The 57,671-nt window shown below is 41.3% G+C and carries 48 protein-coding genes, 6 tRNA genes and 1 pseudogene (1 of these 55 running past the window's edge); 17 read left to right on the forward strand and 38 right to left on the reverse strand.

The features are described 5' to 3' along the window. Positions 1–16 precede the first annotated feature (16 nt). Both AAEU31_RS18625 and AAEU31_RS18630 read right to left on the reverse strand, forming a co-directional pair. Positions 17–415, reverse strand: coding sequence for an RloB domain-containing protein (locus tag AAEU31_RS18625; protein ID WP_421967999.1), 399 nt, complete (start codon positions 413–415; stop codon positions 17–19). 8 nt (positions 416–423) lie between these two features. After that, on the reverse strand, positions 424–1,701 hold the full coding sequence (locus AAEU31_RS18630; RefSeq protein ID WP_421968000.1) for an AAA family ATPase: 1,278 nt from the start codon (positions 1,699–1,701) through the stop codon (positions 424–426). A 356-nt stretch (positions 1,702–2,057) separates the two neighbouring features. Between AAEU31_RS18630 and AAEU31_RS18635 the strand changes: the two genes are divergently transcribed. Next, entirely contained in the window at positions 2,058–3,194 is a 1,137-nt protein-coding gene (locus AAEU31_RS18635; protein ID WP_421968001.1) for a PQQ-dependent sugar dehydrogenase, read from the forward strand. Between the two features lie 247 nt (positions 3,195–3,441). Here AAEU31_RS18635 and AAEU31_RS18640 read toward each other — a convergent pair whose 3' ends face one another. Further along, entirely contained in the window at positions 3,442–4,818 is a 1,377-nt protein-coding gene (locus tag AAEU31_RS18640; protein WP_421968002.1) for a Na+/H+ antiporter NhaC family protein, read from the reverse strand. A gap of 94 nt (positions 4,819–4,912) precedes the next feature. Beyond that, a complete protein-coding gene (pbp4b, locus tag AAEU31_RS18645; RefSeq protein ID WP_421968003.1) occupies positions 4,913–7,360 on the reverse strand; it encodes a penicillin binding protein PBP4B in 2,448 nt (815 codons plus the stop codon). 335 nt (positions 7,361–7,695) lie between these two features. Between pbp4b and AAEU31_RS18650 the strand changes: the two genes are divergently transcribed. Beyond that, positions 7,696–8,541, forward strand: coding sequence for a MurR/RpiR family transcriptional regulator (locus AAEU31_RS18650; RefSeq protein WP_135925859.1), 846 nt, complete (start codon positions 7,696–7,698; stop codon positions 8,539–8,541). A gap of 376 nt (positions 8,542–8,917) precedes the next feature. Next, positions 8,918–11,938 carry a carboxypeptidase regulatory-like domain-containing protein gene (locus tag AAEU31_RS18655; protein ID WP_421968004.1) on the forward strand — a complete coding sequence of 1,007 codons (3,021 nt, stop codon included), beginning with the start codon at positions 8,918–8,920 and terminating at the stop codon, positions 11,936–11,938. Positions 11,939–11,997: 59 nt separating this feature from the next. On the opposite strand, the gene AAEU31_RS18660 is transcribed toward AAEU31_RS18655, so the two are convergent. The 20 genes from AAEU31_RS18660 to xerD form a co-directional block, all read right to left on the reverse strand. Beyond that, positions 11,998–12,435: an energy transducer TonB gene (locus tag AAEU31_RS18660; protein WP_421968005.1), complete on the reverse strand. Its 438-nt coding sequence runs from the start codon at positions 12,433–12,435 to the stop codon at positions 11,998–12,000. A gap of 102 nt (positions 12,436–12,537) precedes the next feature. Next, positions 12,538–13,716 (reverse strand): exo-beta-N-acetylmuramidase NamZ family protein, encoded by a 1,179-nt coding sequence (locus AAEU31_RS18665; protein ID WP_421968006.1) that lies wholly within the window; start codon positions 13,714–13,716, stop codon positions 12,538–12,540. Further along, positions 13,716–14,651, reverse strand: coding sequence for an N-acetylmuramic acid 6-phosphate etherase (murQ, locus tag AAEU31_RS18670; RefSeq protein ID WP_135925862.1), 936 nt, complete (start codon positions 14,649–14,651; stop codon positions 13,716–13,718). The genes AAEU31_RS18665 and murQ overlap by 1 nt, the downstream gene beginning before the upstream one ends. After that, positions 14,641–15,552 carry a glucosamine kinase nucleotide-binding domain-containing protein gene (locus tag AAEU31_RS18675; protein WP_421968007.1) on the reverse strand — a complete coding sequence of 304 codons (912 nt, stop codon included), beginning with the start codon at positions 15,550–15,552 and terminating at the stop codon, positions 14,641–14,643. The genes murQ and AAEU31_RS18675 overlap by 11 nt, the downstream gene beginning before the upstream one ends. Continuing rightward, positions 15,553–17,121 carry a sodium:solute symporter gene (locus AAEU31_RS18680; protein WP_138558664.1) on the reverse strand — a complete coding sequence of 523 codons (1,569 nt, stop codon included), beginning with the start codon at positions 17,119–17,121 and terminating at the stop codon, positions 15,553–15,555. An 80-nt stretch (positions 17,122–17,201) separates the two neighbouring features. Further along, on the reverse strand, positions 17,202–17,951 hold the full coding sequence (locus AAEU31_RS18685) for a L,D-transpeptidase family protein (protein ID WP_135925865.1): 750 nt from the start codon (positions 17,949–17,951) through the stop codon (positions 17,202–17,204). Continuing rightward, the gene (locus tag AAEU31_RS18690) at positions 17,948–19,060 is read right to left on the reverse strand and encodes a dipeptide epimerase (RefSeq protein WP_135925866.1); all 1,113 of its coding nucleotides are present in this window, start codon (positions 19,058–19,060) and stop codon (positions 17,948–17,950) included. The genes AAEU31_RS18685 and AAEU31_RS18690 overlap by 4 nt, the downstream gene beginning before the upstream one ends. A gap of 8 nt (positions 19,061–19,068) precedes the next feature. After that, positions 19,069–20,445: an SH3 domain-containing protein gene (locus AAEU31_RS18695; RefSeq protein WP_199526261.1), complete on the reverse strand. Its 1,377-nt coding sequence runs from the start codon at positions 20,443–20,445 to the stop codon at positions 19,069–19,071. 16 nt (positions 20,446–20,461) lie between these two features. Then, positions 20,462–21,772 carry a hypothetical protein gene (locus tag AAEU31_RS18700; RefSeq protein WP_421968008.1) on the reverse strand — a complete coding sequence of 437 codons (1,311 nt, stop codon included), beginning with the start codon at positions 21,770–21,772 and terminating at the stop codon, positions 20,462–20,464. A 636-nt stretch (positions 21,773–22,408) separates the two neighbouring features. Beyond that, positions 22,409–22,485 (reverse strand) — tRNA-Arg (locus AAEU31_RS18705). 96 nt (positions 22,486–22,581) lie between these two features. Further along, positions 22,582–22,658: transfer RNA gene (locus tag AAEU31_RS18710), tRNA-Arg, on the reverse strand. Between the two features lie 120 nt (positions 22,659–22,778). Next, a tRNA-Arg gene (locus AAEU31_RS18715) sits at positions 22,779–22,855 on the reverse strand. 152 nt (positions 22,856–23,007) lie between these two features. Beyond that, a tRNA-Arg gene (locus AAEU31_RS18720) sits at positions 23,008–23,084 on the reverse strand. Positions 23,085–23,122: 38 nt separating this feature from the next. After that, positions 23,123–23,215, reverse strand: a tRNA-Ser gene (locus AAEU31_RS18725). Between the two features lie 112 nt (positions 23,216–23,327). Next, positions 23,328–23,525 carry a hypothetical protein gene (locus AAEU31_RS18730; protein WP_421968009.1) on the reverse strand — a complete coding sequence of 66 codons (198 nt, stop codon included), beginning with the start codon at positions 23,523–23,525 and terminating at the stop codon, positions 23,328–23,330. Positions 23,526–23,778: 253 nt separating this feature from the next. Next, positions 23,779–25,314, reverse strand: coding sequence for a lysine--tRNA ligase (gene lysS, locus AAEU31_RS18735; RefSeq protein WP_135925870.1), 1,536 nt, complete (start codon positions 25,312–25,314; stop codon positions 23,779–23,781). A gap of 26 nt (positions 25,315–25,340) precedes the next feature. Beyond that, positions 25,341–26,439, reverse strand: a protein-coding gene (gene prfB / locus AAEU31_RS18740; protein ID WP_135925871.1) for a peptide chain release factor 2 whose coding sequence is annotated in 2 segments (ribosomal slippage) — positions 25,341–26,363 and positions 26,365–26,439 — 1,098 coding nt in all. Because the reading frame shifts where the segments join, the coding sequence is not laid out codon by codon here. A gap of 143 nt (positions 26,440–26,582) precedes the next feature. Beyond that, the gene (recJ, locus tag AAEU31_RS18745) at positions 26,583–28,304 is read right to left on the reverse strand and encodes a single-stranded-DNA-specific exonuclease RecJ (RefSeq protein ID WP_421968010.1); all 1,722 of its coding nucleotides are present in this window, start codon (positions 28,302–28,304) and stop codon (positions 26,583–26,585) included. A 75-nt stretch (positions 28,305–28,379) separates the two neighbouring features. Then, entirely contained in the window at positions 28,380–29,114 is a 735-nt protein-coding gene (dsbC, locus tag AAEU31_RS18750) for a bifunctional protein-disulfide isomerase/oxidoreductase DsbC (protein ID WP_138558617.1), read from the reverse strand. Positions 29,115–29,173: 59 nt separating this feature from the next. After that, entirely contained in the window at positions 29,174–30,061 is an 888-nt protein-coding gene (gene xerD, locus AAEU31_RS18755; RefSeq protein ID WP_421968032.1) for a site-specific tyrosine recombinase XerD, read from the reverse strand. 168 nt (positions 30,062–30,229) lie between these two features. On the opposite strand from xerD, the gene fldB reads away from it, so the two are divergent. After that, positions 30,230–30,751, forward strand: a complete 522-nt coding sequence (fldB, locus tag AAEU31_RS18760) for a flavodoxin FldB (protein ID WP_138558615.1) — start codon at positions 30,230–30,232, stop codon at positions 30,749–30,751. A 41-nt stretch (positions 30,752–30,792) separates the two neighbouring features. Here fldB and AAEU31_RS18765 read toward each other — a convergent pair whose 3' ends face one another. Next, positions 30,793–31,221 (reverse strand): DUF2147 domain-containing protein, encoded by a 429-nt coding sequence (locus AAEU31_RS18765; protein ID WP_135925876.1) that lies wholly within the window; start codon positions 31,219–31,221, stop codon positions 30,793–30,795. Between the two features lie 103 nt (positions 31,222–31,324). Between AAEU31_RS18765 and AAEU31_RS18770 the strand changes: the two genes are divergently transcribed. Then, positions 31,325–31,756 (forward strand): hypothetical protein, encoded by a 432-nt coding sequence (locus tag AAEU31_RS18770; protein ID WP_135925877.1) that lies wholly within the window; start codon positions 31,325–31,327, stop codon positions 31,754–31,756. A gap of 29 nt (positions 31,757–31,785) precedes the next feature. Here AAEU31_RS18770 and AAEU31_RS18775 read toward each other — a convergent pair whose 3' ends face one another. Continuing rightward, positions 31,786–32,484 carry a tRNA1(Val) (adenine(37)-N6)-methyltransferase gene (locus AAEU31_RS18775; protein WP_421968011.1) on the reverse strand — a complete coding sequence of 233 codons (699 nt, stop codon included), beginning with the start codon at positions 32,482–32,484 and terminating at the stop codon, positions 31,786–31,788. Between the two features lie 76 nt (positions 32,485–32,560). On the opposite strand from AAEU31_RS18775, the gene srmB reads away from it, so the two are divergent. Next, on the forward strand, positions 32,561–33,793 hold the full coding sequence (gene srmB / locus AAEU31_RS18780; protein WP_135925879.1) for an ATP-dependent RNA helicase SrmB: 1,233 nt from the start codon (positions 32,561–32,563) through the stop codon (positions 33,791–33,793). Between the two features lie 196 nt (positions 33,794–33,989). Continuing rightward, positions 33,990–34,328, forward strand: a complete 339-nt coding sequence (locus tag AAEU31_RS18785; protein WP_199526269.1) for a BON domain-containing protein — start codon at positions 33,990–33,992, stop codon at positions 34,326–34,328. A gap of 19 nt (positions 34,329–34,347) precedes the next feature. On the opposite strand, the gene AAEU31_RS18790 is transcribed toward AAEU31_RS18785, so the two are convergent. Together AAEU31_RS18790 and radA are read right to left on the reverse strand one after the other, a co-directional pair. Then, positions 34,348–35,280 carry an aq_1923 C-terminal domain gene (locus AAEU31_RS18790; protein WP_253038818.1) on the reverse strand — a complete coding sequence of 311 codons (933 nt, stop codon included), beginning with the start codon at positions 35,278–35,280 and terminating at the stop codon, positions 34,348–34,350. Positions 35,281–35,330: 50 nt separating this feature from the next. Next, the gene (gene radA / locus AAEU31_RS18795; RefSeq protein WP_199526271.1) at positions 35,331–36,716 is read right to left on the reverse strand and encodes a DNA repair protein RadA; all 1,386 of its coding nucleotides are present in this window, start codon (positions 36,714–36,716) and stop codon (positions 35,331–35,333) included. A gap of 354 nt (positions 36,717–37,070) precedes the next feature. On the opposite strand from radA, the gene AAEU31_RS18800 reads away from it, so the two are divergent. Next, positions 37,071–39,551, forward strand: a complete 2,481-nt coding sequence (locus AAEU31_RS18800; protein WP_235383289.1) for a PilZ domain-containing protein — start codon at positions 37,071–37,073, stop codon at positions 39,549–39,551. Here AAEU31_RS18800 and serB read toward each other — a convergent pair. Beyond that, on the reverse strand, positions 39,534–40,553 hold the full coding sequence (gene serB, locus AAEU31_RS18805) for a phosphoserine phosphatase SerB (protein WP_135925884.1): 1,020 nt from the start codon (positions 40,551–40,553) through the stop codon (positions 39,534–39,536). The genes AAEU31_RS18800 and serB overlap by 18 nt on opposite strands. 134 nt (positions 40,554–40,687) lie before the next feature. Between serB and AAEU31_RS18810 the strand changes: the two genes are divergently transcribed. Further along, the gene (locus tag AAEU31_RS18810) at positions 40,688–41,308 is read left to right on the forward strand and encodes an AhpA/YtjB family protein (protein WP_135925885.1); all 621 of its coding nucleotides are present in this window, start codon (positions 40,688–40,690) and stop codon (positions 41,306–41,308) included. Here AAEU31_RS18810 and AAEU31_RS18815 read toward each other — a convergent pair. The 4 genes from AAEU31_RS18815 to prfC all read right to left on the reverse strand — a co-directional run bounded on the left by AAEU31_RS18815 (position 41,275) and on the right by prfC (position 46,410). Beyond that, the gene (locus AAEU31_RS18815) at positions 41,275–42,048 is read right to left on the reverse strand and encodes a TatD family hydrolase (RefSeq protein ID WP_421968012.1); all 774 of its coding nucleotides are present in this window, start codon (positions 42,046–42,048) and stop codon (positions 41,275–41,277) included. The two genes, AAEU31_RS18810 and AAEU31_RS18815, sit on opposite strands and share 34 nt — an antisense overlap. Next, positions 42,049–42,687: a pyridoxamine 5'-phosphate oxidase gene (gene pdxH, locus AAEU31_RS18820; RefSeq protein WP_135925887.1), complete on the reverse strand. Its 639-nt coding sequence runs from the start codon at positions 42,685–42,687 to the stop codon at positions 42,049–42,051. It lies immediately after the preceding gene. A gap of 335 nt (positions 42,688–43,022) precedes the next feature. Further along, positions 43,023–44,765, reverse strand: a complete 1,743-nt coding sequence (argS, locus tag AAEU31_RS18825) for an arginine--tRNA ligase (protein ID WP_421968013.1) — start codon at positions 44,763–44,765, stop codon at positions 43,023–43,025. Between the two features lie 61 nt (positions 44,766–44,826). After that, positions 44,827–46,410 carry a peptide chain release factor 3 gene (gene prfC / locus AAEU31_RS18830; RefSeq protein WP_199526275.1) on the reverse strand — a complete coding sequence of 528 codons (1,584 nt, stop codon included), beginning with the start codon at positions 46,408–46,410 and terminating at the stop codon, positions 44,827–44,829. A gap of 250 nt (positions 46,411–46,660) precedes the next feature. On the opposite strand from prfC, the gene AAEU31_RS18835 reads away from it, so the two are divergent. Next, on the forward strand, positions 46,661–49,315 hold the full coding sequence (locus tag AAEU31_RS18835; RefSeq protein ID WP_421968014.1) for an ATP-binding protein: 2,655 nt from the start codon (positions 46,661–46,663) through the stop codon (positions 49,313–49,315). Here the strand turns inward: AAEU31_RS18835 and rimI are convergent, their stop codons facing one another. The 3 genes from rimI to AAEU31_RS18850 form a co-directional block, all read right to left on the reverse strand. After that, the gene (rimI, locus tag AAEU31_RS18840) at positions 49,316–49,762 is read right to left on the reverse strand and encodes a ribosomal protein S18-alanine N-acetyltransferase (RefSeq protein WP_171040450.1); all 447 of its coding nucleotides are present in this window, start codon (positions 49,760–49,762) and stop codon (positions 49,316–49,318) included. It lies immediately after the preceding gene. Further along, positions 49,749–50,051 carry a hypothetical protein gene (locus AAEU31_RS18845; protein WP_421968015.1) on the reverse strand — a complete coding sequence of 101 codons (303 nt, stop codon included), beginning with the start codon at positions 50,049–50,051 and terminating at the stop codon, positions 49,749–49,751. The genes rimI and AAEU31_RS18845 overlap by 14 nt, the downstream gene beginning before the upstream one ends. Before the next feature lie 68 nt (positions 50,052–50,119). Further along, a tRNA-Trp gene (locus AAEU31_RS18850) sits at positions 50,120–50,196 on the reverse strand. A 464-nt stretch (positions 50,197–50,660) separates the two neighbouring features. Between AAEU31_RS18850 and AAEU31_RS18855 the strand changes: the two genes are divergently transcribed. Then, entirely contained in the window at positions 50,661–51,752 is a 1,092-nt protein-coding gene (locus AAEU31_RS18855; protein ID WP_421968016.1) for an NADH:flavin oxidoreductase/NADH oxidase, read from the forward strand. Between the two features lie 531 nt (positions 51,753–52,283). Here the strand turns inward: AAEU31_RS18855 and AAEU31_RS18860 are convergent. Then, positions 52,284–52,469 carry a hypothetical protein gene (locus AAEU31_RS18860; protein ID WP_421968017.1) on the reverse strand — a complete coding sequence of 62 codons (186 nt, stop codon included), beginning with the start codon at positions 52,467–52,469 and terminating at the stop codon, positions 52,284–52,286. A gap of 174 nt (positions 52,470–52,643) precedes the next feature. Here AAEU31_RS18860 and AAEU31_RS18865 point away from each other — a divergent pair, with 174 nt between their 5' ends. The 6 genes and pseudogenes from AAEU31_RS18865 (at position 52,644) to AAEU31_RS18890 (ending at position 56,616) form a co-directional block, all read left to right on the forward strand. Next, positions 52,644–52,772, forward strand: coding sequence for a hypothetical protein (locus tag AAEU31_RS18865; RefSeq protein WP_421968018.1), 129 nt, complete (start codon positions 52,644–52,646; stop codon positions 52,770–52,772). Positions 52,773–53,092: 320 nt separating this feature from the next. After that, positions 53,093–53,161, forward strand: a complete 69-nt coding sequence (locus tag AAEU31_RS18870) for a hypothetical protein (protein ID WP_421968033.1) — start codon at positions 53,093–53,095, stop codon at positions 53,159–53,161. Between the two features lie 60 nt (positions 53,162–53,221). Continuing rightward, entirely contained in the window at positions 53,222–53,440 is a 219-nt protein-coding gene (locus tag AAEU31_RS18875; RefSeq protein ID WP_421968019.1) for a hypothetical protein, read from the forward strand. Positions 53,441–53,760: 320 nt separating this feature from the next. After that, positions 53,761–54,420, forward strand: coding sequence for an SDR family oxidoreductase (locus AAEU31_RS18880; RefSeq protein ID WP_421968020.1), 660 nt, complete (start codon positions 53,761–53,763; stop codon positions 54,418–54,420). Then, positions 54,389–55,099 carry a Rossmann-fold NAD(P)-binding domain-containing protein gene (locus AAEU31_RS18885; RefSeq protein WP_421968021.1) on the forward strand — a complete coding sequence of 237 codons (711 nt, stop codon included), beginning with the start codon at positions 54,389–54,391 and terminating at the stop codon, positions 55,097–55,099. Before AAEU31_RS18880 ends, AAEU31_RS18885 begins: the two co-directional genes overlap by 32 nt. Before the next feature lie 277 nt (positions 55,100–55,376). After that, a pseudogene (locus AAEU31_RS18890) lies at positions 55,377–56,616 on the forward strand (IS3 family transposase). Positions 56,617–56,678: 62 nt separating this feature from the next. Here AAEU31_RS18890 and guaA read toward each other — a convergent pair. Further along, positions 56,679–57,671 carry the 3' portion of a glutamine-hydrolyzing GMP synthase gene (gene guaA, locus AAEU31_RS18895; RefSeq protein WP_421968022.1) on the reverse strand. 585 nt of this gene lie beyond the right edge of the window, so the window shows 993 of its 1,578 coding nt (coding positions 586–1,578); the start codon falls outside the window, past its right edge — the gene reads right to left on this strand; the stop codon is at positions 56,679–56,681.

The raw sequence follows: 57,671 nt of genomic DNA on the forward strand, positions 1-57,671 counted from the left end.
TTTTGCTGAACTAAGTTTAAACTCTTGAGAAAAAGAGCGACGTTGTTTTGTCATAGAACACCTCTGTTTGAGTGGTAATAATACCACCTAAATTAGTGTCCGGTTTCATTGAAGCACAACACTCAAAGCACGGATCATTTAAAATCACCTTAATACCTTTCTTTTTACACTCATCCGATAACTTTTTTGGAATAGGAAGATCATTATCCATAAATACACAAATTTTCTTAAAAGCTCCTTGCTTATATTCTGCTAGAGCAGAGTTAAGCACATTATCTGGTCCTTTACCTCCAGCGCTTTTAATTTGAATTTTTGAATTGCCTCTAAAAATTGACTTTAGATGATTTAAAAATGCTTTTTCAGTTTGCCCTTCACCCACGACCAAATAAACTGTTTTTAATTTTTTCTTAGCCATAAAAAAACCTAATATATATCGGGCACACCACCCAGAGCACCGGATAGATATTTAGCATTTATATTATCCCTTTCTTTTAGACCCTGAATGTGGTCAGCTCGATATGCTTCTGAAACTGAATCGTCCTTTTCAACGAAGTAAACATGCTGTTTCCTTAAAGTTTTTAACAGCTCTGTATTATGAGTCGTAAAGATTAACTGAGCATTTTTTTTATTATTTTCACTAGCAAATAACTCTATAATCTCATTTGTAAGCATTGGGTGTAGATCATTGTCAAATTCATCAAGTATTGCTAGCGTACCACAATTAATAGATTGAATAATATGGCAAAGCAATGTATAGGCAGATTTAGTGCCTCGTGATTCCTGATAAATTGGTAGAAAATAAGATTCACCTTCATACTCATGTTTAAAGTATGGGATATTCCTTTCTTCTTCTTCATTATTACTATTAATTATTGTTTTATTTCTAATTTCAATATCTTTGATTCCAATGTCAAATTTACAAATTAAGTTTTTAACCTCATTAAAAACTTCTGGTTGCTTTATAAATATTTTTGTTGTCTCGTCATGAAGAATATTAAAATCAGCTTTATCTGTCTCAGTTATATTTGAAATGCAAAGAAAAAAGTGGGGATAAATAAAATCTACAAGACTCAAATTTTCAAGAACCTCATTATCTGAGCCATTATCATTTTCATTTTCGAATAACTCAAAGTTTAAACGAGCAAGATATGACATATAAGAACAGTTAGGTGGAGTATCCTTAAGTCGACTAACATTATTACTCATAAACGAAGAAGAAAAAACATCGTATTTGTTCTTAACTTTATCAAACTCACGTTTAAATACTCTCGAGTATAAGCGAGAAGTTTTTAGCTTCAGCTCTTCAAGTAGTACTCTATCCCTTGTAAGAGTTAAGTTATATTTAAAATCTAAATATCGGTCTGATTCACTCTCGGAAATCGGTGAATCAATTTGAAAATCGATCTCAATATTTGTAGGTTTATTTTTAGCAGCGAAATGAGGTTGAAATGGAATTTTTTCTGACTTTGACAAGTCATGAAAAGATTGAGCAATGAACCATGAAATAAATGATAATGGTTTTAAAAGTGATGACTTGCCAGAGCCATTTGCACCAAATACTGCAGCTACTCTAGCATACTTGTGATTATTACTATCCTTGCAGTCAAAATAACTATCACTAAACTTTTCAGGTACTTTAAAATCAAGTACTGTCTCATTTAAATAAGATTGATAGTTACTAAATTTCAATTTTTTTATCACACTAACCCCTTTTGGGACAAAAATCCGTCCAACGTTTGACTAGTATCATACAAAAATCACCAAAAGTCTATGTACATTGTATTTCGACAAATACTCATAAATTAATGAATGCATATTGCTATGCTTTTGAAGCGCTGTTCTCAAATCGTACTGAGGGTATCAGAGCCCCATGCAGTGCGAACAAGTTAATTAAACCCCGAGTTTACTTTATCGGGGTCAAATCAGACGGCTGACGACTCCCCCGCTCCTTACCTCGATTTTCCTACCAATAATCGCACATTGCTCTAATGTTAATAACAATTTAATGCTGAACCAGCTAGGCTAGTAACATCGTGTTTAAATATTATGGAGTTACCATGAAAAGGTCTTTGTTTAACAATTTAATCATTGCCTCAATTAGCTTATCTAGCTTGCAAGCTTGTGCTCAGCCAGAGCAAAAAATTCCACTGGATGCCAGTGCGAATAACTACAAACTAGAATTAGTAAGCGAAGGGATTCAAATTCCTTGGGGTATGGCTTGGCTTAACGAGCGTGACTTACTCGTTACCGACAGACGTGGTGAGCTTAGGTTAATTCGTGATGGCAAACTCGTTGAGCAAGCAGTTAAAGGCACACCTAAAGTACATGATGAAGGTCAAGGGGGCTTATTAGATATAGAACTTGATCCGAACTTTGCCGACAATGGCTGGATTTACTTTTCGTACTCGGGCTATGAAGGTGATGGTGAGGGTTACAATACCTCAATTATGCGCGCTCGCTTTAAAGATATGACTCTTATCGATCAGCAATTATTGTTTGATGGCGAGCCAAATATTAAAACAACGAAACACTATGGTTCGCGTATTGAGTTCGACAAAGAAGGTTACTTGTATTTCTCTATTGGTGACCGTGGCAAAAGAGACGTTCACCCACAAAGCCTAGACTACGATGCAGGCAAAATTCACCGTATCAATAGCGATGGTTCTATCCCTAAGTCAAACCCGTTTTATAACCATAAAACAACTCACAAAAGCATCTATTCGTATGGACACCGTAACCCACAAGGTATGGCGATGCATCCTGAAACGGGAGTTATATGGAGCCATGAACACGGCCCTCGTGGCGGTGATGAAATCAACATAGTTAAAGCAGGCGCGAATTATGGTTGGCCTGAGATCACCTATGGGATCAACTACATTGGTACAAAAATTACCGACGAAACCAGCCGCGAAGGAATGGAACAACCTGATTGGTATTGGGTGCCATCAATCGCCCCTTCTGGGATGGAGTTTATCACCAGCGATAAATACCCACAGTGGCAAGGTCAAATTGCCGTAGGCTCGATGAAGTTTGGCCACCTTGTGTTAGTGAAGCTAGATGGTGACAAAGTAACAGGCCACAGCAAAGTATTTGAAGGTGTAGGTCGTGTTCGTAGCCTTGCCACCCACCCTAATGGTGATCTATACCTTGGTGTTGATGGTGTCGGTGTTTATAAAGTTGTACCTAAATCGTAGGTTGGGTAGAGCGAAGCGAAACCCAACAACTTAGCGAGTTACAAGGAGAAAGAGTAAAGGAGTACCGTAGGCGTGAAATTTATTTCGCGCGATGGTTTCTGTCCACACTCTTGTAGGTCGGACTTTGGTCCGTAACTGTTTAAGAATTAAATGTGTCGCCATAAATAACGACCTATGTTTCAAGCAATAAAAAACCACAGACTTCTCTGTGGTTTTTTGCTTATAACTTAAGGCTTTAAGCTATTACTTATAAAACAATAATACTCGTCACTAGGTAAGCGATGAAGGTTAACGCGCCGCCAAATAAGGCGTATGGCATTTGGGTTTTTACGTGAGTTAATAGATCACACCCTGATGCAATCGCCGATACCGCACTGGTATCTGAGATTGGCGAGCAGTGATCGCCAAACACGCCACCGCCTAAAATAGCAGCAATTACTAATGAAGGTGGTAAACCTAAAGCTTGAATGAGCGGTACACCAATTGGAATAAGAATCGCGAATGTGCCCCATGAGGTACCAGTGGTAAATGAAATTACCGCACCGGTTAAAAATAGCACTGGCACAACCAAGTAAATAGGTAAGAAATCACCCACAAGACCAGCTACAAACACACCCGTACCTAAGTCTTTTAAGCTTGCCCCTAAGGTAAGTGACAGCAATACAATTGCTACCAGTGGTAGCAACTCACCCATACCTTTAAAGCCAATATCAACAAGCTTATGATGAGTAAAGTCGCGAGAGCTAATCATTAAAAAGTAAGCCACAACGCAGGCTAAAATAGTTGCATACAGCACTGATTTAGAACCACTGCCACTGGCAATATCGCCACCGCCAGTCCAGAACATAAAGCCAACCATACTAGCTATTAAGGTAATAAGTGGCACAAGCATATAACGCGCTTTTGAGCCTTTTACTTCTTCAGCCAGCTCGGTTTCTTGTTGTTCAAAATTATCTTCAGCTTGCTTTAATGGCCCATGTACCTTATCAAAAGTAATGGTATAGAACACGATAAGTAAAGTGATAATGGCGTAAAAGTTATAACCTATACTGCCCCAAAGTACTGATACCGCAGACTCTTCCATTTCGTAGTTGCCAAGTAGACCAAGCACATATGCGCCCCAGCCATTTAACAAGATTAAGATACACACCGGTGCGCTGGTACTATCGATAATGTAAGCAAGGCGTGCTCGGCTCATTTTAAATTTATCGAATAAACCACGCGATAAAATACCCGAGGTTAATACACTTAAGTTAGATTCAATAAATACTGCAATACCTGAGAACATGGTTAAATAACCAACTTGGCGCTTACTTTTGGCAACCCCTTTGTTCATTAGTAAATTAACGGTAGCAGCGACACCGCCAGATTCACGAATGTAGGCAAGTAATGCACCTATTAAGATACTAAAAATAAGGATACGGCTATTACCAGGGGAACTGGCGACTTCAACAACACGCTCAATGGTATTAATGAAGGTGTAAAATAAGCTATTACCTTCACCATTGATAGCAAGCAAAAACTCAGACGACGCAACCGCGACCAATAACGCCATGATCACTTCTTTGCGCCAAAACACAATTAAGATAGCAATCAAGGGTGGTAAAATTGAATACCAAGACATAAAAACCCTTTTAAATTAAGAACAGCATTTTATTTTTATTATGCGAAAACTCGCTAAGCTTAATGGCTTTACCATTAAACTCAACTTAATTCGACTAGTGATTTAATATACTCTCATAAATCAGTGAGATAATAGAGCCATACTTACCCGTTTCGAAACGTTTACCGACAAACTCGTAATTTTCTTGCGAACCTTCAATAGGTGTATGACGCGCATTAGTTAATAGCACAATAGCAAGGTCGTACTCGGGGTCAATGACGGTCACTGTGCCAGTCCAACCAGTATGACCAAACGCACGCGGGCTGGCGTAAGGGCCAAAATGCCAAGTTCGCGCTTGATGCCCCGCTCGTCGCCACCCTAACCCATAGGTTTCATCACTTGCTTGAGAGTTTGTGAATTGCTCAAGTACTTGTGGCGTAAAAATTTGCTTATTATCATAACCACCGCCATTGAGTAATACCTGCATAAGCACTGATAAATCACCAGCAGTACTAAAAAGCCCTGCATGCCCCGCTACGCCACCTAAGGCATAAAAGGCTTTTTCATCATGTACTTCACCTTGCAGAACATCGGTTCGAACATTTTCAAATTCAATGCGTCCACCTCGGGTATTGCCATTAATCTCTGTGGCCGCAATTTGTGAGGTTAAAAAGCCTTTTTGCAATGGATTATAAACCGTATGTGTTAAACCAAGCGGTTGATAAATTTGGCTCTCAACATAAGTATCAAGCGCCATACCACTGATGCGTTCAACCAGTACACCTAACAACATATAATCGATATCAGAATATAAGTGTTTTACGTTGCGCCCAGCCACGAAGGGAACGCCAGTTAATAACAGGTTTTTAGTACGCAGACTGTTTTGTGAAAAAAAGCGCTCACCAAATTTATTGTCTTTACGATGAAAATCAACCACGGCAGGGTAACCAGCACTATGGGTAAGTAAGTCTTTTACTAAACGCTGCTCACGGCCGCTGCCCCTAAATTCTGGCAGGTAATAAAACAGCGGTTTTTCTACGTCGAGCTTTCCTTCGCTGGCAAGCTTCATTAGCGCAAAGTTAGTGGCAAACATTTTTGAGTTTGAGGCTATATCAAACAAGGTATCGTTTTGCATAGCTTGTGGGCTTTTGAGCTCACTGCCATCAGCGTGGTACTTTTTAGCTGCGCCATAATGGCTTAATTTAATCAGTTTGCCATCTTTAACAACGGCAAGTACCGCGCCCGGAAAGCCCTCTTTAATTTCTTGAGTAATTAATTCATCAACGGCACTAAAGCGCTTTTGACTGCTGTTTTTATCAAGCGTTGGATAAGGAAAGCGTAAGGTTAAGCTTGCCCCTTCAGGCAATACATTCTCAACTTTATAGGTGTTGATGCCATTGTGAGTACGTTTAGCCAAACTGTATTGATATATTTTTTCGGCAGTTAAAGGCGAAGCTATATTGATTTTTTCACCATTAATATAAATGTCGGCGCTGGTTGCGTCTTGGTTTTCAATGATGATCTCACCGCGACCTTTATAGGCGACAAAGGTGCCTCTGTCGTTAACAAGCGCGCGACTGCTTGGTTCAAGAGCAGGAATACGCGCTATCACTTGTGCATTAGCCAGTGTTTTTGGCTCTGGCTCGACCGCTTGCTGTTGCTGCTGATATTCTTTAAATAACCGCTCAAGCTTTTTAGGGAAGTATTTATCTAATAAAGCAAACAACACAGCGGCACTTCTGGCATCACTATTCCCACTTACATGCCAAGGCAAAAAGTGCATTTGAAAAGCACTTAAGGCATCTAAAGTTTGCGAATCAAGCTGTCCCGTAGCAATCACCTCATAGCCGTAGCTACGCAGTGCTTTTTGCATTAACTCAACAGAGGGTTTTGATGCACTAAATAATTGCCAATATTTATCAACAGTGTCGCTGTCGTACCACGCACCGATACCCGCTTTATAAAGTTGGTACCAAGGAAAACGCGGACCCGGGTCGTTCTTACGGCTTGGCGCAATATCTGAATGGCCGATAACTTGAGTTGGGCCAATATCTGGGTTTCGCGCCAAGATATCTTTGCTAAGCTCAATCAACAACTCAATTTGTTTAGCATCATAGTCTGGAAAAATACACAATTTGCTGGCATCGTTTTCCATTGCAGGCTGACTTTGCTCAGGAATATGACAGGTTGGTACATTAACAATTTCAATACCAATTGAATGATCATTTAAATCTTCTCGGCCTTGCCAAAAGCTGCGGCCGGCATGCCATGCTCTGTCTTTTTCATCAACCAGCTGAATAATTTCTAAATCGTCTTTTGGATAACTTGGATCGCCTGATTCTGGTAATAAATAATGTGAACTTAAGCCCCCTTCATCCACTAAGGCACGCATCGACTTTTCGTAATCAATGGCGGTGTAATGCATTACTAAAAACTTTACACGGTGACTGTAATTAGCTGATTGTGTGAAGGTATATTGATGACTGGCACAGCTTACTAAAAAAGCAGCACTACTGAGATAACACAGCTGTTTAAGAAATTTTTTTAAAGGGGTAAAACTCATAACAGATTCATACCTGATGATTTAAGCGTTGACGATTCTCAGCAATACAGTAGCAACACCCACTTAACATGTAAAATATTTTATTTACCAAATAAAGAATAAACAGCATACATTATCGCTAAGTCTCTAAAAATGCAGCTATCTCAACAAATAATCTTGTATCTATTATGGAATAAAACTATATTATTCCATCTAATTAAAGAAAAATATTCCAAACTTAGGTCAAGTAAAACAAAAAATAAGTCGTGGTATCAAAGCAATTACGTATCGCAACTTAAGGTGTGTAGTACATTACTATGCAATGTGACTTAAGTTAATTAAACAAAGTGAGCCCTATGTCTACTTTTGTAAAAATTAAAGCTTTACGCCAGTCTTTATCGAGCAGCGAAGCAAAGCTTGCTGATTTCACACTAAATTCGGCGAATGCTATTCGTAACTTATCATCCGTTGAGCTTGCGAAAGTGGTTGGAGTGAGCCAGTCAAGTGTGGTGAAGTTTTCACAAAAATTAGGTTACAAAGGCTTTCCTGCTTTTAAACTTGCGGTGATTGATGCGCTCAATGACGAAACAAGTGAACCAAAACTACATGGTAAAATCACCCTTAATGACTCACTTGAACAAATCGCAGAAAAATTATTAAGTAGTAAACTGGCTGTACTCACTGAAACAAAGAATCTCAACGAGGCCGTGGCAGTCGAAAAAGCAGTAGAGCTTTTAAAATCAGCAAAGCGCATACTGATCTGTGGTTTAGGTGGCTCAGCATTAGTTGCAAAAGACTTCTCTTATAAATTACAAAAACTCGGCATGCCTGCAATAGCGGAGCCAGATGGCCACGCGCAGCTTGCATACGTTGCTACCTTTTCAAAAGGTGACTTGGTGATTGCGATAAGTGAGTCAGGTATGACCCGCGAAATTGCTGAAGTAGTTAAACAAGCGAAAAAGAATGACAGCTCAGTGATCTCAGTCACAAAGTTTGGCAGTAGCCCTGTTGCTGACTCTGCCGATGTAAAACTTTACTCAGTGGCTGAAGGTGAGTCTGTGCGTTTATCGTCAATTCTTGCGCGAACAGCACAAGACTTTGTTATTGATATTCTGTTTATCGCTCTCACCCAGTCAAGTCGCCAAGGCCGTAAACTACTGGAACATTCTAATGAAGTTGTCGGTGAATTTAAGAATAACTAATTTCTTAATAAATAACATTTAAGAACAAAAAAGCAGCCTAGGCTGCTTTTTTTATGATTGAAGCAGACTTTTTCCTCTTACCATAAATCACATCTTTTACTCTTTATCTTTGGGATTAACCCACTGAGTATACAGTCATAATTTCTTACAAAAATAACTTTATGATAATTGAGCCACCGCTAAAGCGAGCGATTACTGAACTTTACCTAAAACAGGTTATATATTTTATTCCTAAAAAAAGGTACGTTAATAAAAAAATATTCTTGACCATAGTAAATAACACCTGTTTAATATGTGGGCAACATAATATTAAAGTTCATAAGTCTCAACTGGGTAAGCAGTCCAACAAAGCATATAAATATAAGGACGGGAAACAATGAAACAACATGCATCCACACTCGCAATTAGCTATATAGCCAAAGCGACAAGCAATGCACTTCGTGCAAAGAAAACAGCCTTTACCGGCGTTGTTATGGCCGCGGCTCTAGCCAGCGCACCAGCCTTTGCAAATCTAACCGGTGGTATTAAAGGTAAAGTATCATCACCAGCGACACAGCAGTCACTGGCTGGGATTACAGTAACTGCAAAGAGTAACGTGATGCCAAAACCTCGTACCGTTGTTACGCGTGAAGATGGTAGTTATGACTTACCGCAGTTAAAGCCCGGTACTTATGAACTGACTTTCACCGATAAAAACGGTGTAACGCAAACCATGACTGTCGACGTTTTACTTGAGCAAACATCAAGCTTAAACGTCACTATGGGTGGTGCTAACGAAAACGTTGAGGTTATCACAGTTACCGGCAGTAAGTTATTCCGCGAAGGTAAATCTGCACTCACTAACTCATTAGGTGAAGAAGCAATCAATAGCGTGCCAGTTGGTCAAGATTACCGTGACCTATTAAAACTTGTTCCGGGTGTTGAGCTATCTGAAAACGCAACCCTTGGTCCATCAGCAGGTGGTTCGGGTGTTGATAACTCTTACGGCTTTGACGGTGTTGATGTTTCACTCCCTATGTTTGGTAACTTAGCATCAGAGCCATCAACCCATGATGTTGCCTACGTTACTATGGATCGCGGTGGTGCAAAAGCCGTTGGCTTTAACCGTTCAGGTGGCTTCTCAATCAATACCGTATCAAAATCAGGTACTGACGAATTCCACGGTAATGTTGAATACAAAGTTCAACCTAAGAGCTTAGTGGCGACTCCAACAGGTCAAGAAAGCTATGAGCTTGATAAAAGCTGGTTAACAGCAAGTTTAGGCGGCCCGCTTATTGAAGATACCTTGTATTTTTATACTTCTTATTACCGCCCTGAAGAAACACGTACTAATAAAGATACAGCCTATGGTGAAGTAAAAGACTATAAAAATGTCCGAGATGAATACTTTGGTAAGTTAACTTGGGCACCAACAGACGATATTTTAATTAATATTTCACAGCGTACCTCAGAAAAAACCATCGAAGGTCGCTCTGTTGGCGCTTACGAAACTGACAGTGTTTCTGCGGGTGATGAAGCCGATCAAGATATCTTTACCTTAGATGGTTCGTGGCTTTTAGGTGATGCAACAACTCTTTCATTCCAATACAGTAAATTAGAGATAGAGTCTGGTACCACTCCGGATACAAAACTATCTGTAGTACCATCGTTAACGGGTCAACTTGACTTAAGTAATCTAACTGAAATGGGTTACTTCAGTGTACCAAGCTTATTAGATGCTGATGATAACTACACAGCAGAGCAAATTGCTGCATATAATGCAGGCGCTGCACCACTCATTGCACAATACGGTTATACCGAAGATGGGCAAATGCGAGGTGGCGGCGGTGTTGGTGCGTATTACCAATACGATAATATCGACTTTTACCGTGATAGCTTTGAGTTAAATCTAGAACATGAATTTAGCTGGGGCGATACTTACCATACATTACATTTAGGTGGTGAATGGAAAGAAAGTAAAGAAGTACTGTCTCGCCTTTCAAATGGTTGGGGTAGAATTTCTTATGTTGGCGGCCTCGATGAAAGCTTAGAAGAAGGCAGCTCTGCGCCGGTTATTTACCGTGCTCGCGTACAACAAATGAGCTTAGTAGCGGGTGGAGATGCGGTTTCTGCTATTAACTCAGAAATGGAAACGCTGAACTTCGAAATCAACGACACTATTGAAGTAGGTGATTGGACTTACAATGTGGGTGTGCTTGTGAGCCGCGATACTTGGTATGGTCAAGGTCTTAAATCAGCATCTGGTACCCTATCTGGTTATGAGTTAGCACCAGGCGAAAAATACGAAATGTATCAAACAGATTGGACAGATATGATCCAGCCTCGTTTAGGTGTGAATTGGAATTATGCAGATCAAGACTCTGTATTTGCTAACTTCTCAATGTATAACCCAGAAGCAAGCTCATTAGCGCGTGCAGCCTCTTGGGATCGTAATACCCGTGCCGAAATCGAAGTTGAATTTGATGAAGCGGGTAAAGTAATTTACGCAGAGCCGCGTCAAGGTTCATCTGGTAAAGTATTTGCTGATGATTTAACGCCTCGTCAAATCAAAGAGTTTACACTTGGTACCACTAAATATGTGGGTTCTGATTTAGTATTACGTGCTCATGTTCGTCACCGTAAGGCATCGCATTTCTGGGAAGATATGCCAAATAACGCGCGCTTAACTGACTACTCTGGCGTTGATGCTGAAGGCGTGCCACAACATATCGCTGATAAAGGCTTATACGTAGATAACCTTGATGCGATCCGTGATGAGATCGGCGGTTCATCATATGTTATTGCCGAAGTAGATGGTGGCGAAACGAAATATTGGGAAGCGAGCATCGAAGCTGAATACTTAGGTGAAAACAGCTACATCAATGCTTCTTATGTTTGGAGTCATTACTACGGTAACTTCGACCAAGATAACACTACCGCAACAACAGATGCTAATACCTTCATTGGTTCATCGAACTATGGTGATGGCCGCGGTCGTTACCCTTGGGATTACAAATACGGCACACTATCAGGTGATAAACCGCATAAAGTAAAAGTGTATGGTTACTACACTGTGCCATGGGATGCGAACATCGGTGCATACTTTGTATTCCAGTCGGGTAAACCTTGGGAAGCATGGGATGGTTCAATCTATGGCTACTCAAGTGGTACAGCACGTTATGGAGAACCTGCAGGTAGCCGTCGTAGCCCTAGCCATTGGCAGCTTGATTTAAACTACACCCAAGACTTTAAGTTCTCAGGTGACATGGAACTACAATTCCGTGCTGATATCTTCAACGTATTTGACCGTCAAACAGGTTATAACAATAACCCATATGTATCGTCAGAAACCTTTGGTGAGTATCGTAATTACTACAGCCCACGTCGTGTGCAGCTGTCGTTTAACTTCAAGTTCTAAGTTAATCAATCCTGTTGGGGGCCGCTATTGCGGCCCTTTTTTATGCCTCAAGAACAGACTTAAATTGTACAAAATGCTTTTGCTGCATCTATATTAACCGCTTCTTTCATAAAGTAGTCGAGCTGCACAGTGCGAATAATCGCTTGCGACTCGCTATTACTTGTAATTGCCTGCCACTGCCAACTTTTAAGCGACTCTCGCGACACATCGACAAACAGCCCTTCTGGGAAGCTCTCGACAAAACGGATATCAATCGTATTGCCCTGATTATCAATAGTTATAACAAAGCGCGCACAGCCCGTCTGTTTGGCAATTAAAGCAGCTTTGGGATAGATAGGCTTTGTTGCATGTTTTAGTGTCCACAGCTGCTCTGCTGCGTTTTTATTATCACGTAGATCAAGCGCATCGGTTGAGTTACTTGTTGAGGTGTTGGGGAGTTGTGAGCAGCCAGCTAGTAAAGCGAAAGCAGCAATGCTTAAACTGAAATAAGTCTTCATGGTATATCCTTATAAATCAAGCCCCGGAATATAACACAGCTTTTTATGGATATAAAAAAACGAGGCAAGCGCCTCGTTCTTATTTATCTAGTTACCTAGCTATTATTGATAAAGCAAATACGGAGCTCGCTTTCGTTTAAAAGTACTTAAGTCAGCTTGCCAGCTTTGCTTAATTTGCTGCTCAGTTTGACCTGCTTCAATGGCTAAACGCAATTTATCAGTACCCGCAAGCTTATCCATGAAGCCAGCGCGTTCAAAAAATTCTTGATTATTCGCAGTTAGCTTTTGATAGGCTGAAATAAATAAACTTAAATCTAGACCATGAATATCAGCATCTCGTAAATCTTGACCAAACACTTCAATCTCTTTGAATTTAGGGTTCATTGATGCGCCTTCAATTGCACGAGGGGTAAAACTAAACTCCCCTAGTTTTATTGGCGAATAGCCCACAACTTGAAACGGAAAATCCGTACCACGGCCAATGGTAATAGGCGTTGCCTCAAAGAAACAAAGTGATGGGTACAACTGAATCGATTGAGCATTAGGTAAGTTAGGGCTTGGTTTTACCGGTAACTCATAGCTCATTGTGCGCTCATAATTAGCAACGGGAACCACTGTTAAATTAAGTTTATCTGCATTGTTTATCCATCCCTCACCTTTAATCATTTGAGCCAGTTCAGCCACTGTCATACCATGTAAAACAGGAATTTCATGCATGCCAACAAACGAACGAAATTGTGGATCAAGGATAGGCCCATCAACATAAGCAATATTCGGGTTAGGTCTGTCTAATACGATAAATGACTTATCATTCTCAGCTGCCGCTTCCATCATGTAGTGCATTGAGCTGATGTACGTGTAAAAGCGCACACCAACATCTTGAATATCAAATATAATGACATCGAGATCGGCAAGTACTTCAGGAGTTGGCTTTTTATTGCTGCCATAAATAGAAACAACATCAATGCCTGTTTTTGCATCAACAGTACTTTTTACATGTGCGCCTGCATCATGATCGCCGCGAAAGCCATGCTCAGGTGCAAATATTTTACTTACCTTAACTCCTCTATCGAGCAATAAATCAACTAAATGCTGACCATTAATCTCTGAGGTTTGATTAACCACTAAACCAACGCGTTTACCTTTAAGGGCTGGTATATAAGCGTCGTAATTTGCAGCACCAACTTGCAATGGCAAGGTGTTTTCAGAGACTTGTTGTGGAGTCTCTTTACAGCCTAACAGTGATAAAAAACTGATAATCATAACAACTAAAAAGCGCATTATTCCTCCACCGCTTTACGTAAAAAACCATCAGCTTTGGATAGAAGCTCTTTAGCATCAACTGCCGATTTTCCTGTTAGTACAATTAAAATGGCTAGTTTGGCACTTTGCTCTGCTTGCTTTAACGCATCAACTGCTTGCTGCTGCGTACAATCAGTCGCTTGCATCACGATACGTATAGCGCGGGCATGCAACTTTTCATTGCTGGCATTCACATCGACCATTAAATTTTTATACACTTTGCCTGTACGTATCATGCTGGCAGTACTTAACATGTTTAATACAAGCTTTTGTGCTGTGCCCGATTTCATTCGGGTTGAACCTGTTACAGCTTCAGCTCCGACCACCGGACAAATGCCAATTTGTGGTAAACACATGACCGCTGAATTAGGATTACAAGTCACACCTACAGTTACACAACCTATTGATTTTGCATATTCAATTGCAGAGCACACATAAGGTGTGCGCCCACTGGCAGCTATGCCGACAACAACGTCGCGGCTCGTTAAGTTGGCATTTTTTAAATCTTCAATAGCTAAGGTCGTGCTATCTTCAGCGCCTTCAACAGCCTTTTTAAAGGCCGTATCACCTCCTGCGATAATTCCTTGCACTTGCTGATCATTCACACTGTAAGTAGGAGCACATTCAACCGCATCCAAAATACCTAAGCGACCGCTGGTGCCAGCACCAATGTAAATCAACCTACCGCCTTGCTGAAACGCTTCTACAATGTGATCTACCGCAGCACTTATTTGCGGAATAACAAGTTTTACTGCCGCAGCCACTTTATGATCTTCATTATTGATTTTAGTGAGGATCTCAGTAGTGCTGAGCAAGTCAATATCCAAAGTGTCAGGGTTTTGTCCTTCTGAGACAATGCCATTTAACTCTTCGAGTAATTCACGTTGTTGCTTAAATACGTGCTCAGGGCTCATTGGGTTGTCCTTCTTCAATAATGTCATAATAATGCTTTGCCGCTAAAATTGAGGCGCCAGTTAAAGAATCTCCCTTACAAGGAGATAGTTCATTTTGTAAGGCCTGTGGTAATAATGGTTGGCTCACCTTCGCAAGACCACCTATTAAAATTACCGGTAAAGGTGAGTTGCCTCTGCTTTTGCTAATTAACTCAACCACTGACTGTGTGTGTTCTGCCAAAACACTTTTTGCCACCTTACATTCATCTTGTAAGCTAAACACCAACGGACTAAATGCTGCGTAATCTGCGGGTTTAGCAAGTTTAAGCCAATCACTAATTGCTTGACGAGTACATCCAAGCTGCTCACTCAAGCGAATCGTTAAAGGGCTTTTTGGTAAATCAAAACTATCTATATCGTTTAATAAATGCTGTACAGCCATAAGGCCAATGCGGGCACCACCACCAAAGTCATCAACAGTGAACCCCCAACCCCCAACCAATTTAATTTGATTTTGAGCCGTTAATCGTGCCCCGACAGCTCCCGTGCCAAGAGCTACGACAACGCAAGGAGCACCTAAATTTGCCCCATACAGTGAAGTAGTCGCATCACTTGTAATCTCTAAGTAAGCAAATTCGATTTCATAAATAAGCTTGAGCATTACTTTAACTTGCTCAGCAAGGCTTACTGACGAACCACCAGCAAGCCCCATAACGGTAACTATATCGCTAGGCTTAACATTGCTTTGTTCGCACACCTCGCGCGTCACTTTAACAATGTTTTCAACTGCTAAATCAAGATCATTCGACAGTGATGCAGAGCCAGCCTGAGCGCGAAATTGCTTACCCGTTGCCAGCTCTTTAAGCTCAGCTACCACCTTAGTGCCACCGCCATCGATGGCTAAAATATATGATGGCGCCATTTATGCCGTTGCCTCATTGCTTGCTTTTCCTATACAGCACACTAATGTGGCAAGCAAGGTGCCAATACATAATTGCCACGTAAACCCTAAGTAAAAGCGCATAGATTCAGGCAGTAACCAATCAATCATGTAAGGTTGCATGAATAGGGTCACCATAAATCCTGTAATCAAGGCAGCTAATACTGACCCTTCACTGCCACGCTTGGTAAATAAAGTTGTAAAGTACACCCCTAATAAACCACTGTAGGAAAAGACCATTACGCTTAGAGCAAATTTTAATAATGGCATATCGCTATACTGCTGCCAGAAATAACAAAGGATAGCCATTAGCGCTAAAGCAAGACTTACCAGCGCCATACCCACACGACCTGCTTTAACAAAGTGCTGATCGCTCACTTGCTTATTGGCTTTCTCTAAATATGGGCGATATAAATCTTGCACGATGACTGAAGACATCGAGCTAAGCCCAGAGTTCAAAGTAGAAATAGCGGCTGCAATAATACCGACACTCACTAAGCCTTTCACTCCGGCTGGTACTTCGTTTAATACGTAGTACATAAAGATAGTGATTTTTTCACCGTTAAACTCTTGAACAACCGTTTGCCCAGCTTCGCTATTCATTAATGCTGGTTGCTGATAAACAATGTAAAGCAGTAAACCAATAAAGATAAAAATAGCCATAACCGGGATCACCATTACCACTGAAAGTAGTAAAGCTTTACTGCCCTCTTTCGGGCTTTTACAGGTTAACAAGCGTTGTGTCATATCTTGGTCAAGACCAAATGCGGCAATATTTAATAACACAAAACCAGTTAGAACAGAGGCCATGTTGAACACCCCTGACGGGCCAAAGTCTAAATCAAACTTAAACAGTGCCAGCTTTGAGTCTGCCCCTGGGCTTGGTTCATTTAAGGTTGCAATAATGGTTGAAAAATCGGCTGGAATAACGCTCAGCAAGCTCCAAATAACCGCAATAGCTGCACTCACATAGACAATGCTTTGCAATACATCAGAATAAATAACGCTGCGGATCCCGCCCAAAAAGGTATACAACAAACCTGCTAGTGCCAGCACTAGAGTGGCTACAACCACACTGTCTGCATCGATATTTCCGTATAAAATCATCGCAACAGCAATCGCTGCCATATATAAACGAGCACCACTTGCAAACACTCGGCCAAATAAGTACATCAAGCCGCTGCGTCGCTTTGCTTTAGGACCAATGCGTTTTTCTAATAACTCATAGACCGTATAAACTTTTTGCTGATAAAACTTTGGAATTAAGAATGCAGAAACAATAAACGCCGCAATAAAGGCACCAATATTGGTAGCAATATAAGAAAAGTCTCCTTGATAGCCTTGATCTGGCCCACCAATAAAAGTGGCAGCTGACTGCGAAGTAGCCAGTACAGATATCGCAACCATCCACGTTGGCATGCTATTTCCGCCTAGAAAAAAATCTTGGCTTGAGTTAGCACGTTTGCGATTAAACCACCAACCACTTAACAACAAAATTGCCGCGTAGCCTGCGAATACTAGCCAATCGAGTAAAGCGTAATTTGCACTCATTTATTATCCTAACCCAAACCTCAATGGAATATATTATTCCATTATTATGACAAAATTAAAATACTTTTATTTTATTATTTTTAGTTACCTAGGCTAGGTAATTGCCATTGACTTTGTTTTTGCTGATATTGCGCTTTGGTCAGGCTTACCAGTAATGGCTTTTTACGCTCATCAAGCCAGGCTAGTAATGTGTCCATATCGCTTTCAGTCATCGCTGTACAACCCGCAGTTGGTTTACTAGGTGCTCGCCACAAATGCATAAAGATACAGCTGCCCGCGCCATTAATATTGCTTGGGTTATGCTTAACAACAATGCCTTTTTTATAGAGATTATCTTGGCTATAAATATCTCGGCGCATCCACTCCGAAGAATCCTTAACCGCCTCTTCACCAACAACCGCCTTATCAACTAGTTGGTTATAAAAAGGTGAGCCTTTCACATCGATACAATAGTCGTTAGCAGTCATTGCTTGATAGTTAAGGTTTGTTTGTAGTGAATCTAAATAACCGAATGCAGTACCTAACTCAAAAATGCCCGCAGGCGCTTTACCATCACCCTCTTGTTTTTGCTGTCCAGGTTGTGGCGGATGTAGCCCTACCCCCCAAGCAAGCCCTGTGCGGCCAAGCACCACAGCATGTTGCTGGCCTTGTTGTTGCCAGCTGCCAGCATTTTTTTCAAAGCGATACAACGTGGCATCAATAGCATCACTGTCATTAGCGACCACCACCACGAGCTGCTGATGACTGTTATCAATGACTGGTTTAGGTGATTCTACGCTTGCACAAGCGGTTAAACTCATAGCTGCAATAAGACTGACTAGTTTTTTCATGCTGGCCATACTCCGTTTGTTATTAGTTCTAGACCGTTTATTGACTCAATGCCAAGACCGGGGGCATCCGATAAGTTAATTTGTGGACCGTTAAATACAACCCCACCTTGAACCGGGTCGTATTGACCAAGCGCTGGACCGTCGAGGTCTATTTTGCTTATTTGTTGCGCTTTGGCTGAAGCTAAATGCGCTGCACCTGCTACAGCAATACTGCCCTCTAACATACAGCCAATCATACACTCTGCTTGGTATTGTGCAGTGATATTAGCAATCTCAATTGCTCGACTTAAACCGCCCGTTTTCATTAATTTAATATTGATAATATCAACTGCGCCAAGCTCTAAAAGTTGTATTACTTGCTTAGGTGAAAAGGCGCTTTCATCGGCCATGATCGGGGTGTTCACTCGCTCAGTAATATATTTGAGACCTTGAATATCACTGCTTTTTACTGGCTGCTCAACCAACTCTAACACCACGCCTGCTTGCTCAAGTTGTTGCAGTGCAAACACTGTTTGTTTGGCATTCCAACCTTGGTTTACATCTAAACGTAACTGCGCCTTAGCGGCAAACCCTGCGTGAATTGCTTTTACACGTTCAATATCTTGATTAAGGTTATTGCCGATTTTTATTTTTAATACATCAAAACCTTGCTCAACCGCTCGCTGACAGTCACTAAGCATTTTATCTATGTTATCTACGCTGATGGTAATATCAGTCTTTAACTCTGACTTACCACCACCGAGTAATTTGTATAAAGGCGCTCTGTAGAGCTTGCCCCATAAGTCGTAAACCGCTAATTCTAAAGCCGCTTTTGCGCTGCTATTACCAATCACCGTTGATTGAATAATGTGAGTAAGTTGGTTGATGTTTTCGATTTCATGCCCTATCAGTTTAGGAGCAATAAACTGCTGAATCACCGCTATCATGCCTTGATGTGTATCACCTGTGATAACGGGAGTTGCAGCAGCCGAGCCATAACCGACTTGACCACATTCGGTATCTATTAAAACCACTAGGTCTTCAATAAAACTCACTTCTCTAAGCGCTGTTTTAAATGGCGTGACCAAAGGCACTTTAAGTTTCGCAAAACGAACTGCTTTAATTTTCATACAGGCCTCTATCGAATACGCTTAATGTTATAAACACGGTCTAGGTAACTTGTTTCTTGAGATAATCGCAGGGGTAACAAGGGGGTAACCGATACGCCATTAAGCGCACTACTATAAAAGCTGCCATCGCCTTTGTTATAGCCTAAGCCTTTCACATCATGAATAACATACGGCTCGCCTTGGTGCTCTCCTAAATACATCATCACGTGACCTGGAATATAAATAAGATCGCCAATCGCCATATTTTTAACCACCGGTAATTTTGCGTCTGCGGTCGTATTTTTATCAAAGCGATTATTTTGTCCGTACTCACTACTGCCTTGCTGGCCTGAATTACGTGGCATTAATAAGCCAAAACTTTTATAAATTTCGCCTACAAAGCCTGTACAGTCACGGCCATTGTAATCATGTCCCCAGCCATAACGTTCACCTAAAAACTTAAAACCTTGTTTTATTAGGTTTTGCTCGTTGTATTCTAAGTAACCTAAATTTACGTCGGCGGTTTTACTGATCATCGCCGGTTTTATAACAAGCTGGCCTTGCTCATTACGGGTGGGCAGCTGAACAACATGACTTGCATACGTGTTTTGACCATTGAGCAAATTAGGTACTTGTTCGTTATCAAGTAAAGGTAAACGCACACCCATATCTAGTTGGACTTCTGAGCTTGCAGTGTCGTTAGGCACATAGGCGGTATTTACCTTTGCGCCGGTTACAACCAAAAAGTTATCTTGCTCTCGATAAGCTTTAATTTCATCAGCGTCAGCAAAAGCGATATCTTCACTAGGAGCCCATGCTAAATAGTTGTAAGCACGAACTAAGAGCCATTTTTTATCTGCACTTTGATGCAATACAGCAACAGCTTCACCTGGGAACATGCCGCTTTCTTGAAAGCGATCTAAGTCTTGATCAAGACCACTATTTAATACTCGGTCCCAGGTTGGAAAAGTGCGCAGAGCAGTTCGCTTAACAACCATACCAAAACGAACCTTGTTACTACTGGCCACTTTATTAAGGTTTAGGTTAGCTTGATATTTGGCGAAGTCTTTGGCGGTTAACTGTCTACCATCAGTAAAAAAACGCGGGCTTTTAGGGATAGAGCTTGCAGAGTGAATCGCGCTTGTTAATTCCTCTTTACTCAATGTTGTTTGAAATGACAGTGGATCAACAATGTATTTATTTTCTTTAATCAGTTTTTCGTTAAAGGCTGTAATTTGCGCCTCTGTCATGATCATTTTTGCCGATGCACCTTTCGCTAACCAGTAATTGGGCGAAAGTTGCGACTGAGTAACCGCAATAACATCTGATTGCCAGCCCTCAGCATGAATAGGTGCACAAAAGGCTACACCTAAGCTAATTGATAACGCGATAATTGAACGACGCATAGCTGTTCCTTAATTCTTATTGAATGCGTGAATCTAATAATTTTGTAAACGCATGCTGCAACTTTTGCTGCATTTGCTTACCGACTTTTGGCAAATTGACTTCGTCAGCTCCGCCTATTGACTGCTGCACGCTGAAAGTAAATTCACGACCACCTTGATAATTTCCTAAACACACATGTGCAAGCATCACTGTTTCTGTGGTTGAGCGCGTTTCACTTGGACCCCAGCCTATTTTTTGCCAAACACGCCATTGTCCATTAGTTGCAGTGTCGAGCACCTCTTTTGCAGAGCGACTATCATTAGGGGCTATAACATTTGCCAATGCATTTGTAACAATGTGGCTTATACCCACCATCATACCGCCAACCTTAGCATGTTGATCGGTATGTCCTGTGCCGTTAAGTAGCACATCTACATCACTACTTTGTAAATTAGGCATTTGCGTAATTGGCTCACGTTGATGACTTACTAGTCGCTTTAACCATTCAGCTTGAGCAAGTGTGGTCATTGCTTTATTACCCGTTAAACCACAACTATCACAACGATACCGTAAATAACCGGGATCATCACTGCTTGCAGTGTAACGGTCTATCTTTGCAGCAAACTCTTTATTTATCGGGTTATGCCAATAGTCGTCTGATGGGGCAAACTGCTCTGAGCCATATGCACCGTTAAACAACAAACGTTGATCCTGCAGTTTCAGCCAGCCCTCATTAAAAAGCCCACGTAAGTATTCTCGCCCTGCCACATTAACAAAATAACTGGCAATAGCATTTGAATTACCATCGGCTTTACCAAATGCTTCGTAGCTATTAATACTGCTGATCAAATCAGCCAGTGCTGTATTTCCTGCAAACGCAGTTGCACCTAGCTCAGGGTGAGCTTGCCTCACTCTTGATAACGCGCCAGTAAATGCTTGAATTTTTGATGAGCTCCAAGGTTCATATAGCTCATTGTGACTACCATCACTTAAATAACGGTAAGCAAGTTGCCCACCCTTAACCTGATAATCTATCAATAACAACTTGCCTGGTTGCAGAGGATCTGCAAAGTACAGCCAGTCAGCAGCCACGCGAGATTGCCAATCTGCTTGTTGATAATTCACCTGCGATGCTGTTTTATAGTCTTTTGCATCATCATCATTATTTAAACTTAAACAACCAGTATTTGTTAAATCAGCAGGAAGAATTGCAGGGGCTAGCATGACCCTATCAAAGTACTCTTCATCAGACAAAACAACCTTACTTGCACTCGTTTGGCAACCCGCTAGCAATAAAAAACCACATGATAAAGCTAGCCGCTTTTGAAATGCAGCTTTAGTATTCATAAACTAAAATTCCCATTAGTTATTATTTTTGGAATATTTTATTAAATCTAACACAATTTGACCGTGAAGCAAGTTAACTGGGATTTATTGCTAAATATCAAGAAAATATGAAAGTAAAAAGGTACAAAGTAAAACGAGCAAACTTACCATGCACTTTTTGCTAGTGTCATTTGAAGCTACTTATACCGATACACTTAATTAAGTGGTCTATTGTTGTGAATTGCTATTAAACGCGGGATATAAAAAAATAATATGGCGGACGCGGGACGTATTTTGAAACAGTGAACCTTAGGCTGCGTGGTTCAAAGTTGCTCTAAGAGAAATGAACGCAATATAAAATTATTGCAGCAAGTTTATGGTGAGCATTCAAACTTCTACGCGAATTTCAGGCACAAAAAAACCGACTTTCGTCGGTTTGATTCACTTTAACTCTACTTGAGAGAAAGTGGCGGACGCGGGACGTATTTTGAAACAGTGAACCTCCGGCTGCGTGGTTCAAAGTCGTTCTAAGAGAAATGAACGCAATAAAACGTTGTGTTTATTCGCAACTGAAGTCTCTCCTAAAACCAATCCTATGCGAATTGCAGGCACAAAAAAACCGACTTTCGTCGGTTTATGTCACTTTCAAGAAGAAAGTGGCGGACGCGGGAGGATTCGAACCTCCGACCGCCTGGTTCGTAGCCAGGTACTCTATCCAGCTGAGCTACGCGTCCGCATTATGTTTTTGCATGTTTAAGTCGTGCATTGACTGTGTCTTAAAGACAAAAAAACCGACAGCTTGTCGGCTTATGTCACTTCCTAGAAGGAAGTGGCGGACGCGGGAGGATTCGAACCTCCGACCGCCTGGTTCGTAGCCAGGTACTCTATCCAGCTGAGCTACGCGTCCGCAAAGTTGCATTTTATAATCTTGCAATGATTTTTCAAATATGGCGGTTGCGGGACGTATCTTGAAAGAGAGAACCTCCGACCAAATTTGTATCTTTATACTCGATGTGAGTTTCAAATATGGCGGACGCGGGAGGATTCGAACCTCCGACCGCCTGGTTCGTAGCCAGGTACTCTATCCAGCTGAGCTACGCGTCCACACGCACATTTGAATATTGCTAATTTATTCTCTTAGCAAGAGTTAAAGTAAAAGTGGCGGTTGCGGGACGTCTCTTGAAAGAGTGAACCTCCGACCAAAATCTACCAACATCTACCAACATCTTATACTCGATGCAGAGTTAAAGTAAAAGTGGCGGACGCGGGAGGATTCGAACCTCCGACCGCCTGGTTCGTAGCCAGGTACTCTATCCAGCTGAGCTACGCGTCCACACATATTACTTTCAAGACATGCCATTTTAGGAAAAATGGTGGAGAAGGAGGGATTCGAACCCTCGATAGAGCTACAAACCCTATACTCCCTTAGCAGGGGAGCGCCTTCGGCCACTCGGCCACCTCTCCGTCTTGTGGGGCGTATAATAAAGATTTCAGAAAATAAGTCAAACACTTTTCAAGGAATTTCGAGTAGATGGTTAGAGATTGTGCACAACTGACTCAAACTCCCTAAAATCGCTTAAGCTTTAGGCGTTTTTTCTTTATCAGCCAATAAATCGAGACCAGTTAAAGGAATATGCTCATCAGTTAATTCTGCTAGGTATTGGTCTTGATATCCTAACTTTTGAAATTCAAAAATACATGCTCGGTAAAAGCTTTCACGTTGTTCATCACTTTTTGTTACATCTGTTGGTAACTGCGCTGGTTTTGTTGTCATTTTAATTAATTCCATTTAAGCAGTGAATGGATTTTATTTAGTACATTAACATTCTGACTAGAAAAATGACTTTATCAACCTTAGTTTGTATTAAAAACGAACAAAGCAATAATTACGTAGCAAACAAAAACAACAAATACACTATATATCAACAACTTAAATTAAAAATAAAAACGCTAGCGAAGAAAAAATCAGAAATTTCCTATAACAAAAACGCCGCTAAAAAGCGGCGTTTTCTAATCCTAAAAACTGATTAATCAGCTTGAGGACGCATATGCGGGAATAAAATCACGTCTTTAATTGTTGGTGAGTCAGTGAATAACATCACTAGACGGTCGATACCAATACCCTCACCTGCTGTTGGTGGTAAGCCGTACTCTAACGCGCGAATATAATCTTCATCGTAGTGCATTGCTTCATCATCACCTGCGTCTTTTTCTTCAACTTGACGAGAAAAACGCTCTGCTTGGTCTTGCGCATCATTAAGCTCAGAGAAACCATTCGCTAATTCACGGCCGCCTACGAAAAACTCGAAACGGTCAGTCACAAATGGGTTTTCGTCGTTACGACGTGCAAGTGGTGACACTTCCCATGGGTAAGCTGTGATGAAAGTAGGTTGAATTAGCTTATGCTCTGCAGTCTCTTCGAAGATTTCACATAAGAACTTACCAGGGCCCCATACACAGTTTTCTGGGATCTTAACGTGTACTTGCTTAGCGTACGCTTTAAGCTCTTCAAAATGATTTTCAGGGTCATTAAATACCGCAGCATCAAAGTCTGGGTTGTACTTAAGGATAGCCTCGCTCATTGTTAAACGAGCAAAAGGTTGACCAAAATCGTACTCTACTGAATCTACCACTTCACCGTTTTCATTTTTAGTTGTGTTTACAACAATTGGTGAACCTAGTACATCTGTAGCAACAGTACGTAACATGTCTTCAGTGATGTTCATCAGGTCAATATAATCAGCGTATGCTTGGTAGAATTCGATCATTGTGAATTCTGGGTTATGACGTGTTGATAAACCTTCGTTACGGAAGTTACGGTTGATTTCGAATACACGCTCAAAACCACCTACCACTAAACGTTTTAGGTAAAGCTCAGGTGCAATACGTAAGTACATATCGATATCAAGTGCATTGTGGTGTGTTACGAATGGACGAGCAGACGCACCACCAGGGATCACTTGTAGCATCGGTGTTTCAACTTCCATGAAGTCACGATCAGCTAAGAAACGACGGATACCTTCAACAACTTTTGAGCGAATACGGAAGGTTTCACGCGTCGCTTCATTGGTAATTAAATCAACATAACGTTGACGGTATTTAGTTTCTTGGTCAGATAAACCATGGAATTTTTCTGGTAACGGACGTAATGACTTAGTTAGTAACTCGTACTCTGTCATTTCTACGTATAGGTCACCTTTACCTGATTTATTTAGTGCACCTTTAACACCTATGATGTCACCGATATCAAGTTGACCGTATTTTGCTTTTAATTCTTTTTGTACGTCTTTTGACGCGTACGCTTGAATTTGGCCTTTCATATCTTGTAACGCAAGGAAAGGACCACGTTTTGCAAGAATACGACCCGCTACTGATACAACGTGCTGCTCAGCAACTAATTCGTCTTTCGATTTATCACCAAACTCAGCTTGCAAATCAGCCGTGTAATGTTCACGACGGAATTGGTTTGGATGACCGTTGGCTGGGCAATTTTCGCGGATTGCGTCTAATTTGCCACGACGCTCAGCGATTAACTTATTTTCGTCTTGGATTTGATCAGTCATTTTTTAGCTCTTTTTTAGCTCGGTGGTTATAGGCCAGATTTAAGGCTGGCTTCAATAAATTTATCTAAGTCGCCGTCAAGAACCGCTTGAGTATTACGGTTTTCAACGCCAGTACGTAAATCTTTAATGCGCGAGTCATCAAGTACGTATGAACGAATTTGACTACCCCAGCCAATATCAGATTTAGCATCTTCTTGGCTTTGCTTCTCGGCATTTTGCTTTTGAATTTCAAGTTCAAACAACTTCGCTTTTAACTGCTTCATTGCTTGGTCTTTATTCTTATGCTGTGAACGCTCATTTTGGCACTGTACAACAGTGTTGGTTGGTATATGCGTAATACGAACCGCCGACTCTGTTGTATTTACGTGCTGACCACCCGCACCAGATGCGCGGTAAACGTCAATACGTAAGTCAGCCGGATTAATATCAATTTCGATATTATCGTCGATTTCTGGGTAAACGAATGCCGATGCAAACGAGGTATGACGACGACCACTTGAGTCGAATGGGCTCTTACGTACTAAACGGTGAACACCGGTTTCTGTACGTAACCAACCGTATGCATATTCGCCAACAAAACGCACTGTTGCGCCTTTGATACCAGCCACATCACCATCAGTTGCTTCAACAAGTTCAACTTTAAAGCCTTTCGCTTCACCCCAACGTAAGTACATACGCAACAACATGTTACACCAGTCTTGCGCTTCAGTACCGCCAGAACCTGATTGTAAATCAAGGTACGCATCGTTTTGGTCATGGTCACCCGAGAACATACGACGGAATTCTAGCTTTTCAAGCTGTGCGTTTAAATCGGCTAATTCAGTTTCTGCTTCGGCAAAGGTTTCTTCGTCTTCTGCTTCAACAGCAAGCTCAACTAAGCCTTCAACATCTTCGGTACCGGCCACTAAATTATCAATGGTCTCAACGATAGCTTCGAGTGCCGACTTTTCACGGCCTAGGGCTTGAGCTCGCTCTGGCTCATTCCACACTGCTGAATCTTCAAGTTCTGCGTTAACTTCTTCTAACCGCTCTTTCTTAAGAGGGTAGTCAAAGATACCCCCGAAGCAGTTCAGTACGTTCGCGAATTTCCTTGATTTGATTAATCACAGGATTCACTTCAAACATGTACATTACTCCAAAATGGCTGATTTACCGCGCACCGCTTTCGACAATAATTACGGTAAATTATCTACAAATATTAAAAACGCCCGATTTTAACAAAAAACCGAGCGTTTTATTAGCCTTTTATGTCGATTATAACGATATTTTTATGTGGTTTTTTGTAGCTCTCGGATAATTAGTTGTAAGGAGAATTTGCCACGAAATTCATTTATATCGAGTTGGTATGCCGCTTTTACGTAACGTACTTCGGTGTCGGGCCAGGCACGCACGTCAACAGCAAATGCTATTGCGTCAACTAACCTTCCAGATTGATGTTTTAAAACTAGTTTTAAGTGTTTTTCACCAACAATACGCTGCTGCACCACTTCGAACACATGTTCAAACACTGGCTCAGGAAATTGTTGTCCCCAAGGCCCTGCATTTTTTAACAGGTTGGCAAACTCCATCGAGAAGCAATCATTTGGCAGTTCACCGTCGGTAAGTAAAATACTTTGCTTATGCTCTTCACTGAGTGTTTGTGCCACCATGTGTTCAAACACGGTTTTAAATTCAGTAAAACACTGCTCATTGATACTCAGTCCGGCCGCCATAGCATGACCACCAAATTTACTGATCAAATGCGGATAGAGTGTATTTATGCGCTCAAGTAAATCACGCATATGCAGCCCTTCAATGGAGCGGCAAGAGCCTTTAATTTCACCGTTATCGCCGGCTGCAAAAATAATCGTAGGACGGTGATACTTTTCTTTTAAGCGGCCAGCCAAAATGCCAATAACACCTTGGTGCCAATCAGCTTGATACAAGCAAATGGCATCAGGCACTGAATCTGTTTTAAAGGCTAAACGGTCAAGCACGGCTTGCGCTTCAGTTTGCATGCCCTGCTCTATTTCACGGCGCTCATGATTGAGGCTGTCGAGCTCGCTGGCAATGCGGCGGGCTTGATTTATATCGCTCGATAATAAACAGGCTATACCTAAACTCATATCATCTAAGCGCCCTGCTGCATTTAAGCGTGGTGCCAATGAAAAGCCAAAGTCACTGGCACTTAAGCGCGCTGCATTACGATTTGCCACTTCAATGAGAGCACTAATACCTGGACGTGTTTTACCGCTACGAATACGAGCTAAACCTTGATGTACTAAGGTACGGTTATTGGCATCAAGGGCGACCACATCGGCAACGGTACCAAGGGCAACAATATCAAGTAATTCGGCCAAATTCGGCATTGGCTGATGTTGAAAATACCCTTGATCACGTAAGTGACTACGTAAAGCGATAAGCAGATAAAAAGCCACCCCAACGCCTGCTATTGATTTCGATGGAAATTGGCAGTCATGACGATTCGGGTTCACAATGGCATCGGCATTAGGTAATGCCTCGCCCTGCAAGTGGTGATCAGTCACCAGCACCTTAATACCCGCATGCTTTACAATTGCAATGCCATCGATGCATGAAATACCGTTATCAACGGTAATCACAAGCTCAGGCTGCATGGCCACAATTTGCTCTGCAAGCGCAGGACTTAGGCCATACCCTAAACTGAATCTATCTGGCACTAAGTAATCAAGGTTTTTCAAACCAAACATGGCAAGACCTTGCATCAAGGTTGCTGTACTGGTTGCACCGTCAGCATCAAAATCTCCCACGATTAACACGCGGCTTTGTGCTTTTAATGCGTCTTGCAACAACAACACGGCTTTGTCGATGTCTTTAAACAACCGAAAGTCATGTAACGTTGCTGCACTGTTATCTAACTCTATTGCGTCTTGCACCTGTCTTGATGCGTAAATTTGTTTAATGACTGGATGTAAATGATTTGGCAGGTGTGAGTCATCAACGCGAGGACGAACTTGAATTATTTTTTCCATGTTGGAAAGTGTACTTCTTAACTTAAGGCGAATAAAAAAGGCCTACGACAAATAGGCCTTTTCGTTTAAAAATAGTTATGACGATGTTTTTGGTAAAGCATCAAGTGCTTGGCTGATTTGCGCAGCTGATTGATAACCTGGGATCATCGTACCATCTTCTAAAATAATTGCCGGTGTACCTGACATACCAAAGCTTTGACCAAGTTGGTAATGCTCTGCAATCGGGGCGTTACAACCTGGGACTGCAGCTACTTCTGCGCCCGCTTTAGCTTCTGTTAACGCTTCAGCTGGGTCTTTAGCACACCACACATTCATTAAGTCTTGATAACCTTTGCCCGCTAAACCGCCTCTTGGAAAAGCTAAATACTTAACAGTAATACCCGCCTCTAAAAAGTCGTCTAATTCGCGGTGTAATTTACGACAATACCCGCAAGTGATATCTGTAAATACTGTGATTGAATGCTTTTCGTTTTTCGCTTTGTAAACAATCATCGAGTCTTCGTACTCTGCAACGCCTTGTTTACGCACATCACTTAACGCATGCTCGGTTAGATTTACACGGTTGTTTAGGTCAATCAACGTACCTTGCATTAAGAATTGGCCATCAGGGCTTGCGTATAACACGCCTTTATCGGTAATTAGCTCTTTAAGACCAGCCACAGGGCTTGGGTTAACTTGCTTAACCTTTACACCTAACTCGGCAAATTTTGAAACAATTGGTGCGTCAGCGGCTTCTGTCGTCGATACGCCATTTGCAAAAACATTTAAGCTTGTGCCAAATAGTGCCGTGGCTAAAACTAACTTTTTCATAACTATCCTATATCCTGAACATTTTTTACATAGACCGGTACATCTTAAAAAAAGTTGCACTATGCACGAGGGTGATGCTGCTCGTGTACCGACTTTAATCTTTCATTCGCTACATGCGTATAAATTTGTGTTGTTGATAAGTCACTATGACCTAACATCATTTGCACAACACGAAGGTCTGCCCCATGATTCAAAAGGTGCGTCGCAAAAGCATGTCTGAGCGTATGCGGTGATAATGGTGACTCTATTGCTGCCAAAATAGCATAGTGTTTGATGCGATGCCAAAAAGTTTGTCGGGTCATGCCAATGCCCCGCTTAGACGGAAACACAAAGTCGGTAGCGTGTTTAATCATCTGCGAGCGCCCTACTTTTAAAAACTGTTCAAGCCAGTACATTGCTTCTTCACCCAAAGGGACTAATCGTTCTTTATTACCTTTACCTTTTACAAATACGACTGCTTGGCGCAGGTTTATTTGCTCCATTCTTAGCCCTACCAGCTCAGTAACACGCAGCCCGGTGGCATACAACAGTTCAAGCATGGCTTTATCGCGAAGCCCCATTGGATCTTCAATATTAGGAGCTGCAAGCAATGCTTCTACTTCGGCTTCAGAGAGAGTTTTTGGTAACGATTGCCCCGCCTTAGGTTGCGCAATATTAACCATTGGTGAGTCGGGGATTGCTTTTTCGCGCACAAAATACTGATAAAAACGCTTGAGCGCACTGATACTTCGAGCCGTGCTGCGCGACTTTAGTCCTAAATCGACACGGTATGCTAAATAAGCTTCTATATCTTCTGCTGTTACTGCAAGTAAGTCTGTGTCTTTAATAAATTGGCAAAACTTATCGAGGTCACTTCGATAAGCGGCAAGAGTATTCTCACTGACTCCTTGTTCTAAATACAAGGTATCTAAAAAAACCTCTAAATGCTCTGCATTTTGTTCCGTCATGACACCTGCTTGTGCTTGTGAAGTATTATCCGCCACGGTTACTCTCATCCTTATCAAGGTATCAATTAAATAGGCCTTACGGTAAAATATTACCAAACTACATGAAGGTAGATACTTCAAGCGGCTTGAGTAGCTATCATATCAGGCAAACACACGGTGATAAATACGATGCAGATTGGTTTATTTTATGGTTCGACTACCTGCTATACAGAAATAGCGGCAGAGAAAATTCGCGATATTATTGGGCAAGACGTTGTGAGCTTGCATAACATCAAAGATGAACCATTAAAAAATGCAGAACAATTCGATTTCGTTATCTTCGGCATTTCTACATGGGATTTTGGTGAGCTTCAAGAAGACTGGGAGTCTATCTGGGATGATATCAAAGATGTTAATCTAAATGGCAAAACAGTGGCTCTGTTTGGCATGGGTGATCAACAAGGTTATGGTCAATGGTTCCAAGATGCTCTTGGCATGCTGCACGATGAAATTTGTGATCAAAGCATCACCTTATTAGGAAAGTGGCCAAACGATGACAGTTACGAGTTTGAAGCATCAAAAGCGCTGACTGAAGATGGCAAACAATTTGTTGGCTTAGCCCTTGATGAAGACAGTCAATACGAACTCAGCGATGAGCGTATTGCCAACTGGGTTGAGCAAATAATGACTGAATACAGCGAAAGTTTGTAAAAGTCGCTTGTAAGGAAAAGCCAAGCAATGCTTGGCTTTTTTTATTCAACGCGTTGCCAATATTGATTACGATAGAAAAAAGCAATATAACCACGCACTTCAAGCACCTTACCTTGTTGTTGTGGTGTCAATTTTAAGGTGTAGGTTTTGCCATTATTAGGGTCAAGAATTTCACCATCTTGCCAACTTCCATCTCCGGCATCCTTTGCGCCTTCAATAATCTGCAACCCCAAAATAGGCTGATTTTTCTTATCACCTTTACATTTTTCACAACGTGCATCTTGCTTAGCTGGATTCAATATTTTTTCAACATTGCCAACCAGCACGCCGTTTTGTTCACTAATACGCACGAGTGATTTCGCTTCATTCGTTTCTTCATCAATTGTTTTCCAAAGCCCTACCGGACTGATTGCTGCAGCGCATAGTTGAGAAAATAACATCGCAGCGAGTACAAACGCTAAACGGAACATAGATCACCTACTTTATTAAGAATTTATTACTACAATTAATTTTTTTAGACGCATCATTTTGTTATGCTTGAGGTGGATGGATAACCAATTGAAAGGATACACAATGAAACAATTCACTTTAGTGACTGGTGATGTTATTCAATATGACAATCATCAAATTAACCCACTTCACGCCAAAGGCGAAATTACAGTAAATAGCCTTAACGAACAAGTATTTATACCACAAAGCGTGAAAACAGCGAATGAACTAGGCAAACTTAAAGATAACCTATTTAACATCGAAAAATTATTACACTCTGGTTATGCCGATCCCTATCCCAGCATTCGTGTATTAATTGAAACCACGCAACCACTGCCTGACATAACGGGACTGAACATCAAACGACAATTTAATATCATCAACTTTTGTAGTGCTGATATTGATAAACAACATTGTAAAAGAGTACTAGATGCTTTACTTAAACTTGAATATGTTCAGCAAATTCAACTTGATGAGGTGATACAATTACGTCCACCTGCGATCCCCGAACAGTAATTAGAATCGCCAAAAATCTTATATTAGCGTTACATTTTCAAATAAAAGGCTTTGCAAAGCCTTTGATAATCGGCGCTGTAACTACCATCCTGAGCATGAATAACCAACTGCGATTTTTTGCACTCTATAGCCTGTTGGCTAAATAACATTAAGCAGCGGCTCGGTGCTTTTTTGAGCGTTGTTTGTATTAAACATTGTTGATTTAAATGCCAACCTAATTGCTTTGCAATAGCAATAAATTGCTCAGCTTCTGGACAAGGTAGAATAACATTCAACAACGTTTTGTCATGACTAAGCCTGCTACATGCAGCTATTAATTCGTTAAAACTAAGGCCATCAGTATGACGTGCAGCATTACGTGGCGCATTCTCTCCTTTGAGGCTGGCGTTAAAATATGGCGGATTGGTGATGATAACATCAACGGGCTCTGGTGATTCAAATGACTGCACGGCACCTTGATAAAGACGGATATCTGACCACGGGCTATTGGTAAAATTAGCTCGGGCGTCGATACAAGCATCATGATCAATCTCGATCGCCATCACTGTTGCTTGTGGCGCTCGCTGTTTTGCCATTAAGGCCAGCAGCCCTGTTCCAGTCCCTATGTCTAATATACGTGTGGCGTTAGTAAGAGTGGCCCATGCGCCTAACAAAATGCCATCCGTTGACACCTTCATTGCAGCACGAGTTTGCTCCACCGAAAATTGTTTAAACACAAAGCCTGACATTTTTTCACCTTTTCATTCACCACAGCCGCGTTAACGCGTATAATTAGGCCTAATTGTCCTCTATTTACGTCACTCTATGCAATTTTCTGAATTTGATATCGATAACAAGCTGTTAAATGCCATTAATAAAATGGGTTTTGATACACCAACCAGTATTCAACAACAAGCGATCCCTGAAGCGCTAAGAGGCCGCGATATTTTAGCATCTGCGCCAACTGGTACTGGTAAAACAGCCGCTTTTTTGATCCCTGCAATTCAATACTTGCTTGATTTCCCTCGTCGCGATCCTGGCTTTGCTCGCGTGCTGATCATGACACCGACTCGTGAATTGGCTTATCAAATTCATGAACAATGTGAATTACTTGCTGCGCAAACACACCTCAAAATTGGTGTAGTAACCGGCGGTATTAACTACGGGACACATAAAGAAATTTTCGAGAGTAATAACGACATTTTAATTGCCACGCCAGGGCGCTTAATGGAATACCTCGAAACTGAGAATTTCCATGCTGAGAATGTTGAACTGCTTATTCTTGATGAAGCTGATCGCATGCTAGACATGGGTTTTCGTAAAGAAATGCTGCGAATTTGTGACGAAGCACGTAATCGTCGCCAATGTTTCTTGTTCTCAGCAACACTTGAAGGCGACAGCGTTGAGTTATTTGCAGAACGAATTTTAAATGACCCTGCACTACTTGAAGCAGAGTCAACCCGAAAAGAGAAAGCTAAAATTCATCAGTGGGTTCATCTAGCTGATGACTATAACCATAAACTAAAAATGTTGGTTGAGATCCTAAACGGTGAAGACATACATAAAGCAATCGTGTTTGTTAAAACCCGTGAACGCTTAGAAACCTTGATTGGTGAGCTTAACAACGAAGGGTTACGCGTTGCATGGCTACGTGGTGAAATGCCACAAGACAAACGCATGAAAGCGATGGAGAACTTTCACTCTGGTCGCAATAATATCTTAGTGGCAACCGATGTTGCTGCACGTGGCATTGATGTCGCCGATATTAGTCATGTTATTAACTTTGATATGCCGCGTACTGCAGATATCTATGTACACCGCATTGGCCGAACTGGCCGCGCTGGCAAAAAAGGGATTGCGATTTCATTTATCGAAGCTCACGATGTGGCTATTCTGGGCAAGGTTGAACGCTACATTGAGCAAAAGCTTAAACGTCGCGTAATTAAAGGTATTGAGCCTCAACACAAAGAAGCAAAGATCCCATCTAAAAAGAAAAAAGATCCTGCAAAGATCAAGGCTAAGAAAAAAGCCAAAGCAAAAGTAAAAAAGAAAAAATAGCTTAATATCTTTACTTGAAAATGCCGAGCTCGTCTCGGCATTTTGCTCTCTGCTGCATGTACTTTTTTACTAATTACTGTGTAATTAGTTCATACCTTTTAACCTACCAAGCATAAAATCACTTTATAATCAGAAACTTAAAATTGGAATGATAATTGTAACTGGTTCTGCAACAGAGTCTTCGCGAGGGAATCGTATGAACCGCTTTAAATTAACCGTAGTACTGATCTCATTAAGTTGTTTATTTTTACTAGCTTGTGCGACAAAGGTGAGTGCAAATACCAGTGTTTTAACATCAAGCACATCAGCACAACCTAGATTGCAACAATATGCTTTGCAGAAACTAACCAGCAACCCTAACTTTACTATTTCTAATCTACAGGTGATTGTAGAGGGTGATACGGTTGAGCTTATCGGCTCTACCAAGACAGGATTTCAACGTGCTTTAGCACAAAAGTTTTTGGAGCATAACCGAGGCATCCGAAAAGTTAAAAACAACCTTAAAGTAAGCTCACAAGACGGAGCAACACTTTAAGGTTGTCTGCACCTTAGCCTTATTTACCGCTTGCTTGAAGGTTAATAAATTTGGCAAGTTCTTCAGGTTGTCCCATTAGCGCCATAATTTGCTGATTGATTTGCATCATAGACTGACCTTCTGGCAAGTTTGCCGAAACCGATAATGATGATAAGCCTTGAGCAAAATTAGTAATAGCAGTCTCTAAGTCAGTGCTAACCGGCGCTTGTTGTAACTGCATAGCAACAACCTGCTGGAACTGTTCATGAGTCATACCTTGCGCTTGCAAGAAGCTCTCTACAACCGCTTTTAACTCACCTTCATCTGCAACTGACAGTGAAATACTTCGTGGCTCTAACTGGCTCATGGCCGCCATCATTTTTGATTGCTGTTGTAGTTGCTGCTCTAATGTGAGCTGGCCATTTTGTGTTGAGTTTTGCATCTTGCTGATAGCCAATGACGCTTCCATTAAAGGAGTTGATTTCGCCAACCCTAAATTAAAGTGAACATCGGCCACTTCATTTGCAGTCACGTTAACTGCAAACGCACTATCACCAGAGTCTTTATTGTAATCTAGCGAAGACTTAACGTTATAGCTTGTAGACGCTAATTTGTTGTTGGCGTTTTGCGGTAACTGAGCGAGGAAATCATCACTGAATCGAAAGTTTGTCATCACAAACCCAGTATGAGGTGGAATGCTGTCTTGCTCATAACCTGATACTTCAATCGTATCTATGGTTGCAATAGCTTCATTGCTATCAAGGCTTTGTACTTTGATACCCGAAAGCTCCATGCTGCTATCAAAAACACTCGCTGAAATATCGCTATAAGTAATATCTACACCACTTTGTGCTGATAAAGCACTCAGCTGCTGATCAACCACTGTTTTCACTTCCTGTGTCACAGCATAGTTTGCGTAAGCTACGCCACCGACTGCCGCAGCAACAACCGCCGCAATAATTAACTTCTTCATTTTATTTCCTTTAATTGGTGTAAATTTTTTATCAGTGTATCAAATTGTGTTTAGTTAATTAACGACAGTAATTCATGCACAGTTTTCACTGGGGTAATTTTTGCGCCTAAGCCTTCCATTGATTTATGGTAATTACGATAAGGAATAAAGATTTCAGTAAAGCCATGTTGCGCCGCTTCTTTAACTCGAGGTACGCCACTGTCTATTGGTCTTACATCACCATTTAAACTCAACTCGCCCATAATACAAGTAGTCCGTGGCACCACAAACTCATTCAAACTACTTAAAAGTGCTGTAACTAACGCTAAATCAATGCAGGTTTCTGACTCATCAATTTTTAAACCACCAACTATATTAAAAAACGTATCATGGAAGATTTTTGTTTTAGTGTGTTTTCGTAAAATCCCCGTGAGCATCTTGATACGATTCATGTTTAAACCAACACACACTCGTTGAGGGAATTCAGCTTCGGTTTCTGTGGTTAGACATTGAATTTCGAGTAGTAAGTTACGATTGCCTTTACGAATACAAGTAATCGCAGAGCCCGGCGACTCAGTCGTTGAACCTGATAGGAAGATTTCGCTCGGATTATCAACGCTCAGCATACCTCGCTCACACATTCTAAAAATGCCCACAGTGTCGATATCGCCAAAACGGTTTTTATTGGCACGTAATGTCCTTACTTGCCCATCATTGGTGTCAATGTGTAATAACGCATCAACAATGTGTACTAAGGTTTGTGGCCCAGCAATTTCGTTATTTTTGTTTACGTGAGCGATAATAAACATGGTCACATCATTTTGCTTACAATATTGCGTGAGCGCCTGAGCCGCACTTTTCACTTGTGAGGGTGACCCTGGAGTACCATTTGCCGTTTCTGTTACAACAGCCTGAATTGAGTCGATAACAGCAAACTTTATTTTATGTTTATCAAGTTCTTCAATGATTGCTTCAACGCTGGTTTCAGATAGCAAGTACAGCTCATCTTCGTTGTAATCTAGACGTAAGCGGTTAACCCGATTTTTAAACTGTGATAACGACTCTTCTGCAGTACAGTATAAAGACGGCATTACTTTTGACATACGTGCAACTAAATCTGACAACAAGGTGGTTTTACCTGCCCCTGGATCCCCAGAAATAATATTCACTGAGCCTGTGGTCACGCCGCCACTTAATACCCTGTCTAATTCACCAATTTCTGTGAGGCGCTTTTCAGCTTCAGTGGTTGCAACTTCATTTATTTTTTTTGAACCGCCGCCCACATTACCGGCATAGCCTGCAATTGCAGCTCGACTAGCAGCTTGCTTTGACTGCCCTGCTGACGGTTTAAACTCTGCAAGGGTATTCCATGCACCACATTTACACTGCCCTTGCCAGCGCTGATAATTCATGCCGCACTCAGTGCAGACAAATTCGATTTTTGCTGATTTTGCCATTCGGCCTTACCTGTTTGGATAGCTGGTATTTACTGAACCACTATTTTCAAGCATCTGGTAGACAAAGTAAAACTGACTACTAAGGTAATTGATGTATAGTAGATTTAAAAACATCGAAGATAATACATGGTAACTTGCTCCCTATCGACCTTCTTATATGTTAACTGTTGACTAAAGAACAAGTTAAGGGCACAGTTTTTGCTTAATAATAAATACCAGAGAACTTGCCATTTTATTGGCTAGTACTTATAACAATAACTAATAAAACAACAAAGTAATTACTACTCGCGTAGTGAGCTGCAAAACACCGCCGAGTAATACTACGTTATTTGATAGACAGTGATGGTTTTATAAATGCCAGAAGATATCTTGCTTAAATACGAAAGTCTAGTTGAAGAACTAAAGGCGAATTTAGGCACACCTCAATTCGACAAGCTATTTAAAGCAAAAACAGCCAGCTTAACTAAGCCAGAGCAGTTTTTGATCAAAATGGAGATGTCGCGTTTATCTCAGCCTGTAGCACGCTTTATCGATTTGCGTGGTCAAGTCACTGGACAAGTAAAACCTTACGAGTATGAGGGCAAACAGCACTTTATGGATGACACCGCCATTGAAGTGTTTGAAGATGCGATTAAACGCCACGGTGGCTATACCCTTGCAGTCTATGAAGCGGTGATGAATACCGAAAACAATCACCGAGTGATGCAAAAAAAAGCCGCCGAGCAAGACCTCATTAGCGATGACAGTAGTAATCAGTTAACTGCAAAAGTTATCAAATTTGCTTCTTATGAAAGCCGCTCTGAAGAGCGCATGAATTACTCCATAAAGATCTCGGTTGAAATTGATAAAGAAACGAAAGTCTCAGCATCAACTTCTGATATCTCGTTAAGCGGTGCAAAAATCAAACTTGCCCCCCGATATAAATTAAAAAAAGGCCAATTAATTGGCTTACGCTTGGTTGGTCTCGAGCAAGACTTTGAGCTGGGTCTGAAAAATGGTATTCAATATGAAGTTATTGCCGTCGAAAAGGTATCGCGTGAATATAATCATGTGCGCTTAAAACGTACCTTTATAGAAAATAACAAGCAGTTTGACGACTTTTTAAATAGCTTTATCCACGGCAATAAACGACGCTATAAAGTTAATTTAGACAATACCTTAGATGCTGTTGTCTCTAAAGGATATGAGCAATACTATATTCCTCGAGTGACTTCGCTCTATACGTTTTTAAGTTTGCAGGGTGACAAGCTTTACCCAAGTCTCGCCTTAACAACAGAAAACAATATATTTATTCAGCGTTACTTTTGTGATGAGCGAAAAGTGTCATGTTTATACAGTATTGTTAATCAGCAGCGCATTGCTCACTTACTCAGTAGCCCTGATGCCGTAAAAGAAGACTATATTTACACTTTTACTCATACAGTATCTGGCAGAATTTATTACTATTCAGCAACTCGCTCTGAGTTAAATAATCAGCCTCATTTAAAAGATTTGTTTTTAGGGTTTGGTAGTCAAAAAGATAGCTGGCAGTGTTTTAAACTTCAGCTAATGCCAAGCCATCCAGAAGATTCATACATTCCATTGACGTTACCAAGTAGCGCAGGTAAAAACATCGAAAAGCTCAACAAGCCACCGACCCCGCGTGTGCAAGGCATGCTAAAAGACGTTAAATACTTGTTGATTTTGACTTCAGTGGGTAGTGAGTATGAGCAGAAAAAATACCAACAACGTGTATTTGATAAAACTGCGGTTAATCAATTAAAACAATTTGGCCACAGTAAACACAAGTCACCGCCTCATCTAGAGCCTGTTGCCTTAGAGTATGTGAATTTAAGAGCGCATAAGCGATTCTTGTATAAAACATCTGTCACGGTTAAGCATAAAGAACAACTTGTGCAGGGCTACACACGTGATCTTTCAGTTATGGGGTTACAAATTGAATGTGAGAAACCTGTAGACTTTAAAAAGGGCGATATCATTAAGTTAAGCTTGCCTGAACTACAGAAAATCACCAAAAAACACGACCTAAGTGATCTTAGCTATGAAGTTATGGCAATAAGTAAGTCGCTTACAACTGTGAATTTAAAAGTACATCGAGTAACCGATTTGCCTCATATGGCAATAACCTTTTTCACGGTGTTGATTGATAATAATAAAGATAAACTAAAAGTGTGTGAAGAAACCCCTAAGATTCCTGGGCTCTCTACTGCACTTAGAAACATGGTAACAAAAAGTGTTTGCCAATTTCCGCTTTATCTCCATAAAGAATCAGCCCATTTTAAAATAGGTGCTATTGGGCAAGGCTTATACCCAAGTCCATTACATGTGCTTTTACAAAATTTTGCACTGCTTAATGAAAGCACCAGCATTGATGGCTTGTTGTCGACAGACCAAATAACCGAAGTGATCACCCCACTTATCAAAGATCGTAGTCGTCAAGATGCTCCTTTGCCATTTACACTTTTTGTTTGTTTTAACCCACGTTTAGGCACAATTGCTGACTCAATTACCAGCCGCTGCATTAGCGATGAGGATTACACATCACAAACACTATTTGTAAAAAAAGCACTGAAAAACGACTTAGTGTTTGTATTTCGTTTATATGTATCACGCACAGGCCGACCTGATATTGATTACTTATCGAATGAGCTTAAATACATCAGCCAATATGCTTTACACAAAGCAAAAGATTTAGAGGAAGCATTATGGGCTGTTGCTGGTGTGGGAGATTTAATTGATATAACCGAAGAAGCGCTTACCCATTTTGATATTGACCAAAGGCTGATCGACGAAATGAGTAAACGCAAAGCAATCTGGTTAAAGCGAGTAATCTAACGGTAGGCCTAACAAGTAAGCAACTTGCAGCAACGAACCTTCGTTAATAGCCGTTTGTGCTTGCTCAACCACTTTAGGTTTACCGTGAACAGCCACACCAAGCCCTGCCGCAGCCATCATTTTTAAATCGTTAGCTCCATCACCCATGGCAACAGTTTGACGATTATTTAAGGCAAGCTTTGCTTCGATTCGTTTAAGTACACGGGCTTTTTCTTCAGCATCAACAATAGTGCCAATCACTTTACCTGTTAAACGATTATCTTTGAACTCAAGGGTATTAGCGTGCACTTCATCTAAACCTATTAGTGTTTGCACTTGCTCAGCAAATGGTACAAAACCACCTGATGCAATGGCTAAATGCCAATTATGTTGTTTTAAGTATTGGCATAATTCACTAACACCCGGCATAAGTGGTAAACGTGCTTTTAAGCCATCGATTAGATCAACATCAATACCTTCAAGCTTAGCAACACGCTGTTTTAAGCTTTGTGCAAAATCTAATTGTCCAGCCATTGCTTGGGCGGTCACAGCAGCCACTTCATCATATACATCAGCCAGTCGTGCTATTTCATCTATACACTCGATAGTAATCGCGGTAGAGTCCATGTCCATTAATAATAGACCAGGCTCATCAACCGTAGGTGGATTAGTCAACTGCACCAGTTGAATACCAATTTGCTTGGCAAACTCAACTAATACCAGTGGGCTGAGTGTTGTTGTTGCATCGCTATGAAAGCTCCATGCCACTGGCATGTCTGCAATTGGCTGATAACAACATAGCGATAAATTGCTAAACCCTTGTGCCGCTAAAAACTCACTAATAGCCAGTATTTGCTCAGCATCAAGTACTTTACCGAATGCTACGCTAAATACGCCCTGACTTGCTTTTGGCGTAAAGTCTGTTGTAATAAGGTGTTTGTTTTCAATTTTATACCAGCAATTTAGGCTGATTTGTTCAGCTAAATTTGCTGAAGGTGTAGCAGCTAAGCTAAGCTGTGACATAGTGGCTCCACATTAGACTTATGTCTGTCCTTGCGCGCGCATGAGCTACTCGCAATCAATGAACTAATAAGGTTATTATACTGGTTTAGTTGTACCATCAAATTGAAAAGCTGTCAGCAGCGTATACGGTGACTATGAAAAATAACCAACTAAAAACTCCATTTTCGGCTACATACCGCCAACGTTTGGTGCGTTTAAGTCTAGCTGCAGCCTGTTTTGTGCTGCTGAGCTGGGTTGCCGTTAATAGTAGTTTTCAAAGTCATCAGTTACTTTATGATAGTGCAGACAGCACAGCGATAAGCTTAACCAAGTTTATGGCCCTAAACGCTAAAACCCCACTACTAGAAAAAAACAAACCAGAATTAAAAGCGCTATGTAACCACATAGCTGCAGATGAGTATGTGTTAGCTGCAATAATTTACGACCAACAAGGTATTCAAGTAGCTGCCAGTGATAACTGGCAAAGTCACCATACCTTTGGTTTGTTACCGGATTCAACGCCGGGCATTAGTAAATTAAAAACACCATTTGTTGAGCCCGTTATTAGTGATAACGAGCGACCACTCGGGTTTGTGGCAATAACGTATCTTACGCAAGCATCGATAGCCACCAGCCACAGTAGCTTTCATGACTTAGGCAGACAAGTATTACTTATGCTCGTAATTACTTGTATTTTTACGTGGCAACTTGGCCGTGGCCTAAAACGCTGGCAATTTAATCGCTATATCAAAAAAAGCGCAGAGCAAGAATCGTAAAGTTCGGCAGCAAGTTGCTGCTTTGCATCACCTATCACGCCTTTAAGCTCACATAAATGTGCAAATACATCACGCACCTTAAGCGGCGTATTTACCTGCCCTTGAAAGCCAGCAAGTGGCATTGACGGCGAATCGGTTTCAAGTACTAAATGCTGTGGCTCTATAGCGCTTAAGACTTTACGAGTTTTCGCCGCGCGTGGATAACTTATCACGCCACCAACTCCAAGCTTAAAACCTTGTTTTATATAACTTGAGGCTTGTTGTTCTGAGCCTGAAAAAGCATGAATAACCCCTCCATATTTGGGTTTGCAGCGCTTAAATGAGCGGGCAATTAAATCATGGCTTTGTCTGTGATGCACAATCAGTGGCAAAGCAAGTTGATTGGCGAGCTCTATCTGCCCTTCAAAAAGCTGCGTTTGTTTATCGAGGTTGTCGATACTGCGATCAAGACCGCACTCACCGATGGCAATAAACTGGCCTAAATTGGCTTTTGCTAACTGCTCTAATTCTGCGAGGTGATGAGCTTGGTGGTCAGATAAAAAATAAGGATGTAAGCCTAAAGCAACTGAAATTCTTGGCTCTGATTTGGCAAAAGAAAGAAGTGCTGTAGATTGTGCCAAGCTCACACCTGGCACAATAAAATGCTCAATTCCTACTTGCTTGCATGCTTTGATGAGCTCTGTGCGAGTTTCATCAAATTCGCTAAAATCAAGATGGCAGTGGGAATCGATAAAACGCATTTACGGATTTAAACGACCAAACTGCCAACTACCGTCGGCTTGGCGTTGATACATAAAGCGGTCGTGCAGGCGGTGCGCACCACCTTGCCAAAACTCAATTTTAGTAGGCTCAACACAATAGCCACCCCAAAAATCAGGCAATGGAATTTCACCATCAGAAAACTTTTGCTTCATTTTCGCAAATGTTTCCATTAACACCTTACGTGATGACACAGGACGACTTTGCTGAGATGCCCATGCAGCTAATTGGCTTTCTTTAGGACGCGATAAAAAGTACTTAGCAACAGCAGTTGTTGGTAAGGGTTTAGCCTCACCATAAACAATGACTTGTCGCTCCATATGGTGCCATGGGAAATGCAGAGAGATTTTGTTATTACCTTTAAGCTCCTGCGCCTTGCGCGAGCCGGTATTGGTAAAAAACACAAAGCCATTTTCATCAAGATGCTTTAACAGCACGATACGCTGCGAAGGCTGGCCATGTTCATCAACCGTTGCGACTACCATCGCCGTAGGATCAGGCAAATTAGTGGCAACAGCTTGCTCAAGCCATTTTTCAAACTGCTTGATTGGAGACGCATCAAGCATGTCTTCAGATAAACCATCCTGTAAATATTCACGGCGAATATCTTCAAGTTTCATAAAATTCCCTCTATCGCTATCAGCTAAAGATTAATCAAGGTTGTTGAGCTGTCAATTTGTTGGGTTTCGCTGCGCTCTACCCAACCTACAAAGCGCATCATCTGCAAGTGTAGGAGTGCTTTCAAAGCGAACTACACGAAGCAGAATTCACCTAAGTAGTTTAGCCTAAGACAAGGCGGAAAACCGACTTATCCCTTTGAGTCTTAAACGTTCTGCAAGTGTAGGAGTGCTAGCAAGGCAATGAGTTTATTTATGCCAAGGAGCATACGTGTTTTGTATGTGACTTAGGCTAAATAAACTCATTAACGCAGCTAAAGCGAACTACACGAAGCAGATTACATTTGCTCCATTACTTCGATACCTAGCAGGTCCAATCCTGACTTCAGCGTCTTCGCTACCAAATTACACAGTACTAATCGGCTGTCACGAACGCTTGGCTCTACGCCTTCTTTTAGAACTGGGCATGCTTCGTAGAACGTCATGTATAGGCTTGCTAGTTCGTATAGGTATCCACATAATACGTGCGGTGTCGCTTCGCTGATCATTAGATCAAGCACTTCTTCTAACTGTAGAAGTTTAAGTGCCAGTGCTTTTTCTTGTGGCTCGTTGATTGCAACGTCAGCTGTTAATGAAGCAGCATCGATACCTGATTTACGGAAAATACTGCGAACACGCGTGTATGCATATTGTAAGTAAGGGGCTGTTGCACCTTCAAAGCTCAGCATAGTGTCCCAGTTGAAGATATAGTCGCTAGTACGGTGCTTAGACAGATCCGCATATTTCACTGCACCAATACCCACTTTACGGGCAATTTCGCTACGCTCTTCGTCGCTTAAATCTGACTCACGCTCAGCAAGTTTAGCTGCAGCACGAGTGATTGACTCTTCAAGTAAGTCTGCAAGTTTAACAGTACCGCCTGTACGTGTTTTGAATGGCTTGCCGTCTTCACCCATCATAGTGCCGAATGGGCAGAATTCATAACTTGTTTCATCACGTAATAAACCCGCTTTACGTGCTGTTAGCTCAACTTGATTGAAGTGTAAGCTTTGACGTGCATCTACAAAGATTAAGATACGATCAGCACCGAGTTTATTTGAGCGGTAATCACATGCAGCTAAGTCGGTTGTTGCATATAAGAAGCCACCACCTGATTTCTGTACGATAAATACTGAAGGCTCACCGTCTTTGTTAGCAAGCTCATCTAAGAACACCACTTGTGCACCATCAGATTCAACAGCAATGTTTTTGTCTTTTAATAGCGCGATGATGTTTGCAAGTTCGCTGTTGTAAGCACTTTCTGCCATGATGTCATCTTGCGTAAGCGTTACGTTTAGGCGTTTGTAAACTTCTTCAGAGTGCTTTACAGAAGTGGCAATGAATAACTTCCAAAGTTTTTCACAGTGTGCATCGCCGCTTTGCAATTTAACCACGTAGTTACGCGCTTTATCGGCAAAGCCTTCTTCATCATCAAAGCGTTTTTTCGCATCACGATAGAAGGTTTCTAAATCCGCAAGTGCAACAGATTCTAAATCAACACCTTGGTTGATTTGATCTTCTAAGTGTGCGATTAACATACCAAACTGAGTACCCCAGTCACCCATGTGGTTTTGACGAACAACTTCATCACCACGGAACTCAAGGGCACGAACAACCGCATCACCAATGATAGTTGAACGTAAGTGACCTACGTGCATTTCTTTAGCAAGGTTAGGTGATGAATAATCAACAACCACTTTTTTCGCTTTTGCATGTGGCGCAACAGCCAGCTTTTCGTCTTCGTTTGCTGCTTTTAAGCTAGCTGATAAAAACTCAGGCTTTAAGTGAATGTTGATAAAACCAGGGCCTGCAATTTCTGTTTTTTCTGCGATATCAGCAAGGTCTAGGTTATCGATAATTTTTTGTGCAAGTTCACGCGGGTTTGATTTTAATTTTTTAGCCGCGCCCATTGCGCCATTGATTTGGTAATCACCAAACTGCGGGCGTGTACTTTGTGTAACCGCTGGATTTGTGTCTTCTGGTAATCCAGCTGCAACCATAGCTGCAATTGCTTTTTCGATTAAAAGAGTACGAATATTCATTGTAATTTTTACCTTTATGGCCCGCAGTACGGGCACTTAAATTTGATGCAAGCTTAGTGTATTAGTTTTCGCGTGTATGATTAAACTTGATGTCTGGATAACGTTCCATCGATAAGTTCAAGTTAACACGGCTTGGTGCGATATAAGTAAGATTATCGCCGCCATCTAATGCTAAGTTGCTCTCGCACTTACGCTTAAATTCTTCAAACTTTTTAACATCGTCAGAGCTTACCCAACGAGCAGTGTTTACGCTGACACCTTCGTAAATGGCGTCAACGTTGTACTCTGCTTTTAAGCGCGCAACAACCACATCAAACTGTAGTACACCGACCGCGCCAACGATAAGGTCGTTGTTAATAAGTGGTCTAAATACTTGCACAGCACCTTCTTCAGATAGCTGAACTAAGCCTTTTAATAATTGCTTTTGCTTAAGTGGATCTTTTAAGCGAATACGACGGAATAATTCTGGTGCGAAGTTAGGGATACCACCAAACTTCATTTTTTCACCTTGTGTGAAGGTGTCACCAATTTGAATCGTGCCGTGGTTGTGTAAACCTATGATGTCACCCGCGTAAGCATCTTGCGCTCGCTCACGGTCACCGGCCATAAAGGTTACCGCATCAGAGATACTCACTTGTTTACCAATACGCACGTGGCTCATCTTCATACCTTGGCTATATTTGCCTGATACAATTCGCATAAAGGCAATACGGTCACGGTGTTTAGGATCCATGTTCGCTTGGATTTTAAATACGAAGCCAGAGAAGTTCTCTTCGGTTGCAACAACTTGGCGGTCTTCTGTTTCGCGTGGTAGTGGTGCAGGCGCCCACTCTGTTAAGCCATCAAGTACATGGTCAACACCAAAGTTACCTAATGCCGTACCAAAATACACAGGTGATAGCTCGCCCGCTAAAAACAGATCTAAGTCAAATTCGTGTGATGCACCGACAACTAGCTCAAGTTCTTCACGAAGCTGCTCTGCCAGTTCGCTACCAATAGCTTGGTCAAGCTCAGGGTTATCGAGTCCTTTGATTGTTCGAACTTCTTGAATAGTATGGCCTTGGCCTGTGCTATACAAAATCGTTTCTTCGCGGTGAATGTGATACACACCTTTAAACTCTTTACCGCAACCAATCGGCCATGTGATAGGTGCACAGGCGATATTAAGCTCGGTTTCAACTTCGTCTAATAACTCCATTGGGTCACGAATATCACGGTCACACTTATTCATAAAGGTGACGATAGGTGTAGTACGTAAGCGTGTTACTTCCATTAATTTACGAGTACGATCCTCAACACCTTTCGCAGCGTCGATTACCATTAGACAAGAGTCAACTGCTGTCAATGTACGGTAGGTATCTTCAGAGAAGTCTTCGTGTCCTGGAGTATCAAGTAAGTTAACCAGACGCTCATTGTAAGGAAATTGCATAACTGACGTAGTAACCGAGATACCACGTTCTTTTTCCATTTCCATCCAGTCTGATTTTGCGTGCTGGTTTGAGCCACGACCTTTTACGGTACCCGCTTTTTGAATCGCTTGTCCGAATAACAGAACTTTTTCTGTAATGGTGGTTTTACCCGCATCCGGGTGCGAGATGATCGCAAAAGTGCGTCGTTTATTAATTTCGGTAGTTAAATTAGACATGTAAGCTGCTTTTAGTCATAACAAAGCGCACTTAACTGCCTTATAAATTATAAAGCTCGGTGCGCACTGTAAAAATAAAATAGAATTGCCGTGTATTATACCTTGTTTGTCTTAGCCAAAAAAGCAGCGATTGTAAGTAATTATTCACCTTGGGTTAGGGATTTTCGTTGTTCACTTTTTTGCTAAGCTTGTGTAATCAAGTTGTAACGCATACTATGGATAAATTGCACGGAGGATATTAATTTAGGTCATGAAAACCAGTAAGCTCAGTATTCGATTATTATGGTATATCACCCCATTAGTGATTTTACCTTTGTTGTTTTTAGGTGGCTTTACGTTAACCAATGTGACCAATTCAACAAAAAAACAAGCTGAGCTGATTGTGAGTCGCTTTGTTGAACAACAACAACAGAAGATCTTCAACTACATAGACTCGTTTCATTCTATTACGCGTTTATTATCAACGTCTCCAGTACTTGCCGACTTTTTGTCTCGAGAGCCGGGCTCTAAAAATCAATATATCGAGCGACTTGGCGAACTAATGAATGTATTTGCCAGTTATTCAGAAGCTTACCCAGATATAATTAGTATTAATTATGTTGCCCCAGACGGCAGAAGTGATGCTTTTTATTCAAGCCAATTGACACCCGCGCCAAAGAGCTACCCGTTTTTCAAACAAGTACTCAAATCAAACCTGCGTCAACAGCAATTTATGATCCCCAAAGAAGACGGTTCGACCAGCCTCTATTTTGTGCATCCAATTTATAACATTGATTACTACCTAAAACAGCCTCAGCAGCTTGGCTTTATTGTGGTACATGTTGAGCCATCTATTTTAAACGCCAGTATTTTAGAAGCCCCATTTAATAACACCCTAAATTTATTCTTAACGACTAAAGGGCAAATTTTATTTAGCTCTGATTATGACCTGCGCGGCAACTACTTAAGTGAATATGAGCTCGAGCAAATAAAGAGATTAGCTGATTACGGAAAACTGGCCGATATTGAATTATCAAGTATCGATAAAGAAGAGCGAATTATCTACGCTGTGCAAATGACGGACGGCGACTATTTCATTTCAACAACTCCCAAAGATTTACTCTATCAGTCAGGTAAAGCAATTAGCTTAATAACTGCACTGATTGTAATTATCTCAGTGATCTCGTTACCAATTTTAATTTATATCGTTGTTCGTAATTTACTGTTAACCCCTGTCGAATTATTAGGTGCTGCGAGTCACCGAGTAGGTGATGGTGACTTATCAGTTTATTTACCTGCGCATACTAACGATGAAGTGGGTGTCTTATTTAACGACTTTAATCACATGGTAAATCAAATTCGTGACTACCAAGATGAACTCGAAGAGTACAAACACCACCTTGAAGAAAAAGTAGAAAGCCGAACTAAAGCGCTTGAAGCTATGAATAACAAACTTGAAGTGGCTATTGCCCAAGCTGAACAAGCAAACCAATTAAAGAGCCGCTTTTTAGCAAATATGAGCCATGAAATTCGCACCCCACTTACCGCAATCATGGGTTTTACTGAGCAACTGCTACACAACAAAGATGCGGTGAATGATGAGCAGCATTTAAGTACAATTTTGCGAAACTCTAAACACCTTTTAGAGCTCATAAATAACATTCTCGATTTATCTAAAATTGAAGCAGAAAAACTGGCCGTCGAACGAAGCCCTTGCTCGGTTGTTCAATTAATTCATGATATTGATTCAATCATTCGCCCATTAGCGAATCAAAAGCAACTGCAGTTTAATATTAATTACAACTTACCAATTCCTCAAAGCATTAACAGTGATACCACACGCTTAAAACAAATATTAATAAACATTGCTAGCAATGCCGTTAAATTTACTGAGCAAGGCTTTATCTCGCTTGATATTCACTATAACGATGAGCGACAGCTATTAGAATTTGTCATTGAAGATACCGGAATTGGTATGTCTGAGCGTGAAGTTGAGCGAGTATTTAAACCGTTCGAACAAGCCGATGCCACAACAACTCGTCGATTTGGTGGAACGGGCCTAGGTTTATGTATTTCAAAGAACTTGGCTCAGCTATTAGGGGGAGATGTAAAGCTTGTCAGCGAGCTAGGTAAAGGTAGTAGCTTTACCGTGCAAGTGGCCTGTCATTTAAACCCTGAACAATTACAACGTAATGCGTTTATTCACAACTATGAACAACTATCTCCGGGTTCAGATACACAATTATCCTTCGCTGAAAATAGTTTTGATGCTCATATTTTAGTGGCTGAGGATAATCCAGATAATCAATTATTGATAAAACTATTGCTACAAACTTGGGGGCTCGAACCTGACATTGCGAAAAACGGCGCTGAAGCCGTAGAAATGGCTCTGGTTAATGACTATCAGTTGATTATCATGGATATGCAAATGCCAGTAATGGGTGGATTAGAAGCAACGCAAATGCTCCGTCATGCCGCATACGATGGCCCTATCATAGCCTTAACAGCAAACGTTATGAAAAATGACGTTGATACTTATTTAGAAGCTGGTTGCGATGAGGCGCTGGCTAAACCAATCGATAAACATGCTCTTGAGAAAGTACTAGTTAGCTACTTGAATATTGAAAAAGACAGTCAAAATAAATGGGAAAACTTACTGAAAAGTGAGAAATTCCAACAGATCAATGATAACTACCGTTCTAAACTACCTGATTATTTAAGCCAAGTGGTACGACTGTATCGTGCAAAAGAGTGGGAGGCATTACGCTCTCTTGCACACAGTATTAAAGGCAGCGCAGGGTGTTTTAGCTTTGAAGAAATCCACAAAACGGCAGGTCAACTAGAAACGGCATTGAGCACGAACCAAATGGCACAAGTTGCAGACTGTTATGAAGCACTCATTAGTGCTCTAAAAGAGGCCGCTTAACTAAAGCCTTAAAGTTAGCCCCATCAAAATAGCATCTTCATTACCTGTCGCAGTTGGGTAGTAATTTTTACGCACTGACATTGAGCTAAAGCCTGCACTCTCGTACAAACCAATTGCAGGTTTGTTTGATTCTCGCACTTCTAAAAATAAGTTCTCTGCTTGGTATTGCTCACCATGCTCAATAAATGCGTTTAATAATTGTTTTGCAATACCCTGCCCTTGATACGCTGGCGCTACACAAATATCCATTAGAGTAAAGTCTGGCCCTGCTTGTTCACCGATGTAAAAGCCAAGCATTTCATCATCACTAAAGGCTGCAAGGTTAAAATAGCGACCAGCTAAACACGACAGCATGGTCTTTTCTGTCCACGGATGACTATGACAGGCATTTTCAATAGCCATTAACTGGCTAATATAGGTTGCATCTACAGGTTTAAAGCTTATCAAGTTGTTCACCAATTAAAGACCAAAGTTGTTTTTTCTGCTCAGCTGTGAGCTTCTCACTCAGCAAGGCTAAACAGCCATCCTGCCAGCTAATATTCTCAGCTTTTACTACCTGTGTGATCACTATTGGAGCAAACGCTTTTTCAAGATCTTGATGTAGCTGCAGTGGAAGTACTAAAGGTGCTTGTGCTGTTACAGTGACTTGTTCATCCTGAGTATCAGGCATAGTTCGATAATGTTGTTTTAACTCGAGTGATTGTACAGAGAATATCGCAGCGTAACTTGGATTCATAACAACTCAATCATGATTAAGAGCAAGTAATATAGGAAGATTTGCGATTAAAGTAAAGCAGGAAGAAATGGCAGGGGCGGAGAGATTCGAACTCCCAACCGTCGGTTTTGGAGACCGCTGTTCTACCAATTGGAACTACGCCCCTGCAATGACGACGAATTATATAGAGCTTTTTTCAAAGGTAAAGTAAAAAAACACAGTTTTTAGTTTAACTGCTTCTTAAATAAACAAAACGGCGAATTAGCACGCTAATTCGCCGTGTTGATTTTTTTGCGACTCGTCGCTTTGAATATTGAAATGCACAAGGCATGAGAAAATAGGAAGCCATTAATTAACTAAAATTAAAGCCAATGTTACTTATTCGCAATTTATTGAGTACCAACAGTGACCGCCCTTGAAAAAGGAACATGTGATGACCACTTTAACCTTATGATTAATAGACACAGTAATCACATTTCATATTCATGCTATTCAGCAATAACAACTGAATAAGCAAATACAAAAAATAGGTACCAGCAGGAGGGATTCAGCCTCCCCTACTTTGCTCAGAAAAATTGGGGGTGAGGCCATCCTATGGCATTCTGCTGAAAACAACATTGAGGGGTTAAAATGAGCCAATTATTTAGTGCCGCGAAGATCGGAGAGCTCAATCTTACAAACCACATAGTTATCGCACCAATGTGTCAATACTCCGCCGAATCTGGACAGGCTAGCTCCTGGCACCGCATGCACTATGGTTCGCTGGCAACGTCTGGCGCTGGATTGCTAATTTTGGAGGCCACAGCTGTTGAACCTATTGGCCGTATTTCAGCGGGAGATTTAGGACTGTGGGATGACGCAACAGAAGCCGCATTAGACAGTGTTTTGTCTGATGTTCGCGCTTGGTCTCCCATTCGTATAGGTATTCAGCTTGGTCATGCCGGGCGAAAGGCTTCTTGTCATGTGCCATGGCAGGGAGGTCATAAATTGACGATGGATGAAGGTGGCTGGCAAACGGTTGCTCCATCTGCGTTGGCCTTCAATGAGCAAGACGAAACGCCAGAGTCACTCGACTTAGCGGGTCTTGCGCGTATTAAACAGGCGTTTGTTGACAGCGCAATTCGTGCAGTACGTGTAGGAATTGATCTAATAGAAATCCATGCGGCGCATGGTTACCTACTCCACCAATTTCTTTCTCCACTAAGTAACCAAAGACAGGACCAATATGGTGGTTCGCTGGAAAATCGCCTACGCTTTCCACTTGAAGTATTTGAAGCTGTGCGTAAAGCCATCCCTTCTTCAGTTCCGGTTGGAGTTCGTCTCTCGGCAACTGACTGGGTTGATGACGGTTGGGATGTTGAGCAATCGATTGTGTTTGGTCAGCAACTAGAACAGCTGGGTTGTGACTATCTGCATGTTTCCAGTGGTGGGCTTTCGCCGCAGCAATCCATTGATGTAAAACCAGGGTATCAGCTTCCGTTTGCTAGTGCCATTCGCCAACAAGTTACAATACCGGTAATAGGTGTAGGCTTAATCACCGAGCCACAGCAGGCTGAAGAAGCGCTGAAACAAGGGGATGCCGATTTGGTTGCATTAGGTCGCTCTGTGCTTTTTAACCCGCATTGGCCTTGGCAAGCTGCCGTTGCGCTAGGTGCTCAGGTTCAGGCTCCGCCTCAATATTTGCGTTCTGAACCACATGGCTCGAAAGGTACGCTTGTTTAACCTTAAATATTTAACAGACTGACTACAACACGCACAAAATTTAAACGGTGGGCTATCGATACTTCTCCATTTTCTTTCTGCCAAGATGGAAACTGTTATGAAGTATCTGAAGCTCACCAATAAAACTCGTACTGTGCCACATATTCTGTGTAATCGAAGACTGAATAGCTATTGGTGCTTACTCATTAACCGTCACATTTGTCACGAGAGTTTAAGCTTCATGGCTGACAAAAGTGTTGACAGGAAGACCTTGTCACTTAATCACAAACTCTTATCAGCACAAATAAGTGCTGTGTTCAGCCTCTTTGGTTGGCTATTTACTCAGATTTGGCACGCTTATGTAGAGTTAGAGCTGTTGTAGATTTCTGGATACGCTGATTTCTGAAAACCAACAGCCATTATCCCTATAAAAAAATGCCAGTCAGTAAAACTGACTGGCATTTTTTATTGGCTTAAGGCTTTATTAGCTCTTTTTAGCTAGCCCTATTCCCACTCGAATATCAACGAGCAAAAAATACACCTAAATAACAGCTAGTTAGAAATACTACCTTTTTCGATACCATCATCTATACCATGCACAGAATTTTTTTGATTTTTTGCTGTTCGTCGACGTTTTAGTTCAGTTTTGGCCCAGGCTGAGAATTCTGCCATGTCACGACGAAGCTCTTGTTTCTCTTCATCAGAAAGCACTCGCGGGCTCGATGCAACTCTATCCACCTTGTATCTCCGACTTGTCGTTGTACATTTTAGATAGCGTATCAAAACATGAGTTACCAGCAAGGAACCTTAAGCGTATTTTTAGATTGTTTTTCATACACATCTTGAAAACCATTAGCATTGACAAAATAGTGTACAGCGAGGAATGACCTCATCATAAACAAGGATAAAATCATGGATTTGAAACTAGGACCAAAACCAATAGCCAAGTCGACTGGCAAGCCAGATCAGCGTCGACGTGATAACAAAAAAACGCCAGGAAACACTCCAGGCTTAAAGCCAAGCAAATCCTCGACTAAGTAACACAACGTCAATATCGAGTCAGTGTATATTGTACTGACTCTTGTTGCTAAAACCCAAAACACATTAAATAGATGATATGTCCCTCCAGTACGTGTTTATGGAGTTGAGGAAGTGGACCTATTAAATTATTAAGTCACTCACACATCTTTTAATTGAATGACCAGTTGATTCTCTTTTAATACATTAGGCATATTCTTTATTTTATGATTTTTTGCAATGTTCCGAAGTCAACGCCTTCTATGTCTTCTTCAACTACTACGACGCTATAATACCCAATCTCAGTTGAGAAACTAGCTAGTCAGCTTGATATAAGTGTAAGAATTATCTATCGTGATATTGCTACCTTACAAGCTAAAGGAGTAGATATCGAAAGAGAGGCAGAGCTGTGAAAATTGCATACAACCTCCCACTTTCACAAACGTTAATGACGTTAGACTAAATATCGTGTAATGATTAGAATAGGTAGCCAGAAACAAGCGAATATGCTTAACCGTGAATTTGTAGTTTCTGACCCTAATCAATGCTGGAGCAGTGACATCACTTACATTCATACGAACGAAGGCTTTTTGTTATTAGCGATAGCTCTCTATGCTCACAATATCGTTGACTGGTCTATGTCATCACATATGACCGAAGGCCTTGTTTTATCAGCCATCACCATTACATAATGGAAAAGAAAGCTAGAATCGTCGATTCACTTGCACTCCGAAGAAGGTATCAACATTTAAGTCGGAAGAGTAAAAAGCACCTTAAATCACTTAATATTAAGCAGAGTATGAGTCTGCGTGATAACAGCCATGATAATGCAGTCGTCGAGAGTTTTTCAGTAACCTGAAAAAATAAAATATGCAGTAGGCAATATAAATAAAAAGAAGAAACTAAAGACATCAACATTGAAATATCGATTTCAAATTTATGATTAAGTAGCGATATCAAGCAGGTATTGTTGCACCAACTTTACATATAACAAACAAGAGAGGTATTCATTATGGCTCGGGTTTTCATTATTGGCGGTGCTGGCAAAGTAGGTCAGCGCTTGAGTAAACAACTTTCTCAAAGAGGCCATCATATTCGTGCCTTAAACCGCAATAAGGAAAAGGATGACCTATTACGTCAACTCGGAGCTTCACCTGTGAGAGGAAACCTCACCGAACTTGATGCAACGTCACTTGCCGAGCATATTAAAGGCAATGATGTGGTGGTATTTACAGCTGGAGCCGGTGGTAAAGGCGGGCCGGAAATGACCAATGCAGTAGATGGAGAAGGGCTAAAAACTGCGGTATCTGCTGCGCTTATAGCTGGTGTATCACGCTTTTTGCTAGTGTCCGCATTTCCTGAAGCCTCGCGTGAGAAATTCATATCTGACGGCTTTGAAAATTATATGCGCGTAAAAAAAATGGCTGACGTGGCGCTTTCAGAAAGCGGGTTAGAATGGGTAGTTCTGAGACCGGGGCTCCTTGATGACAAACCTGGTACTGGCCATGTCCGTGCAGGCCTTGCTATCCCTTATGGTAGCGTCTCTCGTGATGACGTGGCGGCTACCCTAGCAGAAATCATTGAACAACCTTCTGTGACACGCGTCATTATTGAACTAACTGAAGGCGACACGCCAGTGCATGAAGCTGTGCAAAAAATGGCGAGGTCGTGAGGTGAGTACTTCATTTTCACAGGCAAAAGATATCCGCCTGTTAGTACTCGGTGCAACTGGTCTGGTAGGTAGTCATGTCCTTAGTCAGGCACTGGCGAATTCTTCTTTTAGCACCATCATTGCACCAACAAGAACTCCCATACCATCGCTCGACACGAGTCTAGAAAAACTCATCAATCCACAGATTGATTATGAAAATATTAGTGCCTATGAGCCTGAATGGGAAGTTGATGCCGTTATCTGTGCGTTAGGCACCACCATCAAGAAAGCGGGAAACCGTGACACACTCCGCCGAATTGATTACGACTATCCATTAGAGTTTTCACGTCTTGCGCAAAGCCGTGGGGCTTCAAGCTTTGCCCTGACGTCGGCAATCGGTGCGAACCCAGATTCGTATTTTTTTTATAATAGGGTTAAAGGAGAACTGGAGCAGGCTCTTGAACGGGAAAACTTCAGTTCTCTTACATTTGTGCGACCTAGTGTTATTGCTGGGAACAGGCAAGAATCACGTCCTGGGGAGATAGCGCTGAAATTTGCCCTCACTGTCCTCTCCCCTCTTTTGCCAAGAAGGTGGCACTTGAACCCAGCATCGGAAATTGCAGCACGTCTGATTCAGTCTGTGATATTCCCACAGCCGAGAACAACAATTATACAGTCTATGGAGATGACCGGTAAATGAAAAACTATTTAAAGATACAAGTACACCAGTCGTAAAATTTAATGCCACAATTCTGGTTGACGTCCATCGTGTTTGGCGAACACTACGTGAGTTTGATCAAATCAGTGAGTGGCATCCCTCCATTTACAGCAGCGAAATTGAAAACAATCAATCGCACAGACTTCCGCAATGCAAGCGCAGACTTGTATTTGAAAATGGCTCTGTTCCGCCCCTGATGATTGACAAGAACGACCTAGCTGTCTCGTCCTGAAATGTGTTTACACATTTAGGACTTATTATGACCAAGTCAAATAATACACCGATCAAACGAACACAACGAGATTATTCATTAGGCTTTAAATTACAAGTTGTCGACGCTGTAGAAAAAGGCGATATGACTTATAAACAAGCCCAAAACATTTATGGCATACAAGGTCGCTCAACTGTGCTTACTTGGTTGAGAAAACACGGTAAGATGGATTGGACTCAATCACCTAAGATGACTATGCCTAAATCACCTAAAGCCAAAGAAAGCCCCGCTAAAAAAATCAAGCGTCTCGAACGAGAGCTCGAAGATGAGCACTTACGTAACCTGTTACTCAATGAAGTGGTTAATATTCTTGACGCTGAGCATGGGACAAGCCTTAGAAAAAAGTATATTGCCAAGGAGCAAGAAGCCTTCAAAAGCAAAAGATAGTTAGCTTAGAACGTGCTTGCAAGCTGCTTGGGATAACGAGACAAGCAATATATCAACGAAAGAGCAGAGCTAAATTGTGTGCTATTGAACTTGCATCAGTTAAAGCGATGATGTTGGAAATACGACGCTTTATGCCGCGTTTAGGTGGAAGAAAATTATATTTTCTACTGAAACCCAAACTCATAGAGCAAGGCATAAGTTTAGGACGAGATGCTTTTTTTAGTTACTTAAAAAGTGAACATTTATTGGTTAAACCTTAGCGTAGTTATACAAAAACGACGTTTAGTAAACATTGGATGAAAAGCATCCTAACTTGCTTAAAGATAGACAACCATCGAGGCCAGAAGAGGTATTTGTAAGTGATATAACCTATGTTCAATCAACGCAAGGTGTTCACTATCTATCGCTGGTAACTGATGCGTATAGTCGCAAAATTATGGGATATGAACTCAGTGATGAAATGAAGGCGACAGATGTGGTTAAGGCATTAGATATGACCATCGCTAATCGCCAGTATCAATCCAGTACGATTCACCATTCAGATAGAGGGTTACAGTATTGCTCACGGGTATATCAAGTAAAGCTTAATGAAAATGGCATTACTCCATCGATGACTGATGGCTATGACTGCTATCAAAATGCATTGGCGGAGCGCATCAATGGCATATTGAAGCAAGAATTTTTACTCTATAAATGCCAAAACCTGAAAGAGCTACGTGAACTCGTCAAAGAATCAATAGTAATATACAATGAAATGAGGCCGCATTTGAGTTTAGGCATGGAAACCCCAAACCAAGTGCATAAAAAAGACCAGGAGCAAAAGCTACTGGCCTTCAATTAAAACCGTCAACGTATTTTAGGACGAGACAAACAGATAACTAGATTAGATTTTTACAACCAAGTCTACTCCCACTCGATTGTTGCCGGTGGTTTACCTGAAATATCGTAAACAACACGTGAGATACCATCGATTTCGTTGATGATACGGTTAGAAACCACACCTAAGAACTCATAAGGTAAGTGTGACCAACGTGCCGTCATAAAGTCGATTGTTTCAACACAACGCAGTGATACAACCCAGTCGTATTTACGCGCATCACCCATTACACCTACCGATTTAACTGGTAAGAATACAGTGAATGCTTGGCTTACTTTGTGGTAAAGCTCAGCTTTGTGTAGCTCTTCGATGAAGATAGCATCTGCGCGACGTAGTAAGTCACAGTACTCTTTCTTGATTTCACCAAGTACACGAACACCTAAACCAGGACCCGGGAATGGGTGACGGTAAAGCATGTCGTAAGGTAGACCAAGCTCAAGGCCAATTTTACGTACTTCATCTTTGAATAGCTCACGTAATGGCTCTACAAGACCCATTTCCATGTCGTCTGGTAAACCACCTACGTTGTGGTGAGATTTGATTACGTGTGCTTTGCCTGTTGCTGATGCAGCAGATTCGATTACGTCTGGGTAGATAGTACCTTGACCTAACCATTTAGCGCTTTTCAGCTTTTTAGCTTGCTCGTCAAATACTTTAATGAAAGTATGACCAATCGCTTTACGCTTATCTTCTGGGTCTGACTTACCAGCTAAGTCTGCTAAGAATTGATCTTCAGCATCTACTTTAACAATGTTTAGGCCAAACTTGTTGCCAAACATGTCCATAACTTGCTTACCTTCGTTTAAACGAAGTAGACCGTTATCAACGAATACACACGTTAGCTTGTCGCCGATTGCACGGTGAATAAGCATAGCTACAACAGATGAATCAACACCACCTGATAAGCCTAAGATAACTTCATCATCACCCACAGTTTCTTTAATACGCTCGATAGCATCATCGATGATTTTAGCTGGTGTCCATAGCTTTTCACAGCCACAGATATCAATTGCAAAACG

This window comes from Pseudoalteromonas thalassia (assembly GCF_049257215.1).
GTDB lineage: Bacteria > Pseudomonadota > Gammaproteobacteria > Enterobacterales > Alteromonadaceae > Pseudoalteromonas > Pseudoalteromonas lipolytica_C.

Excerpts from the sequence above, each read along its gene's own strand:
- AAEU31_RS18625 (WP_421967999.1), bottom strand. The coding sequence starts at position 415 with ATGGCTAAGAAAAAATTAAAAACAGTTTATTTGGTCGTGGGTGAAGGG.
- AAEU31_RS18635 (WP_421968001.1), top strand. The coding sequence starts at position 2,058 with ATGAAAAGGTCTTTGTTTAACAATTTAATCATTGCCTCAATTAGCTTA.
- AAEU31_RS18640 (WP_421968002.1), bottom strand. The coding sequence starts at position 4,818 with ATGTCTTGGTATTCAATTTTACCACCCTTGATTGCTATCTTAATTGTG.
- pbp4b (WP_421968003.1), bottom strand. The coding sequence starts at position 7,360 with ATGAGTTTTACCCCTTTAAAAAAATTTCTTAAACAGCTGTGTTATCTC.
- AAEU31_RS18650 (WP_135925859.1), top strand. The coding sequence starts at position 7,696 with ATGTCTACTTTTGTAAAAATTAAAGCTTTACGCCAGTCTTTATCGAGC.
- AAEU31_RS18655 (WP_421968004.1), top strand. The coding sequence starts at position 8,918 with ATGAAACAACATGCATCCACACTCGCAATTAGCTATATAGCCAAAGCG.
- AAEU31_RS18660 (WP_421968005.1), bottom strand. The coding sequence starts at position 12,435 with ATGAAGACTTATTTCAGTTTAAGCATTGCTGCTTTCGCTTTACTAGCT.
- AAEU31_RS18665 (WP_421968006.1), bottom strand. The coding sequence starts at position 13,716 with ATGCGCTTTTTAGTTGTTATGATTATCAGTTTTTTATCACTGTTAGGC.
- murQ (WP_135925862.1), bottom strand. The coding sequence starts at position 14,651 with ATGAGCCCTGAGCACGTATTTAAGCAACAACGTGAATTACTCGAAGAG.
- AAEU31_RS18675 (WP_421968007.1), bottom strand. The coding sequence starts at position 15,552 with ATGGCGCCATCATATATTTTAGCCATCGATGGCGGTGGCACTAAGGTG.
- AAEU31_RS18680 (WP_138558664.1), bottom strand. The coding sequence starts at position 17,121 with ATGAGTGCAAATTACGCTTTACTCGATTGGCTAGTATTCGCAGGCTAC.
- AAEU31_RS18685 (WP_135925865.1), bottom strand. The coding sequence starts at position 17,951 with ATGAAAAAACTAGTCAGTCTTATTGCAGCTATGAGTTTAACCGCTTGT.
- AAEU31_RS18690 (WP_135925866.1), bottom strand. The coding sequence starts at position 19,060 with ATGAAAATTAAAGCAGTTCGTTTTGCGAAACTTAAAGTGCCTTTGGTC.
- AAEU31_RS18695 (WP_199526261.1), bottom strand. The coding sequence starts at position 20,445 with ATGCGTCGTTCAATTATCGCGTTATCAATTAGCTTAGGTGTAGCCTTT.
- AAEU31_RS18700 (WP_421968008.1), bottom strand. The coding sequence starts at position 21,772 with ATGAATACTAAAGCTGCATTTCAAAAGCGGCTAGCTTTATCATGTGGT.
- AAEU31_RS18730 (WP_421968009.1), bottom strand. The coding sequence starts at position 23,525 with ATGACAACAAAACCAGCGCAGTTACCAACAGATGTAACAAAAAGTGAT.
- lysS (WP_135925870.1), bottom strand. The coding sequence starts at position 25,314 with ATGACTGATCAAATCCAAGACGAAAATAAGTTAATCGCTGAGCGTCGT.
- recJ (WP_421968010.1), bottom strand. The coding sequence starts at position 28,304 with ATGGAAAAAATAATTCAAGTTCGTCCTCGCGTTGATGACTCACACCTG.
- dsbC (WP_138558617.1), bottom strand. The coding sequence starts at position 29,114 with ATGAAAAAGTTAGTTTTAGCCACGGCACTATTTGGCACAAGCTTAAAT.
- xerD (WP_421968032.1), bottom strand. The coding sequence starts at position 30,061 with ATGACGGAACAAAATGCAGAGCATTTAGAGGTTTTTTTAGATACCTTG.
- fldB (WP_138558615.1), top strand. The coding sequence starts at position 30,230 with ATGCAGATTGGTTTATTTTATGGTTCGACTACCTGCTATACAGAAATA.
- AAEU31_RS18765 (WP_135925876.1), bottom strand. The coding sequence starts at position 31,221 with ATGTTCCGTTTAGCGTTTGTACTCGCTGCGATGTTATTTTCTCAACTA.
- AAEU31_RS18770 (WP_135925877.1), top strand. The coding sequence starts at position 31,325 with ATGAAACAATTCACTTTAGTGACTGGTGATGTTATTCAATATGACAAT.
- AAEU31_RS18775 (WP_421968011.1), bottom strand. The coding sequence starts at position 32,484 with ATGTCAGGCTTTGTGTTTAAACAATTTTCGGTGGAGCAAACTCGTGCT.
- srmB (WP_135925879.1), top strand. The coding sequence starts at position 32,561 with ATGCAATTTTCTGAATTTGATATCGATAACAAGCTGTTAAATGCCATT.
- AAEU31_RS18785 (WP_199526269.1), top strand. The coding sequence starts at position 33,990 with ATGAACCGCTTTAAATTAACCGTAGTACTGATCTCATTAAGTTGTTTA.
- AAEU31_RS18790 (WP_253038818.1), bottom strand. The coding sequence starts at position 35,280 with ATGAAGAAGTTAATTATTGCGGCGGTTGTTGCTGCGGCAGTCGGTGGC.
- radA (WP_199526271.1), bottom strand. The coding sequence starts at position 36,716 with ATGGCAAAATCAGCAAAAATCGAATTTGTCTGCACTGAGTGCGGCATG.
- AAEU31_RS18800 (WP_235383289.1), top strand. The coding sequence starts at position 37,071 with ATGCCAGAAGATATCTTGCTTAAATACGAAAGTCTAGTTGAAGAACTA.
- serB (WP_135925884.1), bottom strand. The coding sequence starts at position 40,553 with ATGTCACAGCTTAGCTTAGCTGCTACACCTTCAGCAAATTTAGCTGAA.
- AAEU31_RS18810 (WP_135925885.1), top strand. The coding sequence starts at position 40,688 with ATGAAAAATAACCAACTAAAAACTCCATTTTCGGCTACATACCGCCAA.
- AAEU31_RS18815 (WP_421968012.1), bottom strand. The coding sequence starts at position 42,048 with ATGCGTTTTATCGATTCCCACTGCCATCTTGATTTTAGCGAATTTGAT.
- pdxH (WP_135925887.1), bottom strand. The coding sequence starts at position 42,687 with ATGAAACTTGAAGATATTCGCCGTGAATATTTACAGGATGGTTTATCT.
- argS (WP_421968013.1), bottom strand. The coding sequence starts at position 44,765 with ATGAATATTCGTACTCTTTTAATCGAAAAAGCAATTGCAGCTATGGTT.
- prfC (WP_199526275.1), bottom strand. The coding sequence starts at position 46,410 with ATGTCTAATTTAACTACCGAAATTAATAAACGACGCACTTTTGCGATC.
- AAEU31_RS18835 (WP_421968014.1), top strand. The coding sequence starts at position 46,661 with ATGAAAACCAGTAAGCTCAGTATTCGATTATTATGGTATATCACCCCA.
- AAEU31_RS18845 (WP_421968015.1), bottom strand. The coding sequence starts at position 50,051 with ATGAATCCAAGTTACGCTGCGATATTCTCTGTACAATCACTCGAGTTA.
- AAEU31_RS18855 (WP_421968016.1), top strand. The coding sequence starts at position 50,661 with ATGAGCCAATTATTTAGTGCCGCGAAGATCGGAGAGCTCAATCTTACA.
- AAEU31_RS18865 (WP_421968018.1), top strand. The coding sequence starts at position 52,644 with ATGGATTTGAAACTAGGACCAAAACCAATAGCCAAGTCGACTGGCAAG.
- AAEU31_RS18875 (WP_421968019.1), top strand. The coding sequence starts at position 53,222 with ATGATTAGAATAGGTAGCCAGAAACAAGCGAATATGCTTAACCGTGAA.
- AAEU31_RS18880 (WP_421968020.1), top strand. The coding sequence starts at position 53,761 with ATGGCTCGGGTTTTCATTATTGGCGGTGCTGGCAAAGTAGGTCAGCGC.
- AAEU31_RS18885 (WP_421968021.1), top strand. The coding sequence starts at position 54,389 with ATGAAGCTGTGCAAAAAATGGCGAGGTCGTGAGGTGAGTACTTCATTT.